Raw genomic sequence first — 57,671 nt, 5'->3', positions numbered from 1 at the left:
TTCCTGGTCGGCGGGGAAGCGGTCCTGCCCGGGGCGTCTCCACGAGAGCTTGAAGTGCGCGAATTCCCCCTCGGGGTTCGCGTGGCTGTAGCGAAGCCGGATGCCCGCGATGGTCCGGGGGGGGCCCGGCAGCTCGAATACGACCTGGGGGTCGACGCCGACGGATTCGATCGTGCGGCCGTCCCAGCGGGCCTGCTGCAGCCGGAGCGGCTCGGGGTCGATCGGGACCTCCCGCAGGGGAGGGTCGGGGGCGATGCGGCCGAAGGGGGCGATTCCGGACTCCTGGAGCATCGCGAGGTCTCGGGTCAGGTCGTCGTGCGTCGGGTAGAGGAACGGCGTGTGCCGCCGCACGAGGAGGAACCGAGGGACACCGGCGTGGAGGTCGTTGAAGAACGACTCGGACCGAGCCCTCGCGGATCGGCCGGCCTCGAGGGCCGCTCGCGTGTTCGGCCAGAGCAGGGCGAGGAGCAGGCAGAAGAGCGTCATCGGCACCAGGCGGCGGGTCGATCCCGGCCCGAACAGCTCGAAGGCGAGGGCACCGATCAGGATGGCCGGCGAGGCCATGGTGACGTACCGCTCCTGGGCTCCCGCCAGTGCTCCCAGCCCGGAACGGCCCCAGGCGGTGCCGAGCGAGAGCATCGCCATCGCCCCCAGGCAGCAGAGGAGGCCGAGGGCCCGTGCCCGGTCGCCCGGCCGGACCAGGGCCGATCGCGCGAGCACGACGAAGGCGGCCGCCATCAACGCGACGACGATGCCGCCGCCCGTCAGGCCCAGTTTCATCCCGCCGGGGCCCAGGCCGGTCCCGAGGAATTGCACGGTGGTGCGGGCGATGGCCCAGGGGCCCGGCGGCTGCGGATGGTGCGCCGAGCGTTCGTATCCCACGAAGTAAAGCATCGACAGCGCCAGCGAGGCCGAGGCGGCGAGTCCGAGCACCAGGGCCCTGGTCCGGGCATGGGGCTCGTCCGACCTGGCATGCGCGCAGGCCACGCCGAGCAGCCAGAGCGCCGGCAACGGGACCAGCGCGACCCCCGCCGCATTGCAGAAGGGGAGCAGGAGCAGGGCCGTCGCGATCGAGAGGCCGCGAGCGAGGCCCGGGAGCCCCGGTTTCAGGGCGATGAGCAGCCAGGCGATCCCCCCGAGCGTGACCGGCAGGATGTAGGAAAGCGACATGTTCCAGATCAGGTTGATGTGATGGGCGAGGCTGAGCAGGAGCACCGGATAGAGGGCGTCGGAATACTGCCTTCGCTTCCTCGCCAGGCCGAGCATGATGGGTGCCAGGGCCGCGAGGGTGGCCAGCAGGGCGACATTGACGAGCATCCCCGCCCGGAAGTCGTAACCCGTGAGCTGAAACGCCGAGAGGAGCAGCAGCCGAGGCAGGACGAGCCGATGCTCGCTGTGCAGCGACCAGAGCCAGCCGAGGCTCAGGGGCTGGTGGCCGGTGAGGACCGGGATCACGTCGTAGTCGTCCCAGATGGGGACGCGGGGGCCGAACGCCGACACGAAGCCCAGCGCCATGGCCAGCAACACTGCCCAGGCGAGCCAGAGGAACGCGCCGCTGCCCGGCTCGCCCCGCCGGCGATCGGCGGCGAGGGGGGGCGATTGGCCGTCGGGATCGCGGGCCGGGCGACGTCTGATTGCGGGCAAGGGGCACCTCCTCAACTCGACGACACGGGAGGGGCGGGATCGAAGAACGCCTTCGAATCGCGGAGGGACGGGGTTCGGGGGCCGGCGGCCTCGGCTCGGGCGAAACGACCTGTCTTCGGGGGCGGTTGTGGGCAACAATGGCGCCAAGGCAGAGGCCCGCGACCGGGGTCGAAGGTGACCGCCCAGGCACTCCCGAACAATCGGCGAATTTCAAGGGGATTCTCGCATGAGGATACGCATGGTGTCGATGGCCCTTCTCGTGCTGGGGATCGGGGCGGTGGTCAGGGCGGGCGACGATGCCTCGACACCGGCTGGGGCTCCGGCTCCGGCTCCGGCTCCGACTCCGACTCCGGCCCAGGTTCCTGCTCCTGCTCCTGCTCCCGCGCCTGCATCGGGGCTGGTCGATGGTCGGTTTGGCCAGGCGCTCGATGCCCGCAAGGGGGGCACGATCGCCCCGGCCGACGATCGGTTCGAGCGGCGTCCGCTGACGGTCGAGTTGTGGGCGCAGTTGCTCGATCGAGGGGCCGGCGCGGTCCTGCTCTCGCACGAGGCACCGACCTCGGGGTCGCACTGGGAGCTGGTGATCCTGCCCGACTCGGCCGAGCTGGCCTTCCGGGCACCGGGCCTCAGCCCCGCGCTGATCACGGCGGACGGCTCGATGGGGGACGGCCGGTGGCATCAGGTCGCCCTGCTGCTCGAATCAGGCCGGGTGCGGCTGATCGTGGATGGGGACGTGAGGGCCGATGTCAACGTGGCCGAGCGCCCGGCCGCCCCCCCGCAGCGGAGCGGATTGGCCGTGGGGACTCGGATCGAGGATCGCAGGCCGAACGCGGTCTTGATCGACGACGTGCGGATTTCCGGGGGGCTTCGCGACATCGTGGCCGCGCCGACGACGGCGTTCGTGTCGGACGAGCAGACGATCGTGCTCTGGAATTATGACGAGTCCGAGGCCGAATATCTGGCCCGCTGGACCCCCGGAGGGGAGACGAATCAGCGGGGGCTGCCCTATCCCCACAAGTTCGGGGCCTACGAATTCCAGGAAGACCCCGACTGGATCGACGGCCGCTGGCAGGCCACCGACAAGGGGCCGTTCGTCAGCCATTCCACCCAGATCCCGCGGCGCCAGCTCGGGCCGAAGACGCTGACCCTGTTCCTGGGGCCGGATCGCTCGACCACGGCGGTCTTCGATCAGGAGCGGTGCGGGATCGTGGCCGGGTTGACCGAGTCGACCTGGACGACCGACCCCATGCGCTTCGGCCTGCTCCGCAAGCCGACCCTCGACGGGATCGTGCATCATTATGTGTCGCCGGCGAAACTCTGGCGCACTCCGCCCGGCAGCCCGTCGGCCGGCCCCCAGCCGGTGGAGCCGAAGGACCTGGACTACCAGGGGTTGAGGCTGCACGGGGATCAGGTAGTGCTGATGTCCCGGGTCCTGGATGGGTCGGTCGCGGAGATGTGCCGGGAAGTCCGGCAGGGCGAGACGGTGGCGGTCGCCCGGTCGATCAGGGCGAAGGAACTTTCCTCGGCCGCCTGGCTGACGCTGGCCGAATGGCCGGTGACACCGGATCGGTGGCGGGAAGGGAATCTGAGCCTTGCCGTCGCGGCCACGGAGGACGGGATAGCCTTCGCGGCGGCCGTTCGCCCGGAGGTCGGCACCACCCCGCTGATGATCCGGGGCGGAGACGTTTGCCTGCCCATCGACGCCGGTGCGGACTGGTCGGGCGGGGTCATGCTCTGGTCGGGGCCGGCGGAGCAACTCGAAGCCTTTCTGGCGATGGCCCGATCGGAGGAGATTTGCCAGGACCTGGAACCGTTGCTTCAGCCCGGGCCGAGCCGCTGGGGTGAACCGATCGTCACGACCGGATCGGTGGGGGCCGACGATGGGCAGTCGCCGTTCGTGATCGATACGATCACGGTCCCGTACGACAACCCGTTTCAGGCCCTCTTCTTCATCACGGCCTTCGACTTCTTCCCTGACGGCTCGGCGGCGCTGGCGACCGCTCACGGCGATGTCTGGATCGTGCGGGGCCTGGACCGAGACCTCCGATCGGTCTCGTGGCAGCGGTTCGCCACCGGGCTTTATCAACCGCTGGGATTGAAGGTGGTGAATGGGTCGGTGATGGTGCTGGGGCGCGATCAACTGACGAGACTGGTTGACGAGGACGGGGACGGCGAGGCCGATCGCTACGAGTCGTTCAATCACGACCTGGTCATTCAAGGGCTTGATCACGCCTATGCCATGCGGTTGGAGACGGACACCGAGGGAAATTTCTACTTCCTCAAGTCGGGGTCGGGGCCTCACGGGAGTGCCTTGATCAAGGTGACGGCCGACGGCTCGGAGTTGTCGGTGGTGGCCCGAGGGTTCCGGCACCCGTACGGCATGGGAATCGGCCCCGGGGATCAGATCACCGTGGCCGACAACGAGGGGAACTGGGTGCCGTCGTCGAAGATCGACCTGATTCGCGAGGGCGGGTTTTACGGGTATCTGGCCGGCGCGCCGGAAGCCCCCGAGGGGGTCGTGCCCGATCGGCCGCTCTGCTACATCCCCAAGGTGGCCGATAATTCGAGCGGCGGCCAGGTCTGGTACACGGGAGACCGCTGGGGGGACTACCATCAGGGCGGGATGCTCCACCTCTCCTGGGGGCGTTGCACCCTGCACGCGGTCTTGCAGGAGGAGATCGAGGGGGTTCACCAGGCGGCGACGGTGCGATTCCCGGGCCTGACCTTCCTCTCGGGATCGGGCGAGGCGGGGTTCCATCCGATCGATGGCCAGTTGTATGTGGTCGGCCTGAACGGTTGGCAGACGGGGGCGGCGGCCGACGGCAGCTTCCAGCGCGTCCGGTACACGGGGCGGCCGATCCACATGCCGGCCGCGCTGAATGTGTTCGAGGACGGTGTGCTCCTGACCTTCTCCGAGCCGATCGACGCGGCGATCGCCTCCGACCCGAGGCGATACCGGGCCGAGCGGTGGAATTATCGCTGGCTGAGCACCTACGGATCGTTCCACTACTCGGCGGCCGATCCGTCCCGGATCGGCCACGATCCGGTGATCATCCGATCGGCGGAGCCGCAGGAGGATGGGCGGAGCGTCTTCCTCCGGATCGACGGCCTGAAGCCCGTCGATCAGTTCTGGCTGGCGACCGACCTGGTGGCCGAGGACGAATCGCCGCTGCGCTTCGACCTCTACGCCACGATCCACGCGCTTCGGGACGCGGAGACGCGGTCGCCGTGATCGCGGCCCGTCCGCGAGGAGTCGAACTTAGAAGAGATCCTGGATGGGTGCCCCTTCGGCCAGGAGGCTGAAGGGGCGCCCCTGGCGATCGGTCGCTTCCAGGTCGTCGATGCCCATGGCCCGATAGACCGTGTGGGTGACATCCGCGGGGGTGACGGGCCGGTCGGCCGGATAGGCGGCGATCCGGTCGCTCGACCCGTAGGTCTGGCCGCCTTGGATCCCGCCGCCGGCCATGAGGACGCTCATGCAGTGGGTCCAGTGGTCGCGTCCGGCTCCGGATTCGCCGCCGGACCGGGGGTCGCCGATCCGGGGCTGGCGGCCCATCTCGCTGGTGACCATGACGAGCGTCTCGTCGAGCAGCCCGCGATCGTGCAGGTCGCCCAGCAAGCCGGAAATCGCCCGGTCGAATTCAGGAAGAAGATACTCTTTCAAGCAGTTGAAGTTGTTCCCATGAGTGTCCCAGCCGCCGGCGCTCTTGCAGCGATCGGCAATGGCACGGTCCTCGAGCCAGAAGACGGTGATGAACGGCACGCCCGCCTCGACCAGGCGTCGGGCCATGAGCAGGCTCATGCCGTTGGTCGAGTCGCCGTAGCGGTCGCGGACGGCCTCGGGTTCGTCGAGCAGGTCGAACGCCCGGGTCGTCGCGGAGGAGGCGAGCAGTCCCAGGGCCTTTTGCTCATGGGTCGCGTAGGTCTGGACGGCGCCGACCTGGTCGAGGTCTCGTCTCGCGTCGTCGATGGTGTCGAGCAGCGAGCGGCGGGCGAGCAATCGCGGGTGGTCGACGTCGGCCTGGAGCGTCAGGGCCGGCACCTGGAACGTCAGCGGGTGTTCGCGATCGCCCATCAGGTAGAGCGGGTCGTGTTCCACGCCGATCCGGGCGGCGAACTGGCCCGGGCGCGTATAAGGCGCTCGGCTCGGCTTGTGGGGCAAGGTGACGGCGTTGGTGAGGCTGGGGTGAGGCGGGCGTCGGGACGCGATCACGCTGCCCATGAAGGGCCAGTCGTCGGGCTGCGGGGTCCGGTCGTTCCCCATGCTGAGGAACGTCGGGTCGGGTTGATGGCCCGTCAATTGATAATAATAGCCCGCGTGATGGTCGTTGGTGGAGACGCAGCCGCCGACCGAGTTGATGACCGCGAGATGATGCGCGTGCTCGGCCAGCCGGGGCAGGTGCTCGCTGAGCCGGATGCCGGGTGCTCTGGTGGCGATGGGTCGGAACGGGCCCCGGAACTCGGCCGGGGCGTCGGGCTTCATGTCCCAGGTGTCGATGTGAGACGCGCCGCCGCACAGAAAAAAGAGGATGGTGGAGCGGGCGGTCCCGGCCGGTCGTCCGGGATCGGCCGCGTCGCGACCGATGGCCCGACCGGGGGCCCCGAACTGGAGGCCAGCGACTCCCATGCCCGACGCGACGAGGAACGTTCGGCGTGAGGTGCGTGCGCGATCAGAACCGATTCGGCGTGCCATCTGTCTCGTCTCCCGGCCCATCACGCTCGTCATGGGGTGTCGATCTCGTCGTCCCGTGGGGCTTGTGTGCGATTGTCCCCCGCGGGGTGGGGCCCGTCCACCCCGTGCCCGGGATTCGGGGGGATTCAGAACCAGATCTGGCAGCGGATCCAGAACAGGTCGCTGCTGCGTCGCAGCGTGCCGTCTCGCTCGTTCAGCAGGACGGGCGAACCGAACGCGGAGCGCTGCCAGTCGAAGTAAAATTTCAGATAACGGTTCGCGTACCAGTTGAAACCGATATCCGTCATCACGACCTCCCGGGTCCAGAGGTTCTCGTCCGCCAGGTCGTACTCGAAGACCTCGCTCCCGAGGCGGAGCTGGCTCACCCGGGCGAACACCTCGAGCGCCCCGGGGCCGTACAGGCCGCGTGAGGGCGAGAACGGCCGGAGCGGGACGATGGTGGTGCGGCCGTGCGGGGTCTCTCCGGTCAGGAATCGGGCGGCGGTGACGTGGTAGCCGACCACCGGGACGGTCGGCCGCAGGGACGATCCGAGCTTTTCATACTGATATCGACCCGCCTGCACTTCCGATTCGAACGACCATCCGCCCCCGTAGTAGGCCATGTGGAGCGCCCCCTGGAACCGCTCGCCGAACGACCGCACGTCTTCCTCGAAGTCGAGAAAATTGATGGAGGCGGCCGAGGCTTCTCGGCTGTTCTCGGTCGCCTGAATGGAGGTGCGCAGGGGCATGGGCCGCTCCGCGTCGTGGCGGACGGTGAGGCCCCCCGCGATCGAGCCGCCCAGGTTCAGGTAGCGGAGCCTCGGGAACTGCTCGCTCGTCAGGAACGGCCGCCAGTTGAGGTAGCCGACCGCTTCTCGGGTCGCATTGATGTCGGCAATGCCGAGCATCCCGCCGGAGAAGCCGCCGACGGCATACTCCAGGCGGCCATCGCGCAGATAGCCCCATCCCATCAGGCCGGCCTGCCGGGAGAGGCCGAAGTTCAGGGGGTAGAGCGATCGCTCCGGGGTGATGAAATAGGGTTCGAGGTGGTCGTACCAGTCGAAGCTGTACGGGACGAGCGATCGGCCGAACTTGATCTGGAACCCTTCGTCGAATCGGAAATTGACGAAGCCGTCGAGCAGGTCGAGCACCCCTTCCAGGCTGCGCTGGAAGGAGACCTCGTATTCGATGGGTTTGGTCAGATGGCCGGCGAGGTAGAACCGCGTGCGGGGCAGATAGAGCCCGCTGGTGGCCGGGTCGAGGTCGCCGGGGGCGAACGCCTTGAAGTCGACCTGATTGAGCACCCGGACGCCCAGGCTCAGTTCCTCGTCGGGGGTGAACAGCTCGAACCCCTCGCCGACCTTGCCGAGCAACCCGGGCTCGGTCCCCGGGGCGAAGATCGGGAAGGCGCGGCCGGGGCCGACGATGACGCGATCGAGGCTGTCCTCCTCGGCGGGTTCCGCGAAGGGATCCGGCTCCTCGGCCGATCGCAACACGGAGGCCTCGGCGGGGCTGACCTGGGCGTCGGTCGGCTCGTCGAGGCGATCGAGGAGCCCCTGATAGCGGCGCTCCAGCTCCTGGTAGCGTTGATCGCGTTCGGCCTCTCGGCTCAAAACGGCGTTGTACTGCTCCAGGAGACGACGGTTCATCTCCTCGAGCCGTTGGACCCGCCCGGCCAGGTCGTCGGGGGGGGCCTCAACATGAGTCCGGTCGGGCATGGGGGGGGCCTGAGGGCCGTCCTGAGCGGCCCAGGCCCTCGACATCGGCAAGCTCGATCCGAGGCAGAGCGCGAGCCAGGCGGATCGCCTCCAGTCGGTATGCGGCACGATGACTCCTCGACCCGACCGCGGCCCGATGCTCGGCTTCCTGGCGCCGAGGGAGAAGGAACGACCTGCGATCTTCCATCGGCAAGCAAGACTCGGCCGCTTGAGGCGGTTTTGCCGATTTTGCCGCCGGTGAGGCGTGGGGGCTTTGCAAGATGCTCCGGTCCTCGTGGTATCCTGGCGAGTTCGGGGATTCGGGTGGCCGATCGGTGCTCCGGGGGCTGGCTTCGTGAAGACCAAGGGTGAGATCGTCAGGGATTGGCTGCCGCGCTACACGGGGCGGCCCATCGACGGGTTCGGGGAGTATGTCCTGCTGACGAATTTCCTCCAGTATGTGGACCTGTTTGCGCAGCGGTTCGGCGTCGAGATCGAGGGCCGCGACCGGCCGATGCAATCGGCGGTGGCCGAGAACCTGACGATCCTGAACTTCGGCATGGGGAGCGCGATGGCCGCGACGGTCATGGATCTGCTCGCGGCGATCGAGCCGAAGGCGGTGCTCTTCCTCGGCAAGTGCGGCGGCCTGAAGAAGACGAAGCTGGGGGATTTCGTGCTGCCGATCGCCGCGATTCGGGGCGAAGGAACCAGCAACGACTACATGCCGCCGGAGATCCCCGCCCTGCCCTCCTTCCGGCTCCAGCGGGCGGTGTCGTCGGCCATCGTCCGGCACAACCGCGACTACTGGACCGGGACGGTATATACGACGAATCGGCGGGTCTGGGAGCACGACGCCGCGTTCAAGTCGTATCTGCGGAAGACCAGGGCGCTGGGGATCGACATGGAGACGGCGACGCTGTTCATCGTCGGTTTCGTCAATCATATCCCCAAGGGGGCGCTGCTCCTGGTCTCGGACAATCCGATGACCCCGGAAGGGGTGAAGTCGTCTCGGAGCGACCGGTCGGTTTCGGAGAAATACGTGATTCCGCACCTGGAGATCGGGATCGATGCCCTGATCGAGCTTCGCGATTCCGGCGAGTCGGTCAAGCATCTGCGGTTTGAGTAACGGTGCCGGGGAGTGACCAGGGCGATGTCGCGAGTGAGCGTCGAGATCTGCGTGGAAGGGCTTGCGTCGGCCCTGGCCGCCGGGGCGGGCGGGGCGAGCCGGGTGGAACTCTGTGAGCATCTCGCCGTCGGGGGGGTGACGCCCTCGGCGGGTGCCATCGCGCTGGCGTGCCGGTCGTTGGCCATCCCCGTGCATGTGCTGGTGCGTCCGAGGGGCGGGGATTTCGTCGTCTCCGCGGCTGAATTCGACGCCATGCGGCATGACGTGGCCGCGGCGCGATCTCTGGGGGCGGCGGGGGTCGTCTTGGGGGTGCTCGGGCGGGATGGGGCCGTCGATGCGGGGCGGACCGGCTTGCTCGTCGCCGAGGCGAGGCCGATGAGCGTGACCTTCCATCGGGCCTTCGACGAGGTGCCGGACCCGTTTGAGGCGTTGGAAACGCTCGTGGCGCTGGGAATCGATCGGGTGTTGACGTCCGGTCAGGCGGACTCGGCACGAGCAGGGAGCGCGCTACTGGCCGGGCTGATCGCCCGGGCCGGTGGGAGGATCGGAGTGCTGGCCGGCGGGCGGATCGGATTGGAGGATCTGCAACCGCTCATTCAACTCGGCCTGGACGAGCTGCACGTCGGCTCGGCCGCGTGTGAGGGCGGCCGGACCGACGCCGAGGCGGTTCGGAGGATCATGGACGCCGCCTCGGCGTGCGATCGGACCGATCGAGGGCCCTGAGCCTCCGGGGGCGAGCAATTGCGAGTCGGGCGCCTTGCGACGGGGAGTGATCGAGGGCATCCTGAGTGGGGCAGAGAACCCAACGGGCCCGAAATCGCCTGTCAAACCGAGAGACATGTCACGATGCGCTCATGCTGCTCGAACCCGGGATTCCTCCCTTCCGTGCCTGCGGCCCTGACGATCGGCCTGCTTGTCGCGTCGCTCGCGGGGCGGGCCGACGGGGGGGAGCGCCCGAACATTTTGTTCGCGATCGCGGATGACTGGTCGGCCGATCATGCGGGGGTGTATGGGTGTTCGTGGGTGCAGACGCCGTCGTTCGACCGGGTGGCGCGGGAAGGGGTCTTGTTCTCGCATGCGTTCACGTCGAACCCGAAATGCTCGCCGTGCCGGGCCAGCATCCTGACGGGCCGGAACACCTGGCAACTGGAGGAGGCGGCCTGCCACTTCGGCCTGTTCCCGGCGAAGTGGCCGGTGTACCCCGACCTGCTCGAAGAGCATGGCTATTTCGTCGGGTACACGGGGAAAGGGTGGGGGCCGGGCGACTTCCAGGCCGGGGGCTTTTCGCGGAACCCGGCGGGGCCGAACTTCAGCGAGCGTCGGGCCCGCCCTCCTCACCGGGCGATGTCGAACGTGGACTACGCCAGGAATTTCGAAGCGTTTCTCGAAGCTCGAGACGCCGACCGGCCGTTCTGCTTCTGGTACGGAGGGTTTGAGCCGCATCGCGATTACGAGGCCGGAGCCGGTCTGCGCGCCGGTCGCGACCCGCAAGCGGTCGAGGTGCCGTCGTATTATCCCGATCACCCCGCCATCCGAAGCGACTTGCTCGACTACGGCCTCGAGGTGGAATGGTTCGACACGCATCTGGGCCGGATGATCGACCACCTGGAGGCGATCGGAGAGCTTGAGAACACGATCATCGTGGTCACCTCGGATCACGGGATGCCGTTCCCTCGGGTGAAGGGGCAAATCTACGATCATGGGTTCCGGCTCCCGCTCGCGGTCAGGTGGGGGGCCAGGGTGGCGCCCGGTCGGACGATCGAGGATTTCGTCAACGTCCGCGACTTCGCCCCGACCTTCCTGGAGGCGGCAGGGGTGCCGGTGCCCGACTCGATGACGGGGCAGAGTTTCCTCAAGACCCTGGTCGGGGAGGGGTCGGGATGGGTGGACGCCTCGCGAAACCGGATGCTCATCGGCAAGGAGCGGCATGACCTGGGACGCCCCGACGACGTCGGCTATCCCGTCCGGGCCATCCGGACGCCCGAGTATCTTTACATTCACAATTACGAGCCGGATCGCTGGCCGGTCGGGAATCCGGAGACCTCGTACCCGAACTGTGACAATAGCCCGACGAAGACCCTGCTGACCTTCCGATTCGACGACTTCTATCGGCTTTGCTTCGGCAAGCGGCCGAGAGAGGAACTGTATGTGATTGCGGACGACCCGGATTGCGTGAGCAATCGGGCGTCGGACCCCGCGCTCCGGGCCATCAAGGAATCGCTCCGCGATGAGATGGAAGCGGCCCTGCAACGGGAGGGGGACCCCCGGATGTCCGGGCTCGGCTGGATCTTCGACACCTACGAGTACACCGGGGCGCGCCACCACTCGTTCGGCAACTGGTTGAACCACCACCGCCCGTGATCGTGCCGGGCCGCCGGGGGAGATGCTCCTCCGTGTCGCGGTTCGCGATCATCCTCGTTTCGTCCGGCGCTCCCGGTCGCGTACAGTAGAAGGGACGATGACTCCGTCAGGGGGCGGAAGCGGTCGGACCGAGGATGAGGCAGATGATGAGGGAATCACTGACGGCCGGTGCCCGGCGCGTGCTCGATCGCGCCGAGCAGGTGGCGAAGGCTCGGCGATCGGAAACCGTCGAGCCGATCGATCTGCTCGCCGCGCTGGTCGGGGAGGCCGAGAGCCGGGCCGCGGCGATCATCGCGGAGTTCGGCATCTCGCTCGGCGACCTCCAGCCGATGGGCGCCGCGGTCGAGGGCGGGGACGACAAGCCTGGAGACCTGAGCCCGGCCGAGGTCGATCGGGAAGGTCTCCCCCACTCGCACGCGGTGCGGTTGACGTTGACCGAGGCGACCATGCGGGCCCGATCGCTCGATCGATCGCAGGAGATCGGGACGGAGCACCTGCTGGTCGGCCTGCTCGGATCCGGCGACCCGGTCGCGGCGCACCTGATGGACGCGGGATTGCAGGCGGATGTCTTGATGGAGCGGATCGCCGGGGTGAATGCCATCGACTCGGGGCCGATCCCCATGTCGGAGGACCTGCCGGCCCCGGTGCTGGCCGATCCGGGGGAGGTCTCCGACCTGGCCCGCATCCTCGACGCCTCGGCCAATCGCGCCCGGGAAGGGCTCCGGGTGATCGAGGACTACACGCGATTCGTGCTCGATGATTCCGGCCTGACCCGCCGGCTGAAGGACGTCCGCCATCGGTTCGGCGAGGCGATCCGGGGGTTCGACCCCGACTGGCTCATCACCGCTCGCGATACCCCGGGCGACGTCGGGACGCACATCATGGCCGGCGACGAGGGGGCCCGCGAGCACCCCCGGGCCGTCTTGACCGCCAATTTCAAGCGGACGGCGGAGGCCCTGCGCACCCTGGAGGAATACACGAAGGTCTTCGATCAATGGCTCTCGGGACGATTCGAAGTCTTGCGTTATGACGTCTACACCCTGGAAAAGCGGGTGATGGCGGCCGTGGTGGCCCGCGGGGGGCTGGAAGCGGCCTGGTTGTATGTGCTGGTCGGCGGGCTCCCGACCCTCGGCGACCTGACCTGGATCGTCGAGGAGGCCATCGCGGGGGGGGCCGACGTGATCCAGTACCGGGAGAAAGGGCTGCCGGATCGGGTGATCCTGCAGCGGGCCCGGGAGGTCCGCATCCTGACGGCGCGGGCGGGGGTCCGCTTCATCATGAATGATCGGCCGGACCTGGCCCGGCTCGCGTCGGCCGACGGTGTCCACCTGGGGCAGGATGACCTGTCCGTCCGCGACGCCCGCCGGGTGGTGGGGCCGAACATGCTGATCGGCGTGTCGACGCATGAAGCGGCGCAATGCGATGCGGCGATCCGGGACGGGGCGAACTACCTCGGCGTGGGGCCCGTGTTCCCCAGCCGGACCAAGGACTTCGACGCGTTTGCCGGCCTCGCCTACGTCCGTCAGGTGGCCGAGGAGACCAGCCTCCCCTGGTTTGCGATCGGGGGGATCACGGAAGAGAACGTGGACGAGGTGCTCGACGCGGGGGCGACCCGGATCGCGGTGTCGTCTGCGGTGGTCAAGGCCGACCGCCCCCGGCACGCCGCGCAGTCGTTGAAGGCCCGCCTGGTCGAGCGGCAGGATCTGGAGTGATGAGTCATTCGCACTCGGCAACAGGTTCGGGGCGTTCGGGCGTCACGGTCGCGCCCGGCGAGCTGAGGGCGCGACGGTGGGACGCCATCGTCGTGGGCGCGGGCCATAACGGCCTGACCTGCGCGGCCTATCTGGCCCGGGCGGGTTGGAAGGTCCTGGTGCTGGAGGCGCGCGACCCGATCGGCGGGGCCTGCACGATCCACGAGCCGTGGCCGGGGTATCATGTGTCGCCGTGTGCCTATTTGCTGGGGTTGCTGCACCCGAAGGTGATTGATGAACTGGGGTTGATCGATCGGGGATTGCGCTGGACCCCGGCGACGGCGGGGTTATTCGTCCCGTTTTCGGACGGGGAAAGCCTGCAACTCTGGGACGACGACGAGCGTTGCGAGGCGGAAATCCGCCGCCTCTGCCCGGAGGATCTCGAAGGGTTTCGGGCGTTTTCTCGCGTCAAGCAACGGCTGCGCGATGCGATCCGCCCGCCCGGTGATGATGACCTGTGGCTCGATCCCGAACCGTCCCGGGAGGCGATCGAGGAGCGTATCGGCGACGATTCCGAGGCCCGGGCGTTGCTGTTCGAGTGGTCGATGGTCGAGTATGTCGAGCGATTCTTCCGCTCGCCGTATCTGCAGATGGCCTACCTGGGCCAGGGGGTGATCGGCACGAATGCCAGCCCTCATGACCCCGGGACCGCCTCGATTCACTTCCACCACCAGTCGGGGCGGCTCGGAGGAATGCCCGGCGCCTGGGGATATGTCGAGGGCGGCATGGGTCGAGTGTCGTTCCTGATCGCCGACGCGGCCCGAGAGGCCGGTGCCCTGATCGTCAGCGGATTGCCGGTGGCCCGGATCGTGCCGGAGGAAGGGGTGGAACTGGAATCGGGTGATCGGATTCACGCGCCGGTGGTTGTGTCGAACGCCGATCCCAGATCCACGCTTGCGCTGCTCGGCAATCATGTCGATCCTTCCTGGACTGCTCGGGTCGAGGCGATCCCGATGAAAGGATGCACGGTCAAGGCGAACGTCGCGCTGGCCGAACTGCCGAACTTCCGCGTTCGGCCCGGCATCGACCAGGACCACCACCGAGGGCAGGTGAACACGCCGCTCTCGAAGGAGGAATGGGCCTCGTCATTCGCCCAGGCCAGGGCCGGTCGCCTGCCCGATCGGATCTGGTCGGAACTGTACTTCCAGACGACGGCAGACCCGAGTGTTGCCCCCGAAGGGATGCACACGATGAGCGTCTTCGCGCAGTATGTGCCGCACACGTTCGCCGAAGGGAATTGGGACACGAGGCGCGAGGACGTGAGCCAGTTGATCCTCGACACGCTCGCCCGGCACTGCTCGAACATCCCCGGGGCGGTGCGGGCGATCGAGGTGCTCGGCCCGCCCGACATCGAGCGTCGGGTCGGGCTCTCGGGCGGTCATATTTTCCAGGGGGAATGCTTGCCGCCGTTCATGTGGGATCGGCGATTGTTTAGCCGGACGCCGATGCCGGGGGTTTATCTCTGCGGCGCCGGGACGCATCCCGGCGGCAGTGTGATGGCGGTCAACGGTCGGAATGCGGCCCTGTGCGTGCTGGCCGATCGGGGTCAGGTGGTGTAATCCGCATTCAGGCGGATGTATTCGGCCGTCAGGTCGCAGGTCCAGAAGCGGGCCGAGGCGTCGCCCTGCTTGAGCGAGAGGGTGATGCGGACCTCTCGGTTCGCCTTCATCCGATCGGAGACGGCCTCGGAATCGTAATCGAGCGGCACGCCGTCGCGGTAGAGGGGCACCCCGTCCAGTTCGAGCGAGAGTTCCGACTCGTCGAACATCACCCCGGCGTAGCCGGCGGCCGAGACGATCCGCCCCCAGTTCGGGTCCGCGCCGTGGATGGCGGTCTTGACCAGGGGGCTGTCGGCCACGGCCCGGGCGATCTGCGTGGCCTGCTCGCGGTCTCGGCAGCCGTTGACCTCGATGGTGATGAGATGGGTGGCCCCCTCGCCGTCGTCGGGGATCATGCGCGCCAGGGTCTCGCACGTCTCGCGGACCATGCCGGCGAACATCTTCAGGTCGGCACCCATCAGGGGCAACTCGCCCCGGGAGCCGGAGAGCATCAGGACCGAGTCATTCGTGCTGGTGTGCCCTTCCACCGAAATACAATTGAACGTCTCGTCGACGACCTCGTGCAGGATGCCGGAGAGCGCCCCCATCTGCACGCGGGCATCGGTGATCAGGAACCCGAGCATCGTGGCCATCCGGGGCCCGATCATCGCCGCCCCCTTGGCCAGGCCGAGCAGCCGGACGGTCTTCCCGGTCTCGGTCTTCCGGCGCATCGAGACGATTTTCGGCCGCGTGTCGGTCGTCATGATCGCCTTCGAGGCGTCGTGAAACCCGCTCGCATCGGCCGATGCCGCGTCGATCGCCCGGATGACGCCGGCCTCGACCCGGTCCATCGGCAGTTGATGGCCGATCACCCCCGTCGATGCAATCAGGACGTGTTCCGGCAGGCATCCGAGGCGTTCCGCCGCCACCTCGGCCGTCCGCTTCGCGTTCTCGAACCCCTGGGCGCCGGTCGCCGCGTTGGCGTTGCCGGCGTTGATGACGATGGCCCGGATGGCCTCCGAGGGCACGATCGCGCGGTCCCACTGCACGGGGGCCGCCGCGATCCGGTTGGTGGTGAACGTCCCCGCCGCCGAGCAGGTCGAGTCGGCCACGATCACCGCCAGGTCGGGCAAGCCGCTCGGCTTGATCCCCGCCTTCACCCCCGCGGCCCGAAACCCTTCGGGAATTTCCAACGCTGTCGTATCACTCACGAGACGATTCCTCCGCTCCCCTGCACGTGCTCTTGACTACTGGGCCGTGCAACCGCCGTCGATGAACAGGGTCGCGCCGGTCATGTAACTCGATGCCTCGGAGGCCAGGAAGAGGGCCGCCGGGCCGAGCTCCTCCGGGTCTCCCCAGCGGCCGGCCGGGACCTTCGCGACCATCGCGGCCGCCTTCTCCGGGTCGTTCAGCAACGGCAGGTTGATCTCCGTGGCGAACGGTCCGGGGCAGAGGGCGTTGACGTTGATCCCGAACGGGGCCAGCTCCAGGGCCAGGGTCTTGGTCAGGAGCGTCATCCCCCCCTTGCTGGAGCAATAGGGGGTCCGCTCGGCCAGGCCGATCTCGCCCAGCATGCTCGAGACGTTGATGATCCGGCCCCAGCCGTTGCGCTTCAGCTCGGGCACGGCGGCCCGGCAGAAGAGCCACGAGCCTTTCAGGTTGGTGTCGAGCACCAGGTCCCACTCCGACTCTTCGAGCTGCTCGATCGGGCGTCGGATGTTGATCCCCGCATTGTTGACCAGGATGTCGAGCTTGCCCAAGCGCTCGACGGTGGCCTTTACCGCAGCCTCGACCTGATCGGCCTTCGTGACCTCGACCGCCAGGCCGATCACCTCGCGACCGGTGGATGCGGCGATCTCCCGGGCGACGTCGTCGGCCCGCTCCTGCTCCCGGGCCGTCAGGGCGACCGAGGCGCCGGCCGAGGCCAGCGCCTCGGCCATCACCCTGCCCAGCCCTCGGGCCCCCCCGCTGATGAGCGCCACCCGTCCATCGAGCCGAAAGCGATCGATCGCCGCCATGGAGCCGTACCCCGGTCGTGTGTGGAACCTCGAATCGCGTCGCAACGGTTGCCCTCGCGCGGTCCGCACACTCTGCAGACCGACGACAGACGCGGGAGGTTCTCGCCTCGAATCCTGTCGACGTCCCCTAGCCTACTGCCCCCCGGCGGGCAGGGCTATCCCCCCGGCCCGCGCCCCGAGGGGTCCGCCCGCGCGGGCCGTCCGGGTCGCGCCTGGAAGTCTAGTTCCAGCGATCCCGCCTGATTAAGACGGCAGTTCGGGCGATCTGGGCTGAGGTTGTGGCGGATGGGCAAGTTGTTCGGTTCGTTCGATTTAGGGGTGTGGGGAAAATGGGCCGTTCAGTCAAGAGGGAGCACCGGGGGAGCCGAATCAAGGGGTGAGCCTTGAGAAACGCCCCCCCGGGCTCGCCTGGCGGCCTTCCAGGGTCTGGGTCCGAAACATCTCTGAGCGTCGGAGAAACTGACGGAGCGACCATGACGAAGCGATACCTCCTCTTGATCCCGCTCGTTGCGTTGCCGCTTGGTTCGTGGCTGGCCGTCCGGCCGGTTGCGGCGTTTGTCGGCCATGGTCATGCCGGCAAGGCCTTGCCGGCGGTGGCCCCGATGGGCGGAGAGATCCTTTCCGGGCCGGTTTCTTATGAAGTCCGGCGCCGGACCGTGCTGCAACCAGTCACCGAGACGGTCTTCGAGAGCCAGCAGGTGACCTCGGTCCGTGATGTCCACGAGACCGTGATGCGACCGCAAACCGTGACGACCCTGCAGTCGATCACCGAGACGCACCTCCAGGAGGTGCCCTACACCATCCAGAAGCCGATCCAGCGCACCGAGTTCCGCGAGGAACAGTACACGGTGCAGCGGCCCGTGACGCGGACGATCTCCAAGACGGTGCCCTACACCGTCATGCGTCCGGTCACCGAGACGCACATGAAGACCGTCCCGTACACGATCAAGCGTCCGATCACCGAGACGCACATGAAGACGGTCCCGTACACCGTCTGCCGCCCGGTCAAGGAGGTGAGCTACAAGACGGTGCCGATCACCGTCTGCCGCCCCGTGACCGAGACGCGCTACCGGAACGAGACCTACGTCGTCAAGCGGCCGGTGACGCAGGTGGTCCCGCGGACCGTCTGCACGACCGTCATGAAGCCGGTCCCCCGGACCACCTACAAGACCGTCACCGAGACGATCTCGGTCCCCGAAGTCCGCACGGTCTTGCAGGCCCAGACCTACACGGTCATGGACACGGTCAAGCAGACGGCGTACAAGACCGTGCCCTACACCGTGACCCGCCCGGTGAAGGAGACGACCTTCCAGACGATCCGCGACGTGGTGACGGTGCCGGTCAAGCGGACGGTCATGAAGGAGGTCCCCTACACCGTGACCCGGCCGATCACCGAGACCGTCCTCCAGACGCGGACCCGGAAGATCTGCCGGCCGGTGCAGGAAACCACCTTCAAGAACGTCTCGGAGACGATCTACCAGACCGTCACCGAGACGGCCTTCCGAGAGGTCTGCGAGACCGTCCCGGTGCCGCAGACGGTCACCGAGCAGGTGCCGGTCGAGTGCGGCGAGTGGATCACCCGCACCCGGTTCGTGCCGGGCATCACCGTGCCGGCCAAGGGGGGGGCGGTCGTCCCGTCGGCCCAGTGCCCCGGCTCGGTCGTGACCGAGAAGGTCTTCGTGCCGAAGACGGTCATGCAGACCGTCTCCCGGACGGTGATGGTGCCGCAGGTCGTCCGCAAGCAGGTCCCTTACCAGGTCTGCCGGCAGGTACCCGTCACCGTCTGCAAGCAGATTCCGGTCACGCGGACTCGCCTGGTGAAGGAGCGGGTGGTCGAGCAGGTCCCGGTGACCGTCTGCCGGACGGTCCGCGAGACCCAGGTCAAGCTCGTCCCGCACACCGTCTGCGACATGGTCCCGCAGGAGCGGGTCCGCCAGGTCCCGGTGACCGTCTGCCGGATGGTCTCCGAGACGCGGACCAAGACCGTCCCCTACACCGTCTGCCAGACGGTCCCCCGCACCTGCGTCAAGCAGGTCCCGGTGAAGGTGACGACGATGGTGCCGCGGAGCATCTGCAAGAAGGTCCCGGTCACGACCACGGTCATGGTGCCGCACAAGGTCACGCAGACGGTCCCGACCACCGTCACCACGATGGTCAAGGAGACGGCCTGCCGCCAGGTGCCCTACACCGTCACCCGGACGGTCAAGGAGACCCAGTACAAGACCGTCCCGGTGACCCACGTGCGGATGGTCAAGGAGACCCACACCAAGCAGGTCCCCTATACCGTCTGCCGGACGGTCTGCGAGACGGCCTACAAGCAGGTGCCCGTGACCGTCTGCCGGATGGTCTCGGAGACCCGCACGAAGGTCGTCAACCAGGCGGTCTGCGAGATGGTCTCCGAGGTCCGGACCCGCTGCGTGCCCTACACGGTTTGCGACATCCAGACGATCCCCTGCGTCAAGCGGGTGCCCGTCCAGGTCTGCAAGCAGGTGCCGGTCACGAAGACGATCTGCGTGCCCGAGACGGTCGTCCGCCAGGTGACCGACGTGAAGACGGTCTGCGTGCCCCGGACGGTCACCCGGCAGGTCCCGGTCGAGGTCTGCGAGGTCGTCCCGGTCGTCTGCCCGACCCCGCAGGTGCCGGTCAAGAGCGTCGTGGCCTCGGCCCAGTGCGCCCCGACCGACCTCCTGCCCGCGGCCGACGTCTGCCGGCCGAAGTGCGAGCTGCTGAGCCGCGTCTTCGGATGCAAACGGTTCTGAGCCTCGCCCCCTGCCCAACCACCGGCCCGGCCGGGACGCGATCGTGACGGCTTGACGCACCCAGGAGAAGGACCGACGCATCAGAGTCAAGGGGGGGCCTCGCCCCGCCCGAACCCTCGCCGTCACGCTCTCGAAACTCGAACGCCCCTCGCTTCCGCGGGGGGCGTTTTTTTTTGCGATCAGGCGTTCGCCAGGATCCGCTCCAGGCCCAGGCGGAGCCGCTCGAAGGCCCGCGCCCGGTGGCTGAGCTGGTGCTTGACCAGGGTGCTCAGCTCGCCGAACGTCTTGTGATATTCGAGGATGATGAACAGCGGGTCGTAGCCGAATCCCCGCTCTCCGTGGATCTGTCGGGCGATCCGGCCCCGGCAGGCCCCTTCGGCCTCGAGGACGATCGTCCCCGAAGGATCGGACAGGGCCAGGCTGCACACGAAGGCCGCCCCTCGACGGTCGTCGGGGACGTCTGCCAGGGCTTCGAGCAGCTTGCGGTTGTTGGCGTCGTCGTCGCCGTGGACTCCGGCGTAGCGGGCCGAGTAGACCCCCGGTTCGCCGTCCAGGGCATCGACGGTCAGGCCCGAGTCGTCGGCGATGACCCAACGGCCGACGGCCTGGGCCGTTTCCGACGCCTTCTTGCGGGCGTTGCCGGCGAAGGTGTCGGCGTCTTCCTCCACTTCGGGGGCGTCGGGGAAGCCGTCGAGGGTCAGGACGACGAGCCGGGCGAGCCTCGGGTTCGGCTCCCAGGGGGGGGCGATCAGGCCGGCCATCTCGCGCCCTTTCTTGACGTTCCGGGTGGCGAGGACGATCGGGAAGGGATCGGCAGGAGGGGCATCGCTCATGGTGTTCGCTCGCGGTCGATCTGAGAATGTTGGGGCGGGGAAGCGGGCGATTCACTCGCCCCGATCAAACGGGACGGGGCGAGGGGGCCGCGTTTCCGCCGCCCCTCGCCCCGTCGGTCGTCTTCATCCAGGCGCTTCGAGACCGTCGGGCTTACTCGGGCTGAGGGACCTCGAAGACGTTGGAGGCCGGGGCCAGGGGGATCGTGAAGACCGTGTTCCCCTGCCGCTTGGTCTCGACCTGGATCGTCTGGGCGGCCTGGCGCACCTGCTCGACCCGAGGATCTTGCGGGGACGCGAAGTCGCCGAGCAGGACGAGGCTCGACGTCCGGTCATGATACACGTACGGCTGGATGCCGAGCGACCGGACCACCTCGTGCTTGGCCAGCCGGGCGGCCAGTTGCTCGGCGTCCTCGTGGGCCGTCCGCAGGGGGCTCTTGTCGAAGACCTTCGGGAAGTTGATCACCGTCTCGTCCGGCCCGCTCAGCGCCGACCGGCCCGAGAACTCGTAGACGACCAGGCTGTAGGGGGCCTTGCACTTGTAGATGCTGTTCGGCGTCCCCTTGTTCATGCGGACGACGAGCGGGTCGATCGGCTTGACGAACCCGGAGCGGAGCACCTCGGGGTCGACCACGGAACCCGGCGGCAGTTGCGGGGCGGCGGCCGTCTTGGCCCGGCCGGGGTAGAGATCCTGGGCCGGCAGGAGCGGATTGGTCGTGACGAAGGCCCGATCCAGCCCCTTCCCGTTCCGCCAGGGGAAGATGGAGTGGTGGTCGGCCAGCGTCCGGGGCTTGAGCTTCTTGATCTCGGTCCGCAGCTCGTTGGCCTGGTCGATCGTCGCGCAGTTGCCGGCCATCACGACCGCCTCGTCGGTCACGCGGTCCAGCTCGGGAGGGCTGACGTACGGCTGGTCGATGTCTCGATCCGAGGTGGGCGGGATGCCCCGCATGTTGCTGTTGCCCGGCTTGAGCTTCAGGAAGTAGACATACGCCGGGATGCGGTTCTGAGACCGCAGCTCCATGGCCAGCGCCTGGGCACGCTGCACCGCGTAGTCGCCCCGGAAGATGTGGGCCGCGACCATGAACGGCCCGGCCTGCCGGGTCAGGAGGTACGGCTCGATCGGTTCGGTCGGCAGGAACGACGGCGGGGCTTCCTGGCCCGGATCGACCGGGGCCGGCAGCACCGCGCCATTCTGGTAGACCTGCGTGTCGGTGGTCCCCTCCTCCGCCGGGGCCGGGCTGGGGGCCGGCGGCGGCTGCTGGCCGGGAGGGACCTGGAAGAAGGGACGATTCAGCGGCTCGGCGACCGGGGTCGGGGCGGGGCCTCGGGGGGCGCCTCCACGCACCTGAGCCAGGACCGCCCCGGGCGCGGTCGCGGCCAGGGCCAGAGCCATGCTGGTCGAGAACAGGACCGATTTCATCGGCGATCCCCCATCCTGACGGGTTCGCGTACAAAAAGGTTCGAGCGTGATCACGTCACACGCGAGACCCACCCGGGGAGAAGACGTCTCCGGGGGTGAGATCGGCGTTGAAGCGTCAAGAGGAGTGGTCCAGGACGGCCGACGCGCAGACGGGCGAGCCGTGTCTTAACAGATCCCCCCCGGCCTGCCCAGAGCAATTCGAAGGCCGGGCCGGAGGACGGATCGAGGCGACCGCTCGGAGTCCGGGGGAGCCCGCTCGGGATCAGAAGGGCCAGTCCGCGCCGAGGGCCTCGCGCTGCGCGGTCGTGAGCAGATCAAGCCCGAGTTCGGCCAGGTCGAGCAGCTCGGTCAACTGCTTGCGGCTGAAGGTGCCCCCTTCGCCGGTCCCCTGGACCTCGACCAGCCCGCCCGTCCCTAGGCGGACGACGTTCAGATCCACCTCGGCGCCGACGTCCTCGACGTAATCGAGATCGAGCAAGGCTTGCCCCTTGACGATGCCCACACTGACGGCCGAGACGCTGTCTTTCAGGACCGATCGGGCCGCCTCGGGGCCGATCGTCGCCAGCAAGGCATCGACGACGGCGACGAACGCCCCGGTGATCGCGGCGGTCCGGGTGCCGCCGTCGGCGTCGATCACCTCGGCGTCGATGTGCAGGGTCCGGGGGCCGAGGGCCCGGGTGTCGACGGCGGCGCGGAGGCTCCGGCCGATCAGGCGCTGGATCTCGGTCGATCGGGAGTCGGACCGACGCTCCTTGCGGGGCGAGGTGCTGCCCGGCAGCATCATATATTCGGCGGTCAGCCAGCCGACCCCCTTGCCTTCGAGCCATCCGGGCACCGCCTCGGTGAGATTGGCCGTGACCAGCAGCGTCGTCCCGCCGCAGCGGTACAGGGCGCTCCCGTTGCTCCGGCGGGCGAAGCCGCGATCGATCGTCACGGCGCGGGGCGTGGAGGGCGATCGGCCGTCGTGTCGGTTGCTCATTGGTGTCCGTCGAGGAGGGGAAGGGGCGGGGCCATGGTCGTCGCGGGCAGGGCGAGGCGGGTCAGCGGACCCGCGTCTCCGCATCGAGCCCCGGCGGTCGGATGACGACGATCGGCTGGGGCTCGGGCGCTTCATTCTGCCGTTTCAGCCGATAGATCGCCAGGCAATCGTGCGGGGGGACCTGGACGTGCCAGTGCGTCAGGGCTTCGGGGGGGAACAGCCCCTCGACCCGCAGGATCACGTCTTTCCCCGGCGTGCCGACCACATAACCGCCCCCGGCCAGATGCTCCCGGATCAGGCGATCGCGCCCCGGCCCGTCGAACGATTCGAGGGAGCCCGGCTCGATCTCCGGCCTCGTGCTCAGGAAGAACTGGAGCGGCCGATAGGTCCACCAGTCCTCCCCCAGCACCACGGTCCGATCCGGCACCGCGAGCCCGGCGGCTTTGGCGGCGTCGAGGTCGCGCCTGACGATCTTCGCCGCCCAGGCTTTCGGGTCGACCGCCTCGGTGCGGAGGGTCCAGAGCGATTCCTGCCCCTCGTGGACCCGGAGCAGGTGATCAAGATAATGGACCTTGAACCCGAGCAAGAGGACCCAGGCGAGGCCGATCATCCCGGCCGTCTGGGCCCGGTGCGCGACCGTCGCCCAGCCTCCTTCGGGCATCACGAGCATCGCCCGCAGGCAGCAGGCCACCGCCAGGACCGACGGCGCGACCAGGTACAGGCCGTACCTCACGAAGTACGGGCGGAGGATGTCCGGCCCGGTGACCAGATGCATCCCGCAGAGCGACAGGGCCAGGCCGCCGATGAGCGCCAGGCGATCCCATCGCCGCTGCCGCAAGAGGCACCACGAACCGAACGCGAGGATCGAGCCGAAGCCGAACCAGAAGGTGCGGTCGAAACCGATCGAGGTCTCCGTCGGGCCGACCTCGCAGAAGCCCATCAATAACCGTTCATAGCGGAGGAAGTAGAGGGGCCAGTCGCCCGGGCCGAAGCCGTAGGTCTGGTACGTCCACTGGATCGTCGATCGGCCCCGGGTCAGCAGGACCAACGGGCCGATCACCGCCATCGCCCCCCAGGTGGTGACGGCCAGCGAGCGCCAGCGGGCGGTCGGATCGCCTGCGGTCCGTTCCAGCAGCTTCGCCAGCAGCACCAGGCCGACGGCCGGGAGCAGGAACAGGTAGGTCGGGTGGACGTAATAACAGAGCAGGAACGCGAGGGCGAGTCCGAGCCGATGGCCCCGGAAGGCCGCCGCGAGCAGGATGACCCCCACCAGGGGGTTCCAGGCCGGTTCGGCCCCGATCCGGCACTCGGCGATCGCCACCGGCAAGACCGCCATCAGGGTCGCGCCGATGATCGCCGTCGGACGGTCGAGCGCCCGTTTCCAGAGCAGATAGGCCGCGATGACCGCGAGGATCCCCGCCATCGCCCCCGGGATCTTGATCACATAGCTCGACGGCCCCAGCAGCAGGTACAGCGGCACCTCGCTGCCCAGGACCAGGAAGTTGATCATGTTTCCCGAGGCGGTCTTCGAGGCGATCGCCTCGCCCGCCAGCAGCCTGGCGGCCTGGACGCCGTAGAAGGCCTCGTCGCCGTTCGGGGCCGGCATGGTCAGGCTCGAGACCCGGAACCAGAGCGCCAGCGCGAACAGGGGGACCAGGGCGGCGACGGCCAGCAGCGCCGGGAGCTTCGACCGGGCCGGCATGGGCGGAATCCTCCGTGACGAGCCTTCCCGGCGCGGGCTCCGCCGCTCGGGGCCGTTGCGAATGCAAAGGGCGATCGGATTCTCGCCCGATCGGGACCGGTCGTCAACGTCAACCCCGATCGCCGGCGGCGGGCGAAGCCCCCTCGATCAGGTGCAGCAGCAATGCCTTCTGGAAGTGCAGGCGGTTGGCCGCCTGGGGGACGATGAGGCTCTGCGGGCCGTCGATCACCTCGGGCGTCACCTCCTCCCCCCGGTGCGCGGGCAGGCAGTGCAGGAAGATCGCCTCCGGCCGGGCCCGGGCCATCAATCGGGCATCGACCCGATACGGCTCGAAGGTCTTGCGGCGGATCTCCGCCTCCTCCTCCTGCCCCATGCTGGTCCAGACGTCGGTGTAAACCACGTCGGCCTCGGCGACGGCCTCGGCCGGATCGTGCGTCTCGGTGAGCGGGACGCCGGGGAACTGGGCGGCGAAGCGGCGGCAGAAGTCGTCGGGGAAGGAATACCCCTCCGGGCAGGCCAGCAGGAATCGCATGCCGCTGAGCGCGGCGGCGACCGCGAGCGACCGGGCGACGTTATTCCCGTCCCCCACGAAGGCCAGCGTCACCCCGTCGAGGCCGCCCATCGCCTCTCGGATCGTCAAGAGGTCGCTCATGGCCTGGCACGGGTGATCCGAGTCGGTCAGGGCGTTGATGATCGGGACTTCGGCGTGACGGGCGAGGTCTTCGATCAGGTCTTGCGAGAAGGTCCGCACGGCCAGGGCGTCGACGTACTGGCTGATGACCCGGGCGAAGTCGGTCAACGGTTCGCGGACCCCGATCCCCACGTCCTTGCCGGTCATGTAGATGGACGAGCCGCCCAGGTGGGTCATGGCCGTCTCGAACGAGATCCGGGTCCGCATCGACGGCTTGTCGAAGACGAGGCCGAGCATGTGCCCGGCGAGCCGAGGGGCCCGTAGCCCGCGGTTGCCCTGGCGCTTCAGGTCGATCGCCTGGTCGAGCAGGAGCCGGACCTCGTCGGCCTCGAGGTCGAATAATTCGATGAAATGGCGGGGCATGGACGGGAAACTCCGGTCGGCCGCCCGGGGGAGCGGGCGGCTTCGGCTTCGGCTCTGACTTCTGACTCCGGCCTGCGGTCGGGCGCGGTTACGATCGCAACTCGCGGACGACCTCGGCGATGACCTCGAAACCCTCGTCCAGGTGTTCGTCGCTGAGCGTCAGCGACGGCAGCAGGCGAATGACCGTCCCCTGAGTCGCGTTGATCAGGACCCTGCGTTCCAGGCATCCCGCCACGACGGGGGAGGCGTCGACCGACAGCTCGACGCCGATCATCACGCCCCGGGTCCGGATCTCCCGGATCAGCTCCGGCCGCTCGGCCCGCAGGCGATCGAAGTGGGTTCGGAATCGTTCGCCGATCTGGGGGCCGCGCTGCAGCAGGCCCTCGGCCTCGATCGTCTCGATCGTCGCCAGGCCGGCCCGGCAGGCGATCGGGTTGCCGCCGAAGGTGCTGGCGTGCATCCCGGGGCGGAGCGAGGGGGCCACCGCCGTCGAGGCGATCATCACCCCGCAGGCCACGCCGCCGGCCAGCGCCTTGGCGCAGGTCAACACGTCGGGGGTGATGCTCGAATGCTGGTAGGCGAACCAGGACCCGGTGCGGCCGAGGCCCGTCTGCACCTCGTCGAGCATCAGCAAGGCGCCCCGGTCGTCGCAGAGCTTGCGGAGGCCGGCCAGGTAGTCGGGGGCCGGGATGTTGATCCCCCCTTCCCCCTGGATCGGCTCGACCAGCACGGCCGCCGTCTGGTCGTCGATGGCGTCGCTCGCGGCGGAGAGGTCGTTGTACGGGACGTACTTGAAGCCGGGGAGCATCGGCCCGCAGCCTTGGTGGTACTTCGGCTGGGCCGTGGCCGACAGCGCGGCGTAGGTCCGGCCGTGGAAGCCGTGGGTCATCGTCACGATCGTCGACCGGTTCGACTTCGACCCGTGCAGTCGGGCGAGCTTGATGGCCGCCTCGTTCGCCTCGGCCCCGCTGTTGCAGAAGAAGCACTGGCCGCCGAACGACCGCTCCGAAAGCGCCTGCGCGAAGGCCCCCTGGGCCTCCATGTACCAGGTGTTCGGCACGTGGATCAGGGTGCCGACCTGATCGCGGACCGCCTCCACCACCCTCGGCGGGCAGTGGCCGAGCACGTTGCAGCCCCAGCCGGGGAAGAGGTCGAGGTAGCGGTTCCCCTCGGCGTCCCAGATGTGCGACCCCTCCCCGCGCACCAGGCTGACCGGGAAGCGGCGGTAATTGCCGATCACGTACCGTTCGAACTGCTCGATCGTCTCGGCCGAACTGGGATGGGAAACGTGGGCCACAGCTCCAGCTCCAATGATCCGGACCGGCGGCGGCGGGGCGCCGGTCCGGCTCGCGAAGGGAAAAAGGAAGGTCGATTGTGAGGATCAAACCAATCGCAAACGGACTCGCACCAACGAGCGGACGAACGATCAGGCGATGAGGTTCGCCCCGGAGCTACCGGAGGGAGAGGGCCGCTGGGCCGGGCCAATCCGATCGGATGGATTAACGGACGGAGGCCGGTTCCAGCACGGCCCGGCGACTGGCGCCGGCCGGGGCGATCTCGGTCCCGATCCCCCGGTCGGTGAAGATTTCCAGCAAGAGGGCGTGCGGCAGGCGGCCGTCGATGATGTGGACCTTGCGGACCCCTGATTCGAGGCTCTCCAGGCAGGCGTCGACCTTCGGGATCATGCCGCGGTCGATGATCCCCTGCTCGATCAGGGCCCGGCAGCCGTCGGGGGTGAGTCCTTCGATCAGGCTGCCCGGGTCGTTCCGATCGCGCAGGATGCCGGGCATGTCGGTCAGGAAGACCAGCTTCTCGGCCTTCAGGTGCCGGGCGACAGCGGCCGCGGCGGTGTCGGCATTGACGTTTAAAAGCCCCTCGTCCTCCTGGCAGATGGCCAACGAGGGCAAAACCGGGACGATCCCGGCCAGGCAGAGGTTCTCGATCGTCAGGGTGTCGACGTCCACCACCTCGCCGACCCGCCCCAGGTCGATCGGGGCCTGATCGTCCCCGCTCAAGCGCATCCGGGCGCCGAACAGGCAGCAGGTGGTCCGGGGGTGCAGGGCCGCGGCCCGGCCGCCGTACTTGTTGATGTGGCGCACGGTGTCGGCGTTGACGCCGTCGATCAGCACGTCGGCGACGATGTCCAGCGTGGCCTCGTCGGTGTAGCGGCGCCCCTGGACGAACTTCGGCTCCAGCCCTGCCCGCTGCATGGCCGCCGAGATCGCCTTGCCGCCCCCATGCACCACCACCGGCCGCAGGCCGACGGTCTGCATGAACACCACGTCGACCAGCAAGGCCCGCAACGTCTCCGGGTCCTCCATCACCGACCCGCCCAGCTTGATGACGGTGAACCGGTTGTGGAACTTGCGGATGTAGCCCAACGCTTCAATCAGGACGTCGGCCTTGCGGATCGCTTCCTCATGCACCACTCTGAACCCTCGACGGATGTACCCTTCCAGCCCCTCGAATCGAGAAGCCCCGATTGTCCGTCACGACACCCGGATTGTAAAGTGGTTCGATGGAGGAAGCCGTCCCCTCCCTCCGCCCGAGCACACAACGGGTGCCGGACGATCAAGGGCCCGAGCACGCGACGGGGAGCCGACTTCGTGGAGCCTTCCGCACTCCCACCGCCGACCCTCGATCCCGAATTCCGCCCGCAACTGACCGATCGATCCTTGCCGGTCGTGGTGCATCCCGGCTCCTACCGCCGCATCCTGGCCAATCCGTTTCTCGGCTTCCTCGGGATCGGCCTCTGGGTGGCCGCCTTGCGGCAGGCCGTCGTGAACCGGATCGATCGCCTCGGCCTGGTGCTCGCCTTCGGGGGGCTTGCCCTGCTGGCCGTCGTGGTACTCCCCAGGCTCTTCCGCTATCACTGCCTCGATTGCGGGAGGTCTGGCCGGCTCACCCGTTGGAAGCGGCATGTTTGCCCTGCCGTCGCGAGACGCATTGTCGAGGGGCGCCCCCGGCGGTTCCGGGGCCCGCGTCCCCTGGCCCAGACGTTCTTCTGGGCGGTCGTGCTCGCGGTGGTCCTCTCCCTCGTCAATCTCGCGGACCTGAGCTTGCGTTGACAGCCCGGCGGCCTGGGTCCAATACTAAGAAAATTCCCAAGGACGGACCGCTCCCCAGAATTCCGGGCTCATCGCGGCTTCGATTGCTCACGAGCGTTTCGCTTCCTGCGGAAGGCCGATCGTCAATGCGCTCGATTGCCCGCAACCTTCGCGGCGTCCGAGCGCCGATCCCGACGCCCCCGGCGTTCCGCACCAGGCCCGCGTCTCCAATGCCCCGAGGATGGACCACACGATGTCCCACGCCGAGCGCATCGACACCAAAGCCCTCCTGGAAGAACTGCTCGCCCAGCGTGTCCTGGTGCTCGACGGCGCCATGGGGACCATGATCCAGACCTACTCGCTGACCGAGGAGGACTTCCGGGGCGACCGCTTCCGCGACCATCCGAAGGACCTGAAGGGCTGCAACGACCTGCTCTCGATCACCCGGCCCGACGTCATCGCCGCGATCCACCGCGCCTATCTCGACGCCGGGGCCGACATCATCGAGACGAACACGTTCGTCGCCAACCGCCTGACGATGGAGAACTACGGGCTCCAGGACCATTGTTTCGAGATCAACCGGGCCGCCGCCGAGCTGGCCCGCCGGGGCGCCGACGAGGTCACGGCGCTCAACCCCGACAGGCCCCGCTTCGTCGCCGGCTCGATCGGCCCGACCGACAAGACCGCCTCCATCTCGCCGAAGGTCGAGGACCCCGGCTACCGCGGCGTGACCTTCGACCAGCTCGTCGACGCCTACACCGAGGCCATCGACGGCCTGGTCGCCGGCGGGGTCGATATCCTCTTCCCCGAGACGAGCTTCGACACGCTGAACATGAAGGCGTGCCTCTTCGCCATCGACCAGTACTTCGAACGCCACGGCATCCGGCTGCCGGTGATGGTCTCGGGCACGATCACCGACAAGAGCGGCCGGACCCTCTCGGGCCAGACGATCGAGGCCTTCTGGCACTCCGTCTCGCACCTGGACCTGCTCTCGGTCGGCATCAACTGCGCCCTGGGGGCCGACGAGCTGCGCCCGCACCTCGAGGCCCTGACCAACGTGGCCACCTGCTACGTCAGCTCGCACCCGAACGCCGGCATGCCCGACGGCTTCGGCAACTTCGACGACCCGCCCGAGCGCATGGCCGAGGTCATCGGCGAGTTCGCCCGCAACGGCTGGCTGAACATCATCGGCGGCTGCTGCGGCACGACCCCGGAATACATCCGGCAGATCGCCCTGGCCGTCGAGGGGGTCAAGCCCCGCGTCCGCCCGAAGTCGAAGCACTGGACGAGCCTCTCCGGCCAGGAACCGCTCACGATCCGCCCCGACAGCGGCTTCATCATGATCGGCGAGCGGACGAACATCACCGGCTCGCGCAAGTTCGCCCGATTGATCCGCGAGGAGAACTACGACGAGGCCCTCGCCGTTGCCCGCGAGCAGGTCGAGGGGGGCGCGAACGTCCTCGACGTGAACATGGACGAAGGGCTCATCGACGGCCCGAAGGCCATGACCCGGTTCCTCAACCTGCTGGCCGCAGAGCCCGACATCGCCCGCATCCCGGTGATGATCGACAGCTCCGACTTCAAGGTGATCGAGGCTGGGCTCCGCTGCTGCCAGGGCAAGGCGATCGTCAACTCGATCAGCCTGAAGGAAGGGGAGGAGAAGTTCCTCGAACAGGCCCGGACCGTCCGACGCTTCGGCGCGGCCGTCGTCGTCATGGCCTTCGACGAGACCGGCCAGGCCGTCGACAAGGACAATAAGGTCGCCATCTGCGAACGGGCCTACAAGATCCTCACCGAGCAGGTCGGCTTCCCCCCCGAAGACATCATCTTCGACACCAATATCCTGACCGTCGGCACCGGGATCGAAGAGCACAACAACTACGCCGTCGAGTTCATCGAGGCCGTCCGCGAGCTGAAGCAGCGCCTGCCCCTGGCCAAGACCTCCGGCGGCGTCTCCAACGTCTCCTTCTCCTACCGCGGCAACAACACCGTCCGCGAGGCGATGAACGCCGCCTTCCTCTACCACGCCATCAGGGCCGGCCTGGACATGGGGATCGTCAACCCCAGCCAGCTCGAAGTGTATGAGGAGATCGCCCCAGAGCTGCGGGAGAAGGTCGAGGACGTCCTCCTCAACCGCCACCCCGACGCCGCCGACCGCCTCACCGAGTTCGCCGAGTCGGTCAAGGACGCCGGCAAGAAGACGGCCGCCCAGGACCTCTCGTGGCGCGATGCCCCCGTGTCCAAGCGCATCGAACACGCGCTCATCAAGGGGATCGTCGATTTCGTCGAGGACGACGCGGAGGAGGCCCGCCAGCACCTCGGCTCCCCCTTGAAGGTCATCGAAGGCCCTTTGATGGACGGCATGAACGTCGTCGGCGACCTGTTCGGGGCCGGCAAGATGTTCCTGCCCCAGGTCGTCAAGTCGGCCCGCGTGATGAAGAAGGCGGTTGCCTACCTCACCCCCTTCATGGAGGAGGAAAAACGCCTGGCCGGCGGCGTGCAGGTCCGCGGCAAGGTCCTCATGGCGACGGTCAAGGGGGATGTCCACGACATCGGCAAGAACATCGTCGGCGTCGTCCTCGGCTGCAACGATTACGAGGTGATCGACCTCGGCGTCATGTGCCCGAGCGAGAAGATCCTGGCCGAGGCCAAGAAGCACGGCGTCGACGTGATCGGCCTCTCCGGCCTGATCACCCCCTCGCTCGACGAGATGGTCCACGTCGCCAAGGAGATGCAGCGTGAGGGGTTCACGATCCCCTTGCTCATCGGCGGCGCGACGACCAGCCCGAAGCACACGGCCGTGAAGATCGCCCCGGCGTACACCAACCCGGTCGTGCACGTGAAGGACGCCTCCCGGTCCGTCGGCGTCGTCGAGCGTCTCAGCCGCAAGGACGAGACCCGGAAGGAATATGTCGATCAGATCCGGGCGGCCCAGGAGCAGGAGCGGCAGGCGTTCGGCAAACGACGGGAGCGCAACCTCGTCCCCTACGCCGAGGCCCTCCGCCGCCGATTCCCGACCGACTGGGCCGCCGTCGACCTCCCCCGCCCCGAATTCTTCGGCGCCCGCGTGATCGAGGAGATGCCGCTCGCCGACCTCGCCCCGTACATCGACTGGTCCCCCTTCTTCTCCACCTGGGAGCTGAAGGGGAAATACCCGAAGATCTTCGACGATCCCCACGTCGGCGCCGAGGCCCGCGACCTGTTCGAGAAGGCCCAGGCCATGCTCGCCGAGCTGATCAAGAACCGCGAGCTGAAGGCCCGGGCCGTCTACGGCTTCTTCCCGGCCAACTCCGAAGGGGACGACATCATCGTCTACTCGGATGAGCAACGGTCGGCCGAGCGCTTCCGGTTCCACTGCCTCCGCCAGCAATGGCAGCGACAGGGGCAGGACCACTTCCGATCGCTGGCCGACTACGTCGCCCCGGCCGAGTCGGGCCGGCTGGACTCGATCGGCGCCTTCGCCGTCACCGCCGGTCTGGGGATCGACCCGATCGTCTCCCGCTTCGAGGCCGACCACGACGACTACAACGCCATCATGGTCAAGGCCCTGGCCGATCGCTTCGCCGAGGCCTTCGCCGAGAAGCTCCACGCCCAGGCCCGGATCGACTGGGGCTTCGGCCGCGCCGAGCACCTCTCGAACGACGAGCTGATCGACGAGAAGTACCGCGGCATCCGCCCCGCCCCCGGCTACCCCGCCTGCCCCGACCACACCGAGAAGCGCACCCTCTGGCGACTGCTCGACGCCGAGGCCGCCACCGGAATCCGGCTGACCGAGAGCTGCGCCATGTGGCCCGCCGCCTCGGTGTCCGGCCTCTACTTCGCCCACCCCGAGGCCCGCTACTTCGCCGTCGACATGATCACCCGCGACCAGGTCCAGGACTACGCCCGCCGCAAGGGGATGACCCTCGCCGAGGCCGAACGCTGGCTCTCCCCGAACCTCTCCTACGACCCGGATTGACCGACGCTCCCCTGGAGGTTTCCTCCTCATGACCCTCCCCCCCGTTTCCTGGGACCGGATGATCCGAGCCGTGGAAAAGGTCCGCGAGCGACTCCACCGCGCAGCGTCTGCCCTGGATCGAGCGGGGATTCCCTACGCCGTCGTCGGCGGCAACGCCGTGGCGGCCTGGGTGTCTCGGGTCGACGAGGCCGCCGTCCGCAACACGCAGGATGTCGACCTCCTGCTCGTCCGATCCGACCTCGACGCTGCCAAGGCGGCACTTGCCGAGGTCGGTTTCGTCTACCGGCACAGCTCCGGCATCGACATGTTCCTCGACGGCCCCGGGGCCAAGGCCCGAGACGCCCTCCACATCGTCTTCTCAGGCGAAAAGGTCCGAGCCGATTACGCCCTGCCCGCCCCCGACGTGGCCGATTCCGAGGCCGCCCCCGGCTTCCGGGTGCTTCAGCTCGAAGCGTTGGTTCGAATGAAGCTGACATCCTTTCGACGCAAGGATCAGGTGCATCTCCTCGACCTGATCGACGTCGGCCTCGTCGATGCAAACTGGCTCGCTCGGCTCCCCGAACCGTTGGCCGATCGGCTCGCGGGACTGCTGGCCGATCCCGACGGCTGAGCCGCTGCCTCCGCTCGCCGCGAAGAACGGCCGGACGAGTCGTCGCTCGCCCGGCCTCTGTTGCGTGCCTCGTGCCCGGAACACTCCGAGCGGGATCACTCCTCCTCGACTCCCGTCCGGCTCTTCTGGTACTTGTCCACGATTTGCTGCTGGACGTGCGCCGGCACGGGCTGATAGGAGTGGAACTCCAGGACGTACGACCCCTGCCCGCCCGTCATGCTCTTGAGCGTGGACGAGTACGAGAGCACCTCGGCCAGCGGCACGGTCGCCTTGATGATCTGGAGTCCGCCGGGCAGGGCGTCCATGCCGGTGATGTGCCCGCGACGGGTCGAGAGGTCGGCCGACACGTCGCCGAACTTCTCGCCGGGGACCGTGACCTCCATCGACACGACCGGCTCCAGCAAGGCGGGCCTGGCCTGGTCGAACGCCTTGCGGAAGGCGGCGGCCGAGGCGATCTTGAAGGCGGCTTCCGAGCTGTCCACGTCGTGATACTTGCCGAAGTGGACCTCCACCTCGACGTCCACCACCCGGTTGCCGGTCATCACCCCCTTGGCCATCTGCTCCCGGCAACCCTTCTCGACCGCCGGGATGTAATTGTGCGGGATCACGCCCCCCTTGACCGCATCGACGAACTTGAAGCCCTCGCCGCGTTCGAGCGGGCGGACACGCAGGTGGACCTCGGCGAACTGCCCTCGCCCGCCGGTCTGCTTCTTGTGCCGATAATCGGCCTCGGCCGGGGCGGTGATCGACTCCAGATAAGGCACGTGCGGGATGTGCGTCTCGACGTCGAGCTTGTAGCGGTTCTTCAGCCGCTGCAGGATCACGTCGAGGTGCAGGTCGCTCATGCCGTTGATGACGAGTTCATGCGTCTGCTCGTCGCGGCGATAGGTGAAGGTCGGGTCCTCCTCGGCCATCTTCGCCAGGCTGGCGGCGATCTTCGCCTCGTCCTCGCGGGCCTTCGGCTCGACGGCCCGGGGGACCATCGGCGTCGGGAAGTTGATCGGCTTCAAGACGACGTGGGGCGCGCTGTGTTGGCCGCCGTTGGTCACGGTGTCCGAGATGTGCAGGTCTTCGAACTTCGCCACCGCGACGATGTCGCCGGCGATCGCCTCCCCCACCTCCTCATGCTGCTTGCCCTGCAGCACGTACAGGTGGCCCGGCTTGTTGGCCTTCCCGGTCCGCAGGTTCACCAGCGGGGTGTCCGGGGTCAGCTTGCCGGAGATGATCCGCATGAAGCTGAGCTTGCCCATGAACGGGTCGATCGCCGTCTTGAAGACCTGGGCGACCAGGTCGCCGTCTTCCTTCGGGTCGATCTCCACTTCCTCCTCGTCCTCGCCGTCGTGCGGGGTCGCGGCATCGGCCTCGACCGACCCCGGCTGCGCGGGGAAGCCGAAGCGGTGGATGTCGGCCGGGCTCAGGCCGCAGGTGGCCAGCAGGTCGAGCAGCTCCTTGATCCCGATGTCGTTCTTGCTGCAAAGGCAGACGATCGGCACGATGTGCCCGCGGAGGATGCCGTCGTGGGCCGCCTTGCGCAGCTCGTCGATCGCGATCGACTCCCCTTCGAGGTACCGGTTCGTCAGCTCCTCGTCCTCGTCGACGATCTGCTCGATGACGATCCGGGCGGCCTCGTCCGGCGACATCGGGCACCCGTCCGGCACCTCGGCCGGCGGGTTGAGCACGTCCACCACCCCCTTGAAGTCGGCCCCGACGCCGATCGGCACGTTGAACGGCACGCACTCGGGCCCGAACGTCTCGCGGATCGACTCCAGGTCTCGGATGTAATCGACGTTGTCGGCGTCCATCTTCGTCAGGGCGATGAACCGACCGCGGCCGAGCCGGCCCGACTCCAAAAACAACCGCCGCGTGTTGACCTCGATCCCCACCGGGGCCGACACCGTAATCAACACATTTTCGACCGCCGAGATCGCCCCCAGGGCGCTGCCGATGAAGTCGGGATAGCCGGGGGAGTCGATCAGGTGGATCTGCTTGCCGTCCCACTCCAGGTGGATCAGGTGGCTATCGATCGAGAAGTGTCGGCGCTTTTCTTCATCGTCGACGTCGAGCAGGCTTGTCCCCTCGTCGACCGACCCGCGCCGGGGGGCCAGTCCAGCCGCGAAAAGCAGGGCGTCGGCGAGGCTGGTCTTGGCCGACGCCCCGTGTCCCGCCAGGGCGATATTGCGGATGTCTTCGATGTGATACGAGCCCGATGCCATGGCTGTCCCCCCCTTCTGGGGTGGGTCGCGTTCGAGAATACGACCCGCCGGATAGGAAAAGCAGAATTCCCGGCGAACGCCTTCGGCCCGAATCGCGGGAGATCCCCGAGCAACCCGAGGTCCCCGCTACCAGGGTGTTACGTGCGGTCGCCGGCCCGTTCCCGGGCTTCGGAAAGCCGGAAACGACCGTCGTACAGGGCCCGCCCGACGATCACGCCCGCCACGGGCAGGGTCGCCAGGCGTCCCAGGTCGTCCAGGGTGCTCACGCCCCCGGAGGCAATCACCGGCGTCTCCAGGCGATCGGCCAACGCCCCGGTGGCCTCGATGTTCGGCCCTTCGAGCATGCCGTCGCGGGCGATGTCGGTGTAGATGATCGCGGCCAGGGGGAGCGCGTCGAAGCCTTCGGCCAGGCCCGTCGCCTCCACCGAGGAGACGTCGAGCCAGCCGGCGGTCGCCACCCGGCCGTCCTTGGCGTCGAGGCCGAGGATCAGGCGGCCGGGATACCGTTCGGCCATCGTCGCGAACCAGGCCGGGTCCTTCAGGGCCTGCGTGCCGACGATCACCCGCTCCAACCCGGCGTCGAGCCAGGCCGCCAGGGTCGCCTCGTCCCGGACGCCGCCGCCCAACTGACACGGGACGTCGACGCGATCGAGGATCGCCCGGACGCTCTCCACGTTCGCCGGCCGGCCCAGCTTCGCGCCGTCGAGGTCGACCAGGTGCAGCCGGGTGGCCCCCTCGGCGACCCAGTGCTCGGCCATCGCCGCCGGATCTTCCCCGAAGACCGTCTCGCGGTCGTAATCTCCTTGCACGAGGCGGACGCAGCGGCCCCCTCTCAGGTCAATCGCGGGGATGACTTGCATCGGCGTTCCCGTTCCTTCGTCCGGCCTTCGGTCCGACCGGACCAGGCCTCTCGCTTCTATATCCCGCCCCGGACCTCTCCGCAAGGACCAAGGGCCTGCCCGGGATGTTTGCCTCGTTTCGATCGGCGCGGCGTGCCTTGCCCCGCGGGTGCGTCGCGGCTCCATCGCCGGACCCGCTCCGGGACGCTCCGTCGGAGGGGGTGGGCCCCGTCCGCCGATCGGGACGACCTCAACCCCTGGCGATCGCCTCCCGTCGACGGCCGTCGACGGCCGCCGGGCTCACAGCTCGGCGAAGTTCCTGTACATCGCCAGCCCGAGGGCCTGGCTCTTCTCCGGGTGGAACTGACAGGCCATCAGGTTGTCCTGCCAGATCATCGCCGTGAAGGGATCCGGATAATCGGCCTCGGCCGCCACGACCCCCGGGTCGTCGGGCACGACGTAGTACGAATGCACGAAGTAGACCGAGGGCTCCGCCGGCAATCCCTCCAGCAAGGGCGACGGCCGACGCACCCGCAAGGTGTTCCAGCCCATGTGCGGCACCTTCAGGCCCGGCCTCGGCTCGAACCGCACGACCTTGCCCGCCACCAGGCCCAGCCCGCGGTGGTGCCCGTCCTCGAAGCTCTCGTCGAGGAGCAGTTGCAAGCCGAGGCAGACGCCCAGGGCCGGCGCACCGGCCACGACCCGATCGCAAAAGGCGGCCCCCAGGCCGGTCCGGTTCAGCTCGGCCATGGCATCCTCGAAGGCGCCGACGCCCGGCAGGATCACCTTGTCGGCCTTGCCCACGAACTCCGGGTCGCTCGACACGACGGCCTCGTGCCCGACGGCCTCGATCGCCTTCTGAACGCTCCGCAGGTTGCCCATCCCGTAGTCGATAATCGCGATCATCCGCCGACGGTCCCGTCTTTCGTCTCGTCTCGTCTCGTCTCGTCTCAACCTCGTCCCGGCGTCCGCCACGGCCTCCACTCTACCAGCAGGGGCCCCTCGCTGTCTCGATCCGACCGGCGCCCGGGCCGGGCCGTCGGCGAATCACACCGCGAGTCACGATCACCGCGCCGGCCGGGCGATGCCAGGGGAGATCTCCGCCTCAGTACCGCCGGACGCGGGACGAACCCCCCACCGAGATCGGCGACCAGTTCGAGGGATTGTCCCGGGATCGGACGTCGAGGTTCGTCCGGCCGACCGAGACCGAGGGGCTCAGGTCGAAATACTGGACCGGCGGCGGCTCGATCTGCGGGCGGGTCTGCTGGTCGTAGGACGGCGAACGGCGGATGCCGTAGAACTCCTCGGCCGAGGGGCCCGGGGGGGGCGAGACGTCGATCGCCGCCGGGTTCGGGATCCGGGTGAACGGCGCCCGGGTCGGCGGCTGGGCGGCGGGTCGGGTCGTCCCCGAATCGGCTCGATTGTCGTCCGGGAAGGGACGAGCCACGTCGATCGACTCGTCCGACGACCCCCGCAGGCCCAGCTGGGTCCGGAAGCTGTCGAGCCGGCGTTCGAGGTCGCGGTTGTCGATCTCGGCCAGTTGCAGGTCGTTGTTCAGGCGCTTCGATTCCTGCTGGGCGACCTTCAATTCGTCTTTCAATTGCTGGTTCTGGAATTCGAGCCGGCTGAGCTGTTCCCGGATCGCCACCCGCCTCGGGTTCAAGGCGAACTTCGAGCCGCTGCCCCCCGAGCAGCCCAGCGCGGGGAGCGCGATCAAGGCGGCCAGCAGCCAGGCGACATTCAACCGTCGGTTTCGGATCGAGACGGTCATGAGTCCGGCGCCCTGGGGTCGGTGGTGGTCCGAGGCGGTCGTCCAGGAGGGACGGGCTTCGAGGCGGGCTCCCCCGACCATCCGACCCGATCCCGGCCAATCGCAATCCCGATCGATGATCGCGTCCTCGCGCGGGCTTTCGTCCCGGGCCTCAGCCGGGGAGGGCTGACCCTCCCCGCCGGCCGAATCCGCCCCGCTCGTCGCGTCAGCTCCGATCCGACCAGGACGACTGGTCGAACCCCTCGGGGGCCTTCGAGGCATAGTCCGAAGGGGGGAGCTCGTCATCGAACGTCACGCTGTCCTTCTCAAATTCGGCCGACTCCACCCCCGCCTTGAGCCGTCGGAGGGCATAGAGCACTCCCATCGCCAGCATCGTCAGCAGAGACCCTGCGACCGCGCTGAGCAGGATAACGATCCCCGTCGAACTGCTCAGCGAGCCCATCCCGAACGGGAACGAGACCTCGACCGGGGCGTTGTTGCTGACCACGAACCAGAGCAGGACGCCCAGCACGAAGGCAATGGCGATCACATGGCGATACAGCCAGAAATTGCGGATCAACGACGGCTTGCGACGCTTGTACGGCGAGGTCATGGCCGAGGGCTCCCCTGTTGAACGTCGTCCTCTGCGGAGACTGATCGGTCGTCCCCGTCCCGGATCTTCGCCGCAGATCCGGTTCCCTTGCCCGGATTCCCCCGGATCGAAGGCCGGCGAGACCGCCCGATCCGTCACCCCCCGACGATCCGGCCGAGCAACGCCCCGAGCAGGAACCGCGCCACCTCGCCATAGACCTCGAACAGCTCGGCCAGCCAGTTCGGCCAGAGCCACCGCCAGCCGAGCATCAGGATCAAGGCCGCCAGGCTCAGATAGGGGCCGAATGGGATGGCCGAGGACCGCGGCGACCGGCCCGCCAGCCGATCCCCCAGGATCGTCACGAGCCGGATCACCCCGTGGACCAGGCCGAGGATCGCCCCCAGGAACAGGACCAAGGGCGTGACGTGCCAGCCGAGGAAGCTGCCGATCATCGCCACCAGCGTCACGTCCCCCAGCCCCATCGCCTCCTTCCGGAAGAGGACCCAGCCCAGCACCCGGACGGCGTAGATCACCCCCGCCCCGACCACCAGGCCGAGCACCCCGACCCCCAGCCCTCCCCACGCGGTTTCGGCCGCGGCCGGTTCCGGGCGGATGTTCGGGAGCATTGTTCCGAAGGCCAGGCCGATGACCATGCCGGTCATCGTGACCGAGTCGGGGATGATCTCGTAGTCGTAGTCGATGAACGTCGCCACCACCAGCAACGTGGCCAGCGTGGCGTGGTACCCGACGCGGGCCAGGCGCTCCATCAATTCCGAGTCGCGCATGAACTCCGTGTCGACCATCAGCTCGAGCGCATAGATCCCGGCGAACAGGACCGCCACCAGCAGCTCGATGCCCAGGTAACGCCCGGAATAGGAAATCCCGCACGACCGGCACGTCCGTTTCAACCACAGGGCGCTGAGGATCGGCACGTTGTCCGTCGCCCGAATCCAGCCCAGGCAGGCCGGGCAGCACGACGGGGGCCAGATGACGCTCTTCTCCCAGGGCAATCGGTAAATGCAGACATTCGCGAAGCTGCCGACCAGCGCCCCGACGACGAACGTCAAGGGGAGCATGATCGCGTGGAACATCCAGATCACGGTGTGGGGTCCTGCGAGTCGTTCGGGGTGGAATGGTTCGAGATTTGCCGCGACCACAATGCCAGGACCGCCTCGGCCACCTGCTCGGCCGATCGCCCGTCCACCTCGATCCTCGCGTCGGCGACCGAGCGGTAATAATCCTCGCGTTGTCGGAGCAGCGTGGCCACCTCGTCCAGCAGCCCTGCCGTCGTCAATGCCGGGCGATCGGCCGGGTCGCTCCTCAGGCGATCGACCAGGGTTTCCGGCCTCGCCGACAGCCAGACGACGAACCCGAAGCGGCGCAGGGCGTCGCGGTTAGCCTCCCGCAAGACCGCCCCGCCCCCCGAGGCCAGCACCAGGCCCGACCTCGCGGTCAGGTCGGCCAGGGTGGCCTGCTCCAGGTCGCGGAAGGCGGCCTCCCCCTCCTCGGCGAAGACTCGGGCGATGGACCGGCCGATCCGGCGTTCCAGCGCCTCGTCGGCGTCCTCGAACGCCCAGCCGAGCCGAGCCGCGACCAACCGCCCGACGGTCGATTTCCCGGTCGCCCGGTAGCCGACCAGGGCGATTCCCGTCGGCCCGATCCGCACATCCGCCTCTCCAGCCATCCCCATTGCCTCGACCTGACGCGATCTCGCGACGCAGCGACCGAGATGAGTCTACACCGAAGCCCCGCCCGTTGCGATCCGATCAACCCCGATCCCCGGACAGGTTCCCACGCCCCCCCCCGCCGATTCCGGCCCGCACGCGCGCCAGGCCCCTGGATGTGACCTATGAAACGTTATGGGACCTCCGGATTCGACACCCCTCCTCGATGGGGAGGGTCGTCGCTGCCGAGCGTCGTCATCCGGCAACGATCCCCCCGGGAGCGGATCGGGATGCCCCGCGCCTCGGGCGGCTCGACGCACAGCGACCGGGGCCAGGGGTGGGTTCCTTCGACGATCGCCCACGACGCTCGATCGAGACGCCTCGCCGTCCCCGAGTCCCCCAGGGAAAAAACGCCGGCGGTTCCCCAGCCGCGAGGAATCTTGCGTGAGCGGAACGCATCTCCCCGAGAACCCCCCAGGACCCGAGCCGACGACCCCCGGGGGCAGGCCCTCCCGCCGAGGTCGCTGGGTCGATCGCTTCCAGGCCCCCCGCGATGCCGGCCTGGCCTGCCGGTCGGCCCTCTTCCTCTCCGGCCTCTCGCCGATCGGGCAAGGGCTCGTCGCGGGGCTCTGCTTCCTGGTGATCTCCATCGCCTGCGCCTGGACCTGCTACGCCACGGCTCGCGACGCGTTCCAGCTCGCGATCGACGCGAATCTGATGTCGGTCGCCCGGGTCGCGACCCTGCACGTCGACCCCCGGCGTCACGCCCGCCTGGTCGATCCCGAGCAGCACAACAGCCCCGAGTATCTCGCCCTGGTCGAGCCGCTCCGGGCGATCGTCGCCGAGGCCCGGGACATCCGCTACATCTACACCATGCGCCCCTCCCCCGAGGGATTCCGCTTCGTGCTCGACACGGGCGACCCCCTGCTGCTCGACGACAACGGCCTCCCGGATCAGGCCACCCTGGGCACGCTCTACCCCGAGGCCCCGCCCGACCTGCTCCAGCACATCCAGGCGTACGACTCCTATCTCAGTCCCGTGCCGACGACCGACCCCTGGGGCACCTTCATCACCGTCTGGGTCCCGATCCGGGACCGAGGGCGCCTCGAATCGGTCCTCGGCGTGGACATGGACATCCGGGAATATCGCGCCCAGTCGGCCGCCATCTGGAGGGCCCAGTTGATCGCCTGCGTGATGGCCGCCCTGGCCAGCGTCCTGATCGGCATATGGGTGTCCCTCTACGTGAAGACAAAGCGGGCCTACGTCGACCAGCTGGCCCAGAGCGAGAATCGCTACGCCCTTGCCGTCGACGGCTCGAACGAGGGGATCTGGGACTGGGACCTCCGCACCGACACGATCTACATCTCGGAACAACTCCTCTGGATGATCGGCGAGGAACGGGATCAGTCCGTCTGGAACTCGGTCCGCGACCGATTCCGCCAGGGGATCCATCCAGACGACCTCGACCGCGTCCTGAAGGCGACCGACGACCACCTCAACCGCCAGGTCCCCTACGACGTCGAGTTCCGCCTCCGGACCGCCTCCGGCGCCTACCGATGGTTCCGATCGCGCGGCCAGGCCGTCTGGGACGAACACGGCGCCCCCATCCGCTTCGCCGGGTCGATCGGAGATGTTCATGATCGGGTCCGATTGCAACGCCAGCTCCGACGGGCCGCCCGGCGCGACCGGCTCACCGGGCTCCCGAATCGCGCCGCCCTGCTCGCCCTGGTGAGCAAGGTCATTCAGGCCCACCGCGACCGGCCCGACCTCCACTACGCCCTGCTCTTCCTCGACTTCGACCGCTTCAAGGTCGTCAACGACAGCCTCGGGCACGAGGCCGGCGATGCCCTGCTCCGGGCCATCGCCGCCCGGCTCCGAGAGAACCTCCGAGAGACCGACGGCGTGCTCCGGGCCTCCTGCTCCTCCGGAACCGCGGCCCGGATCGGGGGGGATGAGTTCGTGGTCCTGCTCGAAGGGCTCCAGCACCCCGACGACGCGACGCTCGTGGCCCGTCGGCTGCTCAAGGCGCTGGCCAAGCCGTACACGATCAAGTCGTACCGCGTCGTCTCGACCGCCAGCATCGGGATCGTGCTGGGCGACGAGCAATACCGGGCGGCCGAGGACCTGCTCCGGGACGCCGACACCGCCATGTACGAGGCCAAGACCTCCTGCCGGGGCAGCCTCGCCATCTTCGACGAGACCATGCGCCGCCGCGTCCGGCGCCGGATGCAACTGGAGCAGGGGCTCCGCGAGGCGATCCCCGCCGACCAGCTCGACCTGGTCTACCAGCCGATCGTCTGCCTGCAGACCGGCCGCATCCTCAGCTTCGAGGTCCTCTCCCGCTGGGAGCACCCCGAGCTCGGCACGATCTCGCCCGGGGAATTCATCCCCATGGCCGAGGAATGCGGCCTGATCATCGCCCTGGGCGAGCGCGTGATCGAGCGATCCTTCCGGCAGGTCGCCCGCTGGCGGCTCGAGAATCCCGACCTGTCCATCCCCGGCCTCAGCGTGAACCTGGCCCGCCAGCACCTGCTCGTGCCCGACCTCGTCTGCCGTCTGCTGAGCACGACCAAGGCCGCCGGGCTCGTCCCCTCCGACATCCACATCGAGATCACCGAAGGGGCCGTCATGCACGACCTGGTGTCCGCCCGAGCCACCCTGAACGAACTGCGGGCCGCCGGCTTCTCCCTGGCCATCGACGACTTCGGCACCGGCTATTCCTCGCTCGCCTGCCTCCACGAATTCCCGTTCGACCTGCTCAAGATCGACCAGTCGTTCATCCGGGGTCTCGGCATCTCGGCCCGGCAGACCGCCATCGTCCGCACCATCACCTCCATGGCCGACATCCTCGGCATCCGGGTCGTCGCCGAGGGGATCGAGACGGCCGACCAGCTCGCCATGCTCCGGCGGTTCGGCTGCGACTGCGGCCAGGGCTACTACTTCGCCCGGCCCGTCCCCGCCGACACCCTCACCCTGCGCGACTGGCTCTCGATCGACCTGACCGAGCCCTCGCAGACCATCCCTTGCTGACGAAAGGTCGAAATCCCTTCGGGTCGATTCGGGTTACGCCCGCCCACCCCCTGACCGCTCAGAACCCCTCCTCCATCCGCTGCAGCTCGACCATGTCGCGGTACAGGCCGCTCGACTCCATCAGCTCGGCGTGACTGCCCGACTCGACCACCTCCCCGCCGTCGAGCACCAGGATCCGGTCCGCGTCCCGGATCGTGCTCAGGCGGTGCGCGATCACGAACGAGGTCCGGTCGCGCATCAGGTCGGCCAGCGCCCCCTGGATCAGGCGCTCGCTCTCCGAGTCGAGATTGCTCGTCGCCTCATCCAGGATGAAGATCACCGGGTCGGCCAGGATCGCCCGGGCGATCGCCAGCCGCTGCCGCTGCCCCCCGCTGAGCCGCACCCCCCGCTCGCCGATCAAGGTGTCGTAGCCGTCCGGCAATGCCTCGATGAACGCCGCCGCGTTGGCCGCCTCGGCCGCCTCCTCGATGGCCCGCCGCGAGGCGCGGCGGTCGGCATAGGCGATGTTCTCCCCCACCGTGCCGTCGAACAGGAAGACGTCCTGCTCCACGATCCCGAGCAGCCGCCGGTAGCGTTGCAGGTCGATGTCGCGCAGGTCGATCCCGTCGAGCCGGACCGCGCCGCCGGTCGGGTCGTAGAACCGCGCGACCAGGTTGCAGAGCGTCGTCTTGCCCGCCCCGCTCCGGCCGACCAGCGCGATCGTCTCGCCCGGCTCGACCTCCAGGTCGATCCCCCGGATCACCTCCTCCTCGTGCCCCGGATAGCGGAACCGGAGCCGATCGAGCGTGATCCGACCGCCCACCTCCCCCTTCCGCACGGCGATCGCGCCGGGACGGCTCTGCAACTCGGCCGGCTCGGCCAGCAGGTCGAGCACCCGGTCGAAGCCCGAGAGGTTGTTCTGCAACGACGTCATGTTCGACGCCAGGACCGCAATCGGCTCCAGCAACATGGCCAGGTACACCAGGAACATCATCAGATCCCCCGGCGACAGCTCCCCCTGCAACACCTGCCAACCGCCGTAAAGCAGCAAGACCCCCGAGGCCGTCGGCATCAACAGGTCCCAGAACAGGTCGAACGCCCTCGCCCGGTACCAGCCGAGCATCTCCAGCCGCGTCAGGAAGTGACTCTCGCGGACGAACCGCGTGGCCTCGGTCTTCTGCCTGCCGAACGCCCGGACGACGCGAATCCCGCCGAACGTCTCGGCGCTCTTGGCGTCGATCTCCTGCCGCTGCCGCCGCGATCGCCGATGGATCGGCCGCAAGACCCGGTTCCAGAGCCGGTCGGCCCAGTACGCCACCGGGATCAGGAACGCCGCCCCCAGCAGGAACCGCCAGTCGATCCAGGCCAGGATCACCAGCCCCCCGATGAGCTGCGTCACCGCCCGCCAGGGGTTGTACACCATGTTGAAGACCATCTCGCCCGGCGCCCCGGCGTCCTCGCGCAAGAGGCTCGACAATCCTCCCGACTTGAGCTGATAGATCCGGTGCAAAGGGAGCTTCGACGCATGCTCGAACACCCGGCGGCGCACCTTCACCTGGATCTGCTTGGTCAACACCGTCGCCCGCCACCGCCCCCAGAGCCCCAGCAATGCCCCGACGATCGACACCGCGAACACGACGACCACCACCGCCGTCAGCATCCCGAGGCTGCTCGACGGCAACGGCAGCCAGCCCGGCACCCGATCCGGCAACGGCCGATCGAGCAGGACGTAGTCGATCACCACCTTCGTCGCCGCCGGCGGGATCAGCCTCAGGCTCGTGCTGATCGTCAACGTCGCCAGCGTCAGGGCCAGCATCGCCCGATGCCCCCTCATCAGGGCATACAGGGCCCGATACAGCTCGAAGATCGACCGATTCCGCGTCTTCGGCAACTCCGGCCCCGGCGCCGCCGAGTTCGACCCCGCCGCCCCCGGCTTCGCCGCGACCTCCTCCAGCCTCGACCGACTTGAAACCCGATACCCCTCGCTCAAGATGCTGCTCCTTGTTCGGTCCCGGCCCCCGCACTCGTCGTTCGCAGTGTGTCTGCCGTTCATCATAGGCAAAACCGATCCACCACGACCAAAAACGGCACGCCCATCAGACGGTTCCCGGCCCGCGTTCCCAGGGCGATTCTCCCGGTCCCGGCCATTTTCGACCAACTGCCATTGCTCTCGGACACCGCCTCGCGTAAACTCTCTCACTTCGTAGCGTAAAGATTTCGAGTTACGGCCTCTCACATTATTCGGCCGGTGCCTTGCGGGGCGTGTGATGGCGATCACCAAAGAGAAGAAGCAGGAGATCATCGACGCGTTCAGGCGCGAGGAACATGATACGGGATCGCCCGAAGTGCAAATTGCGCTGCTGACGGCCCGCATCAACGATCTGACCGACCACTTCAGGACCCACAAGAAGGACCACGCCAGCCGCCGAGGGCTGCTGATGCTGGTCTCCAAGCGATCGAGCCTGTTGAAGTATCTCCGACAGACCGACCGCAAGAGCTACCTCGAAGTGATCGGCCGGCTCGGCCTCCGCAAGTAACCGTCCGTCGGTGACCCACTCGTTCGGTTGGGGCGTTGCCGAAGCTCGGTGCGCCCTGATCGTGTTTGATTGAGCAAGAGTCCCGCGGGCCGCTCCGGCGCGTCCCGGTTCTCTTGGGTTTTCGTTTGGGTCAACCGGCCCTCCCGTGTTTTTCTCCCCTCCCGGCCTTTTCCCGAGGTCGGTACGCCATCGCCCAAGCACCCGGCACATTACTGCCGAGTCGAGGTAAGGGTGGGCATGTCCACGTCTGGTTCTTCCGCTCCCGTGAATCCCGTCAAGAAGCTTGTCGTCGTCGAACGCACCATCGGCGGCAAGACCATTTCCATCGAGACCGGCCGCCTTGCCAAGCAAGCCACCGGTGCCGTGGTGGTCCGCCTCGGCGACACCATGACCCTCGTCGCCACCGTCGTCGCCCCCGGTCGCGAGGGGCTCGACTTCTTCCCGATGATGGTCGACTACCGCGAGAAGGTCTACGCCGCCGGCAAGTTCCCCGGCGGCTTCATCAAGCGCGAAGGTCGCCCGACGACCAAGGAAATCCTCACCTCGCGCCTCACCGACCGCCCCATCCGGCCGCTCTTCCCGGGCGACTACCGCATGGAGGTCCAGATCCAGGCCAGCCCCATCTCGGCCGACCGGATCAACGACCCCGACATCCTCACCCTCATCGGCGCGTCGAGCACCCTCTGCATCTGCCCCGACGTCCCGTTCCTCGGCCCGCTCGGCACCATCCGGCTCGGCCGGATCGACGGCCAGCTCGTCCCCTTCCCGACCGCCGAGGAGATGACCCGCAGCGACCTCGACCTGATCGTCGCCAGCACCCGCGAGAAGGTCACCATGATCGAGGGCTTCGGCAAGGAATTGCCCGAGCCCGAGATGCTCGAGGCCATCCTCGAGGCCCACAAGCTCAACCAGGAGCTGATCGACCTGCAGCTCGAGCTGCGCGAGAAGCTCGGCATGCCCCCGATGGAGCACCCCGAGCCGCAGCCCGACCCCCTCGTCGAGGACCTGCACCGCCGCTACTCGGCCGACCTCCGCGAGGCCCGGCTCATCAAGCTCAAGCAGGAGCGCAATAACGCCGTCAAGGCCCTGCAGGAACGGGTCGTCGCCGAGATGTGCCCCGAGGCCCCCGAGGGCCAGGAGCCGACCGGCCCGACCCCCCTCGAGGTCAAATCCGCCTTCTACTCCCTCCAGGAACGGGTCGCCCGCGAGATGATCCTCGACGGCTACCGCTCCGACGGCCGGGGACCGAAGGACCTCCGCTACATCGGCTGCGAGGTCAGCGTCCTGCCCTGTGCCCACGGCTCCGCCATCTTCCAGCGCGGCGAGACCCAGGCGCTGGTCACCACCGTCCTCGGCACCGGGGCCGACGAGCAGCGCGTCGACGGCATCATGGAGGAGTACTCCAAGAAGTTCTACCTCGACTACAACATGCCCCACTTCGCCGTCGGCGAGGTCCGGCCGATCCGGGGCCCCGGCCGCCGCGAGATCGGCCACGGCATGCTCGCCGAGCGTTCCGTCGCCCCCATCCTGCCCGACCCCCAGCGCTTCCCGTACACCATCCGGGTCGTCTCCGACATCCTCGAATCCAACGGCTCCAGCTCGATGGCTTCGGTCTGCGGCGCGACGCTCAGCCTGATGGACGCCGGCGTCCCCATCACCGACCCGGTCGGCGGCATCTCGATCGGCCTCGTCGAGGACCCGAAGTCCGGCCGCTACATCCTCCTGACCGACATCATCGGCGACGAGGACCACTTCGGCGACATGGACTTCAAGGTCGCCGGCACCCAGCACGGCATCACCGGCATCCAGCTCGACGTCAAGAACGTCGGCCTCTCGGAGCAGATCATCCGAGACACCCTCGACCAGGCCCGCGAGGCCCGCGTCGAGATCCTCCGATCGATGCTCCGCGCCATCAAGCGGCCCCGCGACCAGATCTCGATGAACGCCCCCCGGCTCATCCAGATCCAGATCGACCCGCAGAAGATCGGCATGCTCATCGGCCCCGGCGGCAAGACGATCCGGCGGCTCCAGGAGGAGACCGGCACGAAGATCGACATCGAGGACACCGGCATCGTCACCATCGCCAGCGCCTCGGCCGCCGGCGCCGAGGAATGCCGCGACCGCATCGAGGGGATGACCGCAGGCGTCCAGCTCGGCAAGATCTACGAGGGCCGCGTCATGTCCGTCAAGGACTTCGGCGCCTTCGTCGAGCTCCTGCCCGGCCAGGACGGCATGGTGCACATCTCCGAGTTGACCGACGGCTACATCAACAGCGTGGCCGACGTCTGCCGGGTCGGCGACACCATGCTCGTGAAGGTCATCGCCATCGACGAGCAGGACCGCGTCAAGCTCTCCCGCCGCCAGGCCCTGGCCGAGCGCGGGATCGAAGACGATGTCGAGTCGAAGCCCCGCCCCGCCGGCGGCGAGGGCGACCGCGGCCCCCGGGGCGGCGGCGGCGGCGGCGGCGACCGCGGGCCCGGCGGCCCCCGAGGCGGCGGCGACCGCGATCGCGGGCCCGGCCCCCGAGGCCCCGGCGGCCCTCCCCCTCGCGACCGCGATCGCCGATAATCCGGCGCCTCGTCGATCGCCCTCGATGCCCTCTTCGCGTGCCCCGGCCCGAGACGCTCGGTCGCCGGGCACCGTTCGAACTCCTTCGGGACAGGCGGCTTCCCCGCGACGCTCGATCGATCGGCCCGGTCACCGCACCGGGCCGTTCGCATCCGCCCCGCGGCGAACCGTCGGACCCCGTCGGAGCCGTTTCGAACGCGACCGGAACGGTACGGACCGACCCCCGCCCCCCGATCGCTCCGAGGGGAGCCCGCCCATGGCACGATCCCCCGCCGCTCCCGCCTCCCACGCGCCGGAGCCCCCCCTTGCCGAGACGCTCGCCACCGATCCCGAGCCGGCCGCCCCCCTGCCCCCCGAGCTGGCCCGCCGCCTTCGCGATCAGTACGCCGAGATCGCCCAGGTCGCCGGCGGCCTGGCGCACGAGATCCGCAACCCGCTCTCGACCATGCGCCTGACCCTCGACCTCCTGGCCGAGGATTTCCGGGACGCCCAGACCGACCGCGACCGCCGCGCCTTGCAGAAGATCGAGCGCGTCCGCAAGGAGTCGCACCGCCTCGAGAACCTGCTCGAGGACTTCCTCCGCGTCGTCCGACTCAGCGACCTCGACCTCGTCCCCGGCGACCTGAACGCCGTCCTCGAAGACGTCCGAGACTTCTGCGAGCCGCAGTCGCTCGCCCAGGGCATCGTCACCCGGTTGCAGACCGACCCCGACCTGCCCCCCGTCGCGCTGCACGGCGACTCGTTCAAGCAGGCCCTCCTGAACCTGATCCGCAACGCCCAGCTCGCCATGCCCGAAGGAGGCGAATTGATCCTCCGGACCCGCCGCGATCCCAGGAACGACGTCGTGATCGACGTCATCGACACCGGCTGCGGCATCCCCCCCGACGCGCTGCCCCGCGTCTTCGACCCCTTCTACTCGACCCGCCCGCGCGGCTCGGGCCTCGGGCTCCCCATGACCCGCCGCATCATCGAGGCCCACGGCGGCACCATCGACCTCGACTCCGAGCCCGGCAAGGGGACCCGATTCCTGATCCGGTTGCCCGCGTCCGATCCGGGGCCGGGAGGCGATGCCTGATGGACCCCCAGATCCGCGTCCTCGTCGTCGACGACGACGAGCCCCACGCCCAGGCCGTCGCCGAGAGCCTCCAGCGCGTCGGGTACGATTGCACCGTCGCCGTCGGCGGCCGCGAGGCCCTGCGCCTCATCGAGGAGCAGCACTTCGACATCATCGTCACCGACCTCGTCATGGAGCCGGTCGGCGGCCTCGAGGTCCTCCGCAAGGCCAAGCAGGAACTCCCCGAGGCCGAGGTCGTCATCCTCACCGGCCACGGCACCATCCAGACCGCCGTCCGCGCCATGCAAGGCGGCGCGGCCACCTACCTGACCAAGCCGCTCGACATCGACGAGCTCCGAGACGTCGTCGACAAGGCCAGCAAGTCCCAGCGCCTCGCCCGCGAGAACCTCGAACTCCAGCGCCAGCTCCAGGAGCGTTTCGGCTTCGAGGGGGTCGTCGGCAACAGCCCCCAGATGAAGGCGATCATCGACAAGCTCCGCCAGATCGCCCCCACCACCGCCACCGTCCTCATCACCGGCGAGAGCGGCACCGGCAAGGAACTCGTCGCCAAGGCCATCCACAACAACAGCCCCCGCAAGAGCAAGCCGTTCGTCGCCCTCAACTGTGCGGCCTTGAGCGATTCGATCCTCGAATCCGAACTCTTCGGCCACATCAAGGGGGCCTTCACCGGCGCCGACCGCGAGCGCAAGGGGCTCATCGAGCACGCCAACGGCGGCACCCTCTTCCTCGACGAGGTGGGCGACATCCCCCCCTCCACCCAGGTCCGGTTGCTCCGGGTGATCGAGAACGGCGAGATCATGCGCATGGGCACCAACGAGCCGATCCACGTCAACGTCCGGCTCGTCACCGCCACCAACCGCGACCTGCCCGAGATGATCAAGGAGGGGAAGTTCCGCACCGACCTCTACCACCGGATCAAGGTCATCAGCATCAAGCTGCCCCCGCTCCGCGAGCGTCGCGAGGACATCCCGCTGCTGCTCGACCACTTCGTCCGCGAGAACGCCGCCCACTACGGCAAGCCCGTCCCCGGCATCCACGCCGACCTGCGCAAGGTCCTGATGTCCTACTCCTGGCCCGGCAACGTCCGCCAGTTGCGCAACGTCGTCGAGAGCCTCCTGGTGATCGACACCGACGGCGAGCTCGGCCTCGACGACCTGACCGATGAGGAATTGCTCGCCTCGGCCGGCGTCACCCCCCAGTCGGCCGGCGTCTCGCAACTGGTCGGCCAGCCGATGGAGTCGATCGAGGCCCACTACATCGCCGAGACCCTCCGCCTGACCGGCGGCAACCGCGAGGAAGCCTCCCGCATCCTCGGCATCGGCGAGCGCACTCTCTATCGCAAGCTCAAGGAATACGGCATCCACTGAGTGATCGCGCGAACGATCATCCGCGCCGCCATCCCTCGACGGCCCGATGAAACGACCGACGGCCGGGGCCCGATCGATCGGGCCCCGGCCGTCTCGCTCGCATCGCCCGGGACTGGCTCGGCCCGGGGGCTTCGCCTCACCCGTGCCGGCTCACTCGTCGGCCGGGGCCGAGTCGCCGAGCAGTTCCGCGATCAGGCCGCCGATGTCCTTGGCGTTCTGCTCGCCGCTGCCGACGCGGACCATCCGGACCTTCCCTTCCTGGTCGATCAAGACGACCTGGGGGATGCCGGACACCTGGTAGAATTCGGTCATCGCGTCGCCGTCCTGGATCGCGAAGCGGTGGGTCAGGTCGTACGACGCGGCGAACTTCTCCAGCATCGCCCTCTCCTGCTCGGGCGTGGTGCCGGGCTTCGGCACGGCGCGGCCCGACTCGTCGTCCCAGCCGAACTCGTAGTAGTTCGTCAGGCCGATGATCACCAGCCCCTTGTCGCCGTACTTCTCGTTCCACTCGATCAGGTGCGGGAAGGTGGCGATGCACGGGCCGCACCAGACGGCCCAGAAGTCGAGCAGGACGACCTTGCCCTTCAGGTCCGAGTCGCTCAGCGGCTCGCCGTTGACCCACGCCTCGACCGACAGCGGGGCCGCGTCCTTGCCGATCATCTGCTCGCGGGCCAGGTTGCTCTCGATCGCGCCGCCGAGCTGGTCGAGCACCTGCATGGTCTGGGCGTAGCCCTGCTTCTCGGTCGCCTCGGCCGCCAGCTCGGTCAGGAAGGCGCGGGCCTGGGTCAGTTGCTCGTTGGCCTCGGCCGGGGCGCTGTAGGCCTTGGAGCTCAGCTCCATCACCAGCTTCTCGCGGTACTGGTTCAGCGTCTCGGCGTCGTTCACGTCGGCGCGGAGCTTCTCCTGCAGGTCGGCCAGCGTCGTCCGAGACAGCTCGATCCGCTGCTCCAGGAGCGGCACGACCTGCTTGGCGCGATCGACCAGTTGCTTGGCGTCGTCGGCCTCGGGCTTCAACGACTCGACCACCCCTTTCAGCTCGCCCAGGGCCTTCTCGGCCGCCTCGGCGTCGTTCTCCATCTGCGTCAGGATGTCGCCGATGGCCGCCGTCATGTACTCATTAATCAGGTCGGCCGTCGGGTTGGCCTTCACCGCCTCGGCCTTCTGCTTGACCTCGTCGTTGGCCAGGGCGGGCGAGGCGACCAGGAGGCCCAGGCTGAGGGCCGGCGCCAGGGCGATCGCGAGCAGTCGATGTCGCATACATTCTCCTTCAAGCAAGATTCGGACGTCGGGGAGGGAACACCACGGCTCGGGGGTTCGTGGCCCGTTGAGGCTCCGGGGCGGGTTTCCCCATCGCCCCCGGAGCCGGTCGCCGAGGGGCCCCGTCCGAACCGAGCATACGCTCATTATTAGAACGACTCGCCGTCGCCTTCCGCCAGCAGAATCTGGAACTCCCCCGACAATCATCTTGAACCGAGCCCCCTCCCCTGGCCATCCTGGGAGATCAAACCAGATCCAACACGGTTTTGATTCTCTTGGAGTGTCCCCTCGTGGTCGCAATGGTCTTCGGGATCGCCCTCGCGTTCGTGGAACCCCCCTCGGTCCCCTTCGTCGCCCACCGGGGAGAGTCGGCCGACGCGCCGGAGAACACCCTGGCCGCCTTCAACCTCGCCTGGCAACGCGGCGTCCCGGCCATCGAGCTCGACGTCCACCTCACCGCCGACGACCGCCTGGTCGTCATCCACGACGCCTCCACCAAACGCACCACCGGCGTCGACCTGCTCGTCAAGGACGCGACCCTCGACCAGCTCCGGTCGCTCGACGCCGGCTCCTGGAAGGGGGAGCAATGGGCCGGCGAGCCCCTGCCGACGCTCGACGAGGCCCTCGCCACCGTCCCCGAAGGGGGCCTCTGCCTGATCGAGGTCAAGGTCGGCCCCGAGGCCGTCCCCGCCCTGGTCCGCGCCGTCGAGGACTCGGGCAAGTCCCGCGACCAGCTCGCCGTCATCAGCTTCAACGCCGAGACCCTGGCCGAGGCCAAGCGACGGCTCCCCGAGCTGCCCATGTACTTCCTCTCCGGCTTCCGCCGCGACGAGCAAGACGGCACCTGGACCCCCGCCCCCCGGCAGCTCATCGACCGGGCGCTCGCTATCAAGGCCGACGGCCTCGACCTCGCCCACCGAGGGCCCATCGACGCCGCCTTCATCCGGCTCGTCCGGGACGCCGGCCTCTCCGTCCACGTCTGGACCGTCGACGACCCCGACGACGCCCGACGCTTCGTCGACCTCGGCGTCGACTCCATCACCACCAACCGCGCCGCCTGGCTCCGAGACCGCCTCGCGGCCCCCGACAACCCCCGTTGAGCGACCCCGACCGTCGCTCGCCTCGCATCGGATTGCCCGACCGACGCCCGACGCCCCCCCCCAACCGACCCTTCGCCCCCGACCGCGACCCGAAACCGGCCGAGGGGCGTCTTTGCCCCGCGCCGGGCACCCTGGGCAACGAACAGTCCCGCGTCCGACGCTGATTTGTCGATGATGATCAGATCACGATCCGGGGAACGCCTCGATGTTCCGGAGGCGGCCCGGCGGAGGGCTCGCCCATGTCGACGGCCGACCGACCCGATGACGACTCCATGGCGCGCTGGAACGAGGCCGAAGCCCTTTTCGACTCGATCCGCGACCTCGAACCCGCCCGTCGCCTCGAACGACTCAGGCTCCTGAAGGACTCCGACCCCGTCCTCGTCGCCTGGGTCGAGGCCCTGCTCGAGGCCGATGCCCTGGCCAGAACCCTGGGCGACGCCCCCGTCGACGACCTGGAGCAGGAGACCCGCCTCCTCCCCGATCTGCCCGGCGACGGCTCCCTGGGCGCCGGCGATCAGGTCGGCCCCTACTTCATCCTCGGCATCATCGGCCACGGCGGCATGGGGTCGGTCTATCTCGCCGTCCGGGAATCGGAGCCGCTCCAGTTCGTCGCCCTCAAGCAGATCCGGCGCGGCGCGACCCCCGACCTCATCCGCCGCTTCCACGCCGAGCGGCAGCTGCTCGCCCACTTCAATCACCCCCACATCGTCCGGTTGCTCGAGACCGGCACGGACGAATCGGGCGCCCCCTACCTGGTGATGGAGTTCATCGACGGCCCGAACCTCGGCGCCTTGCCGCTGCGGTCCCCCCTGCCCCCCCGCCGGATCGCCTCCATCGTCCGCGATGTCGCCCTGGCCATCGACCACGCGCACGACCAGGGCATCGTCCATCGCGACCTGAAGCCCTCCAACATCCTCATCACCAAATCCGGGGTGCCCAGGGTCTCCGACTTCGGCCTCGCCCGGCCGATCATCCGCCAGGGGCAGGCCATCCACACCCACCCGCACGCCATCGTCGGCACCCCCTCCTTCTCCGCCCCCGAGCAGATCGGCGCCCGGCCCGGCCGCAACCTGCCGACGGTCGACATCTACAGCCTCGGCGCGATCCTCTACTTCCTCCTCGCCGGCCGGCCGCCGTACCAGGGCGGCTCCCACGTCGATCTGTGCATCAAGGTCCTCAACGAGGATCCCCGTCCGCCGCGTGCCTACCGCCCCCAGGCCCCTTACGACCTCGAGACCATCGCCCTGAAGGCCATGGCCCGCAATCCGTCCGATCGCTTCGCCACCGCCGGGGAGATGGCCGAGCAGCTCGGCCGATTCCTCGACGGCCGGCCCCTGACCATCCGCCGCCCCTCGCCCATCACCCGCCTGGGCCGCTGGGCCGCCCGGCACCGGGGCCAACTGGCCGCCGCCGGCGTCCTGGCCGTGGGCACCCTCGTCGCCTCCATCGACCTGCTGACGGTCGAGAACCGCCGACTCGTCGCCGATGCCCAGGCCAAGGAGTCCATGCGACTGGCCTGGAAGCTCATCGGCAACGCCGTCCTCGCCCCCGAGTACATCTCGAAGGCCGTCCCCCTCGGCGCCGACGCCACCCACAACTACATCCTCGCCACCCACGACCTCTTCGAGACCGCCCTGCGCGACATCCCCGGCGCCGGCCGGGACGTCGAACTCCGCTACCGCACCGCCCTCATCAATTTCACCCTCGCCGAATCGTTCCGGGGCCGCGGCCATCGCAGCCACAGGGCGCAAATCCTCCGGCACCTCGATCGCTCGGTCGCGCTGCTCGAATCCGTCCTCGAGGAGCGACCCGAGGACCCTTGGTATCGGTACAACCTCTTCCGAAGCCTCTCCCATCGCGGCCTTGCCCATGGCTCCTGGACCGACCGTCCGGACTTCGCCGCCTCCGAGGCCGACCACCTCCGGGCGCTCGAGGTCATCCAGGATCTGGCCGCCGATCGCCCCGAGAGCCCGACCGAGCCCGAGTGCCGCGACGCCATCGCCTACCAGCATTACCACCTTTCGTGGTGCTATGATCGACAACAACGGTGGGGGAAATCCAAGTGCCATGCGCTCGAGGCCCGCAAGATCGCGCGTGAACTCGTCTCGGAGGCCCCCGACAATCCCCTCTTCTATGGCAATCTCTATCGCGCCGAACTCGCACTGACGCTCGTCGCCCTGGTCGAGGGGCGGCCGGAAACGGCCGTCACGAGTGCCCAGGGGGCCCTCGATGCCGTCGCTCGGCTCATCGCGTCCGCTCCCGACCAGGCTCAGCACCAGTACGAACGCGCGGCCAGTCTGCACCACCTGGCCAGGGCCTATACCGACCTGGGACGGGCCCGCGAGGCATGTTCTGCCATGGACGAGTCGCAGGCCATCATGAGTCGGCTCGCCGCCGATTTCCCCCACTCCGCGGCGTTCGTCTCCGGTTACTACAGCTATTGGGCCGTTTGCGTGCGGATGCGCCACCGGCTGGGACTGACCGAGGAGGCGTTGCTCGCCGAGCGTGCCCTCCTCGCCGAGCTGGACACCGCCCTCGCCGACGACCGCCCCATCGCCGCCGCGGATCTCCGGGACATCCGAGGCCAGTTCCCCATCTCGGTCACGGCCTCCTCCCCCCCTTGATCGCTCGGCTCGCTCGGTCCCCTCGCTGCAAGCTCCGCCGCCGTCCCGAACCGCTCCATCCCGGCCCCCTCTCCCCGCCCGCGGGGAGAAGGGGCGGGGTGAGGGGTCCTCGCCGACGCGACGGCGCCCGACACTCCCCTCTCGCTCTCGGGTCTCGACGGGCGAGCATCTCCGGTAGCCAGTCAGCTTGCCCGATGGGCCCCTTCGCTCGGCTCTCCTCGGCCGATCAGGGGGCGACCGTCCCCAGCGTCAGCCAGCCCGGCCGGTCGGCATCCTGCGTCGCGTTGGCGAATCGAATCGGCCGGCCGTTCGGCAGCGGATTCGGCACCCGGAGCATCACCGTGACCGGGCCACTCCGACCGGGGTCGATCGCGATGGTCCCTGTCCACCGCCGCGCCGGATCTCCCGGGAGCAGGCCGATCAGCGAGCCCTCGCACGGCAGCGTCTCCAGGTCGCCATCGTCCCCCAGCAGCCCCAGTTGCGGGGTCCAATCGACATAAAAGGGGGCGACTCCCCGATTCTCGACCTCGATCGTCACCGACCGCTCCCCGTCCCGCACCGGCCCGATCTCGACCGCCGGCACGTGGAACGCATAGCCCATCCGCCTCACCTCCTCCTCGGCCCGGGCCTTCCTGGCCTCGGGAACATTCCGCCGAGACATGCCCGAATCCAGCAACCACGAGGCATGCGTCTGTTCCACGCACGTCCGGAAATCCTGGATGCGATCATCCCCAGGATCCTCGTCGAAGATCCTGCCCCACGCCTCCGGCCGGATCTCGCCGCCGATCGGCTCCGTCTCCCACTTCTCCCACGCCCCCGGCCCGGCCGCCTTCAACAACGGCACGAAGTACCAGAAGTCCTGCCGACGCCCCGTCTCCAGCGTGGCCCAGGCGAACGAGTCGTCGTGATACCCGAACCCCCGCCCCGCGTTCGAGGCCATCCGGTCGTGGTCGTCCCCGGCCGGATAACGCAACAACACCGGCGTGGTCGTGAATGATTCCTCGAAGGCGTCCAGCACCTCCTCCTGCACCGCCTTCGAGGCGAACAGCTCCCCCCTCGGGTACGTGTGCCATTCTCCCCAGTGCCCCAGCAGGCCCGCCGTCAGGAACCCGAGCCTCGGGTCGCCGTCGTACCGCTCTCCCATCGCCCTGATGAAGCCGCGCAGCGCCCTCCGCAGCCGCTCGTCCTCGTAATCCGGCGTCTCCACCTCCTTGCCGTCCGTGTCGGCCACCTCGTACCGATGCACGGTCAAACCGTCCCGGACGAGGAATCCCGGGATCACCCCCAGCCGGCCCGGATACTCCAGGAAGACCCGGAACACCGCCTGATTGCCCCGCCCCGCGATCGCGTCCAGCCTGCGTTCCAGCGGCTCCCAGTCGAACGAGTCGTACCCCGTCATCACCTCGCTCAATGCCACATAGTCGAACTCAAGCGAATGGGGGAAGCCCCTCCCCTGCCCCGCGTAGGGGACCAGGCCCTTCATCGGGTTGTCCACCGGCGCCGGGGCGGGCTCCAGCGCGATCCGAGTCGGCCCCTGCTGCCCCCCCACCCCCGCCGATACCTGGCCCAGCACCGCAATCAGGATCATCATGCTTTGAAACGTCATGGGTCCTCGTCCCCTTGATTCCTGGTGATCGATCGGTCCATCCGTCTCCGATCCGGTCGCGTCCGATCGCACCGTCCGTCGCATCCGCCCGGATCGCGACGTGCCCCGGATCGCCCCGGCGACGCCGTCCCACCGTGCTCCCTCGCCACCGCGATCGCGCCCCGAATCCCGCATCCGAGCGACATTCGGATCCCCAGCATACGAAATAAAGTGACTAAGCCCCCCCTCCCTCACGATGCTATTGATGAGCCGAGCATCTTGCCCTCGCTCGATCGCGGACGCCACACCCTTTTGTGAATCGGCA

General features: G+C 68.5%; 39 protein-coding genes (1 of these 39 running past the window's edge). 17 read left to right on the top strand and 22 right to left on the bottom strand.

The features are described 5' to 3' along the window. On the bottom strand, positions 1-1,644 hold the 5' portion of the coding sequence (locus AB1L88_RS23140) for a hypothetical protein (RefSeq protein ID WP_367099065.1). 198 nt of this gene lie to the left of the window's left edge; 1,644 of the gene's 1,842 nt are visible here — the first part of the coding sequence; the start codon lies at positions 1,642-1,644; its stop codon lies beyond the left edge, outside the window. A gap of 226 nt (positions 1,645-1,870) precedes the next feature. Here AB1L88_RS23140 and AB1L88_RS23135 point away from each other — a divergent pair, with 226 nt between their 5' ends. Then, a complete protein-coding gene (locus AB1L88_RS23135; RefSeq protein WP_367099064.1) occupies positions 1,871-4,876 on the top strand; it encodes a LamG-like jellyroll fold domain-containing protein in 3,006 nt (1,001 codons plus the stop codon). Between the two features lie 27 nt (positions 4,877-4,903). Here the strand turns inward: AB1L88_RS23135 and AB1L88_RS23130 are convergent, their stop codons facing one another. Together AB1L88_RS23130 and AB1L88_RS23125 are read right to left on the bottom strand one after the other, a co-directional pair. Then, positions 4,904-6,337 carry a DUF1501 domain-containing protein gene (locus AB1L88_RS23130; RefSeq protein ID WP_367099063.1) on the bottom strand — a complete coding sequence of 478 codons (1,434 nt, stop codon included), beginning with the start codon at positions 6,335-6,337 and terminating at the stop codon, positions 4,904-4,906. Positions 6,338-6,462: 125 nt separating this feature from the next. Further along, positions 6,463-8,142, bottom strand: coding sequence for a porin (locus tag AB1L88_RS23125; protein WP_367099062.1), 1,680 nt, complete (start codon positions 8,140-8,142; stop codon positions 6,463-6,465). Between the two features lie 226 nt (positions 8,143-8,368). Between AB1L88_RS23125 and AB1L88_RS23120 the strand changes: the two genes are divergently transcribed. The 5 genes from AB1L88_RS23120 to AB1L88_RS23100 all read left to right on the top strand — a co-directional run bounded on the left by AB1L88_RS23120 (position 8,369) and on the right by AB1L88_RS23100 (position 14,810). Continuing rightward, a complete protein-coding gene (locus AB1L88_RS23120) occupies positions 8,369-9,139 on the top strand; it encodes an AMP nucleosidase (protein WP_367099061.1) in 771 nt (256 codons plus the stop codon). Between the two features lie 24 nt (positions 9,140-9,163). After that, complete coding sequence (locus AB1L88_RS23115; protein ID WP_367099060.1) at positions 9,164-9,862, top strand: copper homeostasis protein CutC; 699 nt, start codon at positions 9,164-9,166, stop codon at positions 9,860-9,862. A 162-nt stretch (positions 9,863-10,024) separates the two neighbouring features. Beyond that, a complete protein-coding gene (locus tag AB1L88_RS23110) occupies positions 10,025-11,500 on the top strand; it encodes a sulfatase (RefSeq protein WP_367099059.1) in 1,476 nt (491 codons plus the stop codon). 143 nt (positions 11,501-11,643) lie between these two features. Continuing rightward, entirely contained in the window at positions 11,644-13,212 is a 1,569-nt protein-coding gene (locus tag AB1L88_RS23105) for a thiamine phosphate synthase (protein ID WP_367099058.1), read from the top strand. Continuing rightward, positions 13,212-14,810, top strand: a complete 1,599-nt coding sequence (locus tag AB1L88_RS23100; protein ID WP_367099057.1) for an NAD(P)/FAD-dependent oxidoreductase — start codon at positions 13,212-13,214, stop codon at positions 14,808-14,810. The genes AB1L88_RS23105 and AB1L88_RS23100 overlap by 1 nt, the downstream gene beginning before the upstream one ends. Here the strand turns inward: AB1L88_RS23100 and argJ are convergent. Both argJ and AB1L88_RS23090 read right to left on the bottom strand, forming a co-directional pair. Further along, positions 14,798-16,000: a bifunctional glutamate N-acetyltransferase/amino-acid acetyltransferase ArgJ gene (gene argJ, locus AB1L88_RS23095; RefSeq protein ID WP_367099056.1), complete on the bottom strand. Its 1,203-nt coding sequence runs from the start codon at positions 15,998-16,000 to the stop codon at positions 14,798-14,800. The two genes, AB1L88_RS23100 and argJ, sit on opposite strands and share 13 nt — an antisense overlap. A 36-nt stretch (positions 16,001-16,036) precedes the next feature. Then, positions 16,037-16,807, bottom strand: a complete 771-nt coding sequence (locus tag AB1L88_RS23090) for an SDR family NAD(P)-dependent oxidoreductase (protein ID WP_367099055.1) — start codon at positions 16,805-16,807, stop codon at positions 16,037-16,039. Between the two features lie 473 nt (positions 16,808-17,280). Here AB1L88_RS23090 and AB1L88_RS23085 point away from each other — a divergent pair, with 473 nt between their 5' ends. Continuing rightward, positions 17,281-19,566, top strand: coding sequence for a hypothetical protein (locus tag AB1L88_RS23085; protein ID WP_367099054.1), 2,286 nt, complete (start codon positions 17,281-17,283; stop codon positions 19,564-19,566). A 179-nt stretch (positions 19,567-19,745) separates the two neighbouring features. Here the strand turns inward: AB1L88_RS23085 and rdgB are convergent, their stop codons facing one another. The 7 genes from rdgB to argB all read right to left on the bottom strand — a co-directional run bounded on the left by rdgB (position 19,746) and on the right by argB (position 27,977). Further along, positions 19,746-20,399 carry an RdgB/HAM1 family non-canonical purine NTP pyrophosphatase gene (rdgB, locus tag AB1L88_RS23080; RefSeq protein ID WP_367099053.1) on the bottom strand — a complete coding sequence of 218 codons (654 nt, stop codon included), beginning with the start codon at positions 20,397-20,399 and terminating at the stop codon, positions 19,746-19,748. A 151-nt stretch (positions 20,400-20,550) separates the two neighbouring features. Then, a complete protein-coding gene (locus tag AB1L88_RS23075; RefSeq protein ID WP_367099052.1) occupies positions 20,551-21,816 on the bottom strand; it encodes a hypothetical protein in 1,266 nt (421 codons plus the stop codon). A 262-nt stretch (positions 21,817-22,078) separates the two neighbouring features. Continuing rightward, entirely contained in the window at positions 22,079-22,795 is a 717-nt protein-coding gene (gene rph, locus AB1L88_RS23070; protein ID WP_367099051.1) for a ribonuclease PH, read from the bottom strand. Positions 22,796-22,856: 61 nt separating this feature from the next. After that, positions 22,857-24,497 (bottom strand): hypothetical protein, encoded by a 1,641-nt coding sequence (locus AB1L88_RS23065; protein ID WP_367099050.1) that lies wholly within the window; start codon positions 24,495-24,497, stop codon positions 22,857-22,859. A gap of 109 nt (positions 24,498-24,606) precedes the next feature. Next, positions 24,607-25,551: an ornithine carbamoyltransferase gene (gene argF, locus AB1L88_RS23060; protein ID WP_367099049.1), complete on the bottom strand. Its 945-nt coding sequence runs from the start codon at positions 25,549-25,551 to the stop codon at positions 24,607-24,609. 88 nt (positions 25,552-25,639) lie between these two features. Beyond that, a complete protein-coding gene (locus tag AB1L88_RS23055) occupies positions 25,640-26,848 on the bottom strand; it encodes an aspartate aminotransferase family protein (protein ID WP_367099048.1) in 1,209 nt (402 codons plus the stop codon). 202 nt (positions 26,849-27,050) lie between these two features. After that, entirely contained in the window at positions 27,051-27,977 is a 927-nt protein-coding gene (gene argB, locus AB1L88_RS23050; RefSeq protein ID WP_367099047.1) for an acetylglutamate kinase, read from the bottom strand. A gap of 180 nt (positions 27,978-28,157) precedes the next feature. Here argB and AB1L88_RS23045 point away from each other — a divergent pair, with 180 nt between their 5' ends. The 3 genes from AB1L88_RS23045 (at position 28,158) to AB1L88_RS23035 (ending at position 33,166) form a co-directional block, all read left to right on the top strand. Continuing rightward, positions 28,158-28,619: a hypothetical protein gene (locus tag AB1L88_RS23045; RefSeq protein ID WP_367099046.1), complete on the top strand. Its 462-nt coding sequence runs from the start codon at positions 28,158-28,160 to the stop codon at positions 28,617-28,619. A gap of 232 nt (positions 28,620-28,851) precedes the next feature. Next, complete coding sequence (metH, locus tag AB1L88_RS23040; protein WP_367099045.1) at positions 28,852-32,556, top strand: methionine synthase; 3,705 nt, start codon at positions 28,852-28,854, stop codon at positions 32,554-32,556. A 28-nt stretch (positions 32,557-32,584) separates the two neighbouring features. Next, the gene (locus AB1L88_RS23035; RefSeq protein ID WP_367099044.1) at positions 32,585-33,166 is read left to right on the top strand and encodes a hypothetical protein; all 582 of its coding nucleotides are present in this window, start codon (positions 32,585-32,587) and stop codon (positions 33,164-33,166) included. A gap of 95 nt (positions 33,167-33,261) precedes the next feature. Here the strand turns inward: AB1L88_RS23035 and fusA are convergent, their stop codons facing one another. The 7 genes from fusA to AB1L88_RS23000 all read right to left on the bottom strand — a co-directional run bounded on the left by fusA (position 33,262) and on the right by AB1L88_RS23000 (position 40,244). After that, a complete protein-coding gene (gene fusA, locus AB1L88_RS23030) occupies positions 33,262-35,379 on the bottom strand; it encodes an elongation factor G (RefSeq protein ID WP_367099043.1) in 2,118 nt (705 codons plus the stop codon). 137 nt (positions 35,380-35,516) lie between these two features. Continuing rightward, on the bottom strand, positions 35,517-36,239 hold the full coding sequence (gene hisA / locus AB1L88_RS23025; protein ID WP_367099042.1) for a 1-(5-phosphoribosyl)-5-[(5-phosphoribosylamino)methylideneamino]imidazole-4-carboxamide isomerase: 723 nt from the start codon (positions 36,237-36,239) through the stop codon (positions 35,517-35,519). Positions 36,240-36,518: 279 nt separating this feature from the next. Then, complete coding sequence (hisH, locus tag AB1L88_RS23020) at positions 36,519-37,124, bottom strand: imidazole glycerol phosphate synthase subunit HisH (RefSeq protein ID WP_367099041.1); 606 nt, start codon at positions 37,122-37,124, stop codon at positions 36,519-36,521. A gap of 199 nt (positions 37,125-37,323) precedes the next feature. Beyond that, positions 37,324-38,070: a hypothetical protein gene (locus AB1L88_RS23015; protein WP_367099040.1), complete on the bottom strand. Its 747-nt coding sequence runs from the start codon at positions 38,068-38,070 to the stop codon at positions 37,324-37,326. Positions 38,071-38,194: 124 nt separating this feature from the next. Beyond that, positions 38,195-38,581, bottom strand: coding sequence for a DUF1049 domain-containing protein (locus AB1L88_RS23010; RefSeq protein ID WP_367099039.1), 387 nt, complete (start codon positions 38,579-38,581; stop codon positions 38,195-38,197). A 134-nt stretch (positions 38,582-38,715) separates the two neighbouring features. Then, positions 38,716-39,651, bottom strand: coding sequence for a prepilin peptidase (locus AB1L88_RS23005; protein ID WP_367099083.1), 936 nt, complete (start codon positions 39,649-39,651; stop codon positions 38,716-38,718). Between the two features lie 5 nt (positions 39,652-39,656). Next, positions 39,657-40,244: a shikimate kinase gene (locus tag AB1L88_RS23000; RefSeq protein ID WP_367099038.1), complete on the bottom strand. Its 588-nt coding sequence runs from the start codon at positions 40,242-40,244 to the stop codon at positions 39,657-39,659. Between the two features lie 424 nt (positions 40,245-40,668). On the opposite strand from AB1L88_RS23000, the gene AB1L88_RS22995 reads away from it, so the two are divergent. After that, positions 40,669-43,254, top strand: a complete 2,586-nt coding sequence (locus AB1L88_RS22995) for an EAL domain-containing protein (protein WP_367099037.1) — start codon at positions 40,669-40,671, stop codon at positions 43,252-43,254. Positions 43,255-43,312: 58 nt separating this feature from the next. Here AB1L88_RS22995 and AB1L88_RS22990 read toward each other — a convergent pair whose 3' ends face one another. Further along, on the bottom strand, positions 43,313-45,223 hold the full coding sequence (locus tag AB1L88_RS22990; RefSeq protein WP_367099036.1) for an ABC transporter ATP-binding protein: 1,911 nt from the start codon (positions 45,221-45,223) through the stop codon (positions 43,313-43,315). A gap of 277 nt (positions 45,224-45,500) precedes the next feature. Between AB1L88_RS22990 and rpsO the strand changes: the two genes are divergently transcribed. The 4 genes from rpsO to AB1L88_RS22970 all read left to right on the top strand — a co-directional run bounded on the left by rpsO (position 45,501) and on the right by AB1L88_RS22970 (position 50,780). Continuing rightward, on the top strand, positions 45,501-45,770 hold the full coding sequence (gene rpsO, locus AB1L88_RS22985) for a 30S ribosomal protein S15 (RefSeq protein WP_152053512.1): 270 nt from the start codon (positions 45,501-45,503) through the stop codon (positions 45,768-45,770). A gap of 237 nt (positions 45,771-46,007) precedes the next feature. Beyond that, a complete protein-coding gene (gene pnp, locus AB1L88_RS22980; protein WP_367099035.1) occupies positions 46,008-48,338 on the top strand; it encodes a polyribonucleotide nucleotidyltransferase in 2,331 nt (776 codons plus the stop codon). A 256-nt stretch (positions 48,339-48,594) separates the two neighbouring features. Beyond that, positions 48,595-49,413: an ATP-binding protein gene (locus AB1L88_RS22975; RefSeq protein ID WP_367099034.1), complete on the top strand. Its 819-nt coding sequence runs from the start codon at positions 48,595-48,597 to the stop codon at positions 49,411-49,413. After that, the gene (locus AB1L88_RS22970) at positions 49,413-50,780 is read left to right on the top strand and encodes a sigma-54 dependent transcriptional regulator (protein ID WP_367099033.1); all 1,368 of its coding nucleotides are present in this window, start codon (positions 49,413-49,415) and stop codon (positions 50,778-50,780) included. The genes AB1L88_RS22975 and AB1L88_RS22970 overlap by 1 nt, the downstream gene beginning before the upstream one ends. 150 nt (positions 50,781-50,930) lie before the next feature. On the opposite strand, the gene AB1L88_RS22965 is transcribed toward AB1L88_RS22970, so the two are convergent. After that, a complete protein-coding gene (locus AB1L88_RS22965; RefSeq protein WP_367099032.1) occupies positions 50,931-52,037 on the bottom strand; it encodes a redoxin family protein in 1,107 nt (368 codons plus the stop codon). 299 nt (positions 52,038-52,336) lie between these two features. Between AB1L88_RS22965 and AB1L88_RS22960 the strand changes: the two genes are divergently transcribed. Both AB1L88_RS22960 and AB1L88_RS22955 read left to right on the top strand, forming a co-directional pair. Further along, positions 52,337-53,137: a glycerophosphodiester phosphodiesterase gene (locus AB1L88_RS22960; protein ID WP_367099082.1), complete on the top strand. Its 801-nt coding sequence runs from the start codon at positions 52,337-52,339 to the stop codon at positions 53,135-53,137. A 239-nt stretch (positions 53,138-53,376) separates the two neighbouring features. After that, on the top strand, positions 53,377-55,761 hold the full coding sequence (locus AB1L88_RS22955; protein ID WP_367099031.1) for a serine/threonine-protein kinase: 2,385 nt from the start codon (positions 53,377-53,379) through the stop codon (positions 55,759-55,761). A 226-nt stretch (positions 55,762-55,987) separates the two neighbouring features. Here the strand turns inward: AB1L88_RS22955 and AB1L88_RS22950 are convergent, their stop codons facing one another. After that, positions 55,988-57,367, bottom strand: a complete 1,380-nt coding sequence (locus AB1L88_RS22950; protein WP_367099030.1) for a DUF4832 domain-containing protein — start codon at positions 57,365-57,367, stop codon at positions 55,988-55,990. Positions 57,368-57,671 lie beyond the last annotated feature (304 nt).

The sequence above is a fragment of the Tautonia sp. JC769 genome (genome assembly GCF_040717455.1).
GTDB lineage: Bacteria > Planctomycetota > Planctomycetia > Isosphaerales > Isosphaeraceae > Tautonia.
The sequence above is the reverse complement of the archived record's forward strand: the minus strand, read 5'-3'. Positions and strand labels throughout refer to the sequence as shown.

Bases quoted from the DNA above. Each gene is read 5' to 3' on its own strand.
- AB1L88_RS22975 (WP_367099034.1), top strand. From the start codon at position 48,595: ATGGCACGATCCCCCGCCGCTCCCGCCTCCCACGCGCCGGAGCCCCCC.
- AB1L88_RS23085 (WP_367099054.1), top strand. From the start codon at position 17,281: ATGACGAAGCGATACCTCCTCTTGATCCCGCTCGTTGCGTTGCCGCTT.
- rpsO (WP_152053512.1), top strand. From the start codon at position 45,501: ATGGCGATCACCAAAGAGAAGAAGCAGGAGATCATCGACGCGTTCAGG.
- AB1L88_RS23035 (WP_367099044.1), top strand. From the start codon at position 32,585: ATGACCCTCCCCCCCGTTTCCTGGGACCGGATGATCCGAGCCGTGGAA.
- rdgB (WP_367099053.1), bottom strand. From the start codon at position 20,399: ATGAGCGATGCCCCTCCTGCCGATCCCTTCCCGATCGTCCTCGCCACC.
- AB1L88_RS23015 (WP_367099040.1), bottom strand. From the start codon at position 38,070: ATGGTCGGGGGAGCCCGCCTCGAAGCCCGTCCCTCCTGGACGACCGCC.
- rph (WP_367099051.1), bottom strand. From the start codon at position 22,795: ATGAGCAACCGACACGACGGCCGATCGCCCTCCACGCCCCGCGCCGTG.
- fusA (WP_367099043.1), bottom strand. From the start codon at position 35,379: ATGGCATCGGGCTCGTATCACATCGAAGACATCCGCAATATCGCCCTG.
- AB1L88_RS22970 (WP_367099033.1), top strand. From the start codon at position 49,413: ATGGACCCCCAGATCCGCGTCCTCGTCGTCGACGACGACGAGCCCCAC.
- metH (WP_367099045.1), top strand. From the start codon at position 28,852: ATGTCCCACGCCGAGCGCATCGACACCAAAGCCCTCCTGGAAGAACTG.
- AB1L88_RS23065 (WP_367099050.1), bottom strand. From the start codon at position 24,497: ATGCCGGCCCGGTCGAAGCTCCCGGCGCTGCTGGCCGTCGCCGCCCTG.
- hisA (WP_367099042.1), bottom strand. From the start codon at position 36,239: ATGCAAGTCATCCCCGCGATTGACCTGAGAGGGGGCCGCTGCGTCCGC.
- AB1L88_RS23100 (WP_367099057.1), top strand. From the start codon at position 13,212: ATGAGTCATTCGCACTCGGCAACAGGTTCGGGGCGTTCGGGCGTCACG.
- AB1L88_RS23010 (WP_367099039.1), bottom strand. From the start codon at position 38,581: ATGACCTCGCCGTACAAGCGTCGCAAGCCGTCGTTGATCCGCAATTTC.
- AB1L88_RS23130 (WP_367099063.1), bottom strand. From the start codon at position 6,337: ATGGCACGCCGAATCGGTTCTGATCGCGCACGCACCTCACGCCGAACG.
- AB1L88_RS23000 (WP_367099038.1), bottom strand. From the start codon at position 40,244: ATGGCTGGAGAGGCGGATGTGCGGATCGGGCCGACGGGAATCGCCCTG.
- AB1L88_RS23105 (WP_367099058.1), top strand. From the start codon at position 11,644: ATGATGAGGGAATCACTGACGGCCGGTGCCCGGCGCGTGCTCGATCGC.
- AB1L88_RS22950 (WP_367099030.1), bottom strand. From the start codon at position 57,367: ATGACGTTTCAAAGCATGATGATCCTGATTGCGGTGCTGGGCCAGGTA.
- AB1L88_RS23135 (WP_367099064.1), top strand. From the start codon at position 1,871: ATGAGGATACGCATGGTGTCGATGGCCCTTCTCGTGCTGGGGATCGGG.
- AB1L88_RS23005 (WP_367099083.1), bottom strand. From the start codon at position 39,651: ATGTTCCACGCGATCATGCTCCCCTTGACGTTCGTCGTCGGGGCGCTG.
- argF (WP_367099049.1), bottom strand. From the start codon at position 25,551: ATGCCCCGCCATTTCATCGAATTATTCGACCTCGAGGCCGACGAGGTC.
- AB1L88_RS23090 (WP_367099055.1), bottom strand. From the start codon at position 16,807: ATGGCGGCGATCGATCGCTTTCGGCTCGATGGACGGGTGGCGCTCATC.
- AB1L88_RS23075 (WP_367099052.1), bottom strand. From the start codon at position 21,816: ATGAAATCGGTCCTGTTCTCGACCAGCATGGCTCTGGCCCTGGCCGCG.
- AB1L88_RS22965 (WP_367099032.1), bottom strand. From the start codon at position 52,037: ATGCGACATCGACTGCTCGCGATCGCCCTGGCGCCGGCCCTCAGCCTG.
- hisH (WP_367099041.1), bottom strand. From the start codon at position 37,124: ATGATCGCGATTATCGACTACGGGATGGGCAACCTGCGGAGCGTTCAG.
- AB1L88_RS22955 (WP_367099031.1), top strand. From the start codon at position 53,377: ATGTCGACGGCCGACCGACCCGATGACGACTCCATGGCGCGCTGGAAC.
- pnp (WP_367099035.1), top strand. From the start codon at position 46,008: ATGTCCACGTCTGGTTCTTCCGCTCCCGTGAATCCCGTCAAGAAGCTT.
- AB1L88_RS23115 (WP_367099060.1), top strand. From the start codon at position 9,164: ATGTCGCGAGTGAGCGTCGAGATCTGCGTGGAAGGGCTTGCGTCGGCC.
- AB1L88_RS22960 (WP_367099082.1), top strand. From the start codon at position 52,337: ATGGTCTTCGGGATCGCCCTCGCGTTCGTGGAACCCCCCTCGGTCCCC.